Genomic DNA, 57671 nt, shown 5'->3' on the forward strand with positions numbered 1-57671 from the left:
CGACGCCAACAGCGCCACCGACTCAAACGCCGTCGCCAACACCCTCACCAACTCAAACACCGACGCCGTCACAAACGGCACCCGCGCCGTCACCAACGCCTGTCACACCCACGCCCACTCCATCGTCAACGCCGGTCACACCAACACCAGCCCCCACGCCCTTCCCCGGCAAGACCCCGAGCAGCGATACGAATCCGGACAACGGTGCCCTCGCGCTTCTCCCGGACGACAACACCGCGGCCATCCTGACCGTGTTCAACGCGATCAACAGCTACCGCGCTTCTCTGGGCCTGGCCCCGGTGAAGTATCACGCCACGGTGGCGAGCATGGCGCAGGAATGGTCGAACAGCATCGCCAGCCGTGAAGTGATCCAGCACCGGGCGAACTTTTGGACGGATCCGCGGGCGCTCAACCCGAACAACGGCGCTGGTGAGGTCATTGCTGTCCGATGGGATCGTGACGCTGCCCAACTGGTGGAGTGGTGGAAAGGCTCCCCCGGTCACGACGCCCTGCTGCGCGATCCACGCTTCAATGTGATGGGCATTGGAATCACGTACACGGATGGCAATTGGCAAACGACTCCCAACCGCTACACGCTGTGGGGCGTGGTCAATTTCTTCGGCTACACCACGCTGCCTGCCGGAACCACCACGCGGCCCGGCGGGACGGTTACGCCGCCCACGGATCCTGTGGGTGTGTGCGAACCCGGCGGCAAGTACCAGCCGCCTACCGTGAATCTCAGCGCGGCATCCATCGGCAGCGCTGCAGACCTTGTATCCATCAGCTCGGACGGAACGGTGTATTCCTACCCGTCCTTGGGTAACGCCAAGTACGGCACGGCCCGCAAGATCGGAATCGGTTTCACCGGGCTCAAGGAGTTGTTCGTATCGGATTGGGACCGCGACGGCGTCTTTGACCTCATCGCCCAACGTCTGGATGGAGCGCTCCTGGTGTACCCGGGCAGACAGTCGGGCGGCTTCGGTTCACCAGGAATCCTGGGCCAGGGGTGGGAGTCCCTGAACATAGCCGTGGGTAATTGGTGTGCCAACAACCGCCTGCCTCAAATTGTGGCCATGGATGCATCCGGCGGGCTCTGGTTCTACAAGAATTCCGGAATGACGTACATACGAACCCAGGCGGCAATCGGAACAGGCAACAAGGCCGTCCGGCTGAGCATGGTGGACTATAACGCCGATGGTTTCCAGGATCTCCTCACGGTGGAGCCCAACGGATACCTGAGGCTGTACCGGGGCACCGGGCTGGGCACCCCGAAGCAGGAGGCCAGGCCTGTGGTGGGTGCGGCGTGGACCGACTACACCGGTTTGCGTTCACTTCAAGGAGTGAACGGCGCAAACACCACGGGCGTCGCGGGCCTGGGTACCAATGGAGTATTGGAGTATTGGGACCTCACGTCTGGAGGACTGACGACGCCGGTGATCATTGGCAGCGGTTGGAGCGGCTTCAAGCTCGCCCAGTAGGGACTCGCCCCGTAGTCAAACCGCCTGGCCGGACTCGATGACGGTCTTGAGTTGCTCCAACTGGGCAACTTCACTTTCCATGGTTTTCTGGATCATGCCGTTCATGAGTTTTTGCAAGCCCTTGGGGTGGTACTCCAGGGCAAACCTGAGCCGTGTCGTCTTGCCCTCGGTGCTGAGGTAGTAGCCGCCCGTGGGCCGGGCCGGTCCGGCCACCACCGCGAAGCGCACTTCTGCGCCCGGCCGGGCCTCTGTGATTTCGAAGTCGGCCGCGATCGGCCGGCCTCCCGGGCCAGTGAGCGTCTGCTGATAGACCGCGCCCTTCTGGCCGCGCACCCCGGATCGAACCGATATGCTGCGGATGCCGGAACGCCAAAGGGAGTTGTTCATGCCATCCATCAGGAATCCATAGACGGTCATGGCATCCCTGCTGATCACCACTTCGTAAGCTGCAAATGCCACGGAAACCTCTTTCGGCGTACGGTTCGAATGTCGTAGCCCGGTTCCCCATACACTGCAGCTAACACCTTCAGAATAGTCAGCCTCGCTTGCCTGCGACACAAGACAAACGAGCCTTGACCGAATGGTTACCTGGCGGCGTATCTGAGACACAGCTGACACATAGTCCCGGGCCGGGTAGAGTTCGTGCCGCTGGCAAAAACCAAATTGGGGGCGTAATGCGAGTTCTGAAACATCCGTTTGTCCACGGCAATGCACGACGACGGATGGCCGCCTGCGCGGCATTCCTCGCCATGGCGGTGGCTGGCGGAGTCATCACGGCGGCGCCTGCGTCGGCACTTCCAACAACGGCACCCTCGGCAGCGGCATCTACGGTGGCATCCACAGTCGCGAACAAAGTGGCAGTGCCCACCACTGTGAATCCCCTGCCAAGCCTGGACCCCATCGGTAACCCTGCAAGCTTCTCTGTCCTGGTCAATAAATCCAGGCCGCTGAATCCAGTCAGCTACGCCCCGAACGACCTCATCAATGCCCGTGGCTCTGGCCAGTACATGCGGGCCGAAGCCGCCGCCTGGCTCAACGGCCTCTTCCAGGGAGCAGCCGATGCTGGTACCGGCGGCCTGTCGATCGTGAGCGGCTACCGTTCCTATGCTCAGCAGCAGGAAGTGTATGCCTACTACGTCAGCATCTACGGCCAGGCCTACGCGGACACCATCTCGGCACGTCCCGGGTACAGCGAACACCAGACGGGCCTCGCCATGGACATCGGCAATGCTGCTGGTTCCTGTGGCCTAAGTACCTGCTTCGGAGACACGGCGGCTGGCAAATGGGTGGCAGCGAACGCACACAAATACGGCTTCATCGTCCGGTACCCCAACGGCTACACGGGCACCACCGGGTACAGCTATGAGCCGTGGCATCTGCGGTACGTTGGCGTAGCGCTGGCCACTGACATGAACCGTCGCGGATTCCCGACGCTGGAGCACTACTTCGCTGGAAACCCGGCAGCCGCCGCCAGCATCAAGTCCGGCGCCGACCTCGTGGCGGCCGACTCTTCAGGCCGGATGCTGCGTTACCCCGCGACGGCGGCAGGCGGGTATGGGGCGCCAGTCCAGATCGGTTCGGGCTGGACCGGCTTGAAGCAGGGCTTCGTAGTGGACTGGGACATTGATGGCGTGTACGACATCCTTGCGCAGTGGAACAACGGCGTCCTGGGCGTTTATCGTGGCCTCCCCGACGGCGGCTTCGCCGGTCAGGTTGTCGTGGGCAATGGCGGCTGGGATCGCATGACCATCACCGTGGGCAAGTGGACGCACGCGCACCCCCGGCCCGGCGTCGTCGGGTATTTTCCGGACGGTGTGCTGCGCTACTACCCCAACACCTTCGGCGGTGCGCTGAGCGCTCCGCAGGTCATCGGCAAGGGCTGGAACGGCATGGAACTGACCATGGCCGACTGGGAGGGCGACGGCGCCAACGACATCCTGGCGAGGACAGCTTCCGGATCTTTGGTCAACTATCGGGGAGACGGCTGGGCTGGTTTCTTTGGCCCGGCCACCACCGTAGGCACGGGTTGGCAGTACATGCGTACGCTCCTCCCGAGCTTCGGGCTGACCGGTGCGGGCACTCGCAGCATCACTGCTCAAACTGCTGATGGCAACCTCTACAATTACGGCCTCGGCAGGGGTTCCTGGACCACCTACGCCCAGGTTGGATCCGGTTGGAACAGCTTGAAGCTCTTCAAGTAGACATGGCGTGTGCGCCTGTCATGAGGACCGCCGTAACTGCGCTAAGCTAGGACTCGCTCCGGCGAATAGCCGACAGCGACGCGGGCGTAGCTCAATGGTAGAGCGCTAGCTTCCCAAGCTCGATACGCGGGTTCGATTCCCGTCGCCCGCTCCATCATGACCCCTTGCCTCCGGGCAGGGGGTCATCTTCTTGGGAATTACGACGGCGGCACTCACCAGATAAGCCCCCGCACCCGTCGACCCCGGCCGTCCCCGAGCCTAAACTCGTAGATACATCCACCTATCCGGGAGGTCCCCCAATGACTCTCACCGACGATGCTGAAGCGGCTCCCCTCGCCGTCATCCACCGCCTGCTGGAAGCCACGAACAAGCACGATCTGGAAGCCTTGGCCGAATGCTTCGCGCCAGGCTATGTCAATGAGACGCCTGCCCACCCCACCAGGGGCTTCACGGGCAGGGACGCTATCCGCAGCAACTGGGAGCAACTCTTCACGGGAGTGCCGGACATCAAGGTTCGAATGGTGTCCCACAGCGTGTCCGGCAACCAGGCCTGGACCGAGCTGCACATGCAGGGCGCGTGGCGGGATGGCACGCCGCATGAGCTCACGGGCGTCATCATTTTCGGCGTGGAAGAGGGCGTCATCAACAGCGCCCGGTTCTACATGGAGCCTGTGGAGCACTTCGTCCGCGTTGACGACACCGCGGATCGCGTCAGCCACCGTGTGACCCATGGTCGGCCCGCCGTCGAGCCTGTGCAGTGAGTCAGCCCGATACACAGCGGCTCAGGTGCTGGGTGTATCGTCAGGAGTCAGGAGCCATTTCGGCTCCGCTCTAGGGAGCGATCATGGGCGACAAATCACCGCGCCAAGCTGCATCGAAGAAGTCCAGTAAATCCATCAAGGAAAAGCGCGCTGACAAACGGGCTGCCGACTCGCCCGACACTACGGCCGCGAAACCCGCAACCGGCAATAAAAAGTGATTGGGGCGCAAAGTCCGCTAAGCATTGGCGCCCTGGGTTCTTCGCTGAAGCCCAACGAGCAACGGCTACCGATCCACCCGGAACATCTTGAGCGCATCGCTCCGGAACTGCGCCAACGGCTGCACCTTGAATATGGCTATGGCGAACGCTTTGGTGTTTCGGACAGCAAACTCGCCGGACTTGTCGGCGGACTGGGCACACGGCGAGAGCTCATCGCCCAGAACGACGTCATTCTGCTGCCCAAGCCGCAGGCCGAGGATCTCGCTGAACTCCGGGACGGGCAGACCCTCTGGGGTTGGCCGCACTGCGTCCAGGACGAAGCCATCACCCAACTCGCGATCGATAAAAAACTAACGCTGATCGCGTTTGAAGCCATGAACCACTGGGCTGCCGATGGCGGTTTCGGACTTCATGTCTTCCACAAAAACAACGAGCTTGCCGGATACTGCTCGGTGCTGCATGCGTTGGCTTTGACCGGCTCCACGGGTGATTACGGCCGCCGCCTGACCGCAGTGGTCATTGGTTTCGGCGCCACTGCCCGAGGTGCAGTGACAGCCCTGAATGCTCACGGCGTCCATGATGTCCAAGTGCTGACCAACCGCGGAGTCGCCGCGGTCGGATCTCCGATTCATTCGGTGCGGATCGTGCAGTTCGACCACGACAACAATGCACCATTCCTGAGCGAAGTCATCACAGACGGGGGCCGCAAGCCACTGGCCCCGTTCCTTGCTGCCGCGGACATTGTGGTCAACTGCACCTTGCAGGACCCAAACTCGCCGCTGACGTACCTGCGGACCGAGGACCTGGCCGATTTCCGGCCGGACAGCCTGATCGTGGACGTGTCCTGCGATCCCGGCATGGGATTCAGCTGGGCAAGGTCTACAACATTCGATGAGCCCATGTTCCGCGTGGGCGGCCACGTGAACTACTACGCCGTTGACCACAGCCCCTCCTACCTGTGGAATTCGGCCAGCTGGGAGATCAGCGAGGCCTTGTTGCCATTCCTGGAGACTGTGGCCGCCGGTCCGGAGGCGTGGGACGCCAACGAGACGATCTCCCGCGCGATCGAGATTCGCGACGGCGTCATCCGGAACCCGGATGTGCTCGAGTTCCAGGGCCGCTCGGCGGAGTACCCCCACCTGCCGGCTGCGGTCCAAGCGCCCGTAGCCTAAAGGCCCACGAAAAAGGCAGTGCATGCGGCTTCACCGCAGGCACTGCCTTTTTGTTTGCGTGCGCTTATGCCGCTTGCGTCCGTTATGCAGTCTGTGTCCGGTCCACAATCCGGAGCACACGACGCCTGTCCCGCAAGTCCACCTTGATATGGAGGGATGCCTTCCGGGCCAACACGACGGCGACCACGGCCGCCGCCGTTGCCGGCACACCGCCAGCCACCAGGATGGCCAGGTGCGGACCAAGGTGCTCAGCGAGCCAACCCATCACTGGGCCGCCAATTGCCTGGCCGCCGATGAGCACCACTAAGTAAAGGCTCATCACGCGGCCTCGAATGCTCATGTTGGAACTGGTCTGCACCATCTGGTTTGCCGCGGTGAGGAACATGAGGCACCAGAATCCGGCCAGGACCATGGAGACGCTGAACCAGACCATGGAGGGCATCACGGACGAAAGGCAGAGCATCAAGCCGTACAAGCCCGCCGAGAGCACCACTGAACGCAACCGAAGCTGACGACGTCGGGTGGATGTCACAGCGCCCGTCAGTGCACCGAGCGCAACCATGGCGTTCAGCAGGCCGTAGCCTCCGGCCCCGGCGTCGTACACGTGGTCCGCAAAGGCGGCCAGCAGCACCGGGAGGCTCATAGCGAAAACGGCGACGAACCCGGCCATCAACCATGGCCAGTAGATGGTGGGTTTGCTGAGTGCGTACTGGAGGCCTTCGCGCAGCATACCCTTCTTGCGCGGCGTCGGTCGGCTAAGGTGCAGCTGGTCTTTGCGGAGGATCAGGAGCATGGTCACGGTCGAGCAGCATGCCACGGCATTGGCCGCGAATGCCCAACCAGCGCCCACAGCAGTGAGCAGCCATCCCGCGAGTGCCGGACCGATCAGGCCACCGAGCTGGAAAGTTGTTGAGTTGACGCTGATGGCGTTGCGCAGGTACTTGGGACCGACGAGTTCATTGACGAATACCTGCCGCGCGGGCTGGTCCAGGACGGTCACAAAGCCCAGGACCAGGGCTATTGTGTAGACGTGCCAGACTTCTACGCGCTGGCTGAGGGAAAGCGCCGCCAATGTCGCAGCCAGCACGGCTGCCGCGGACTGGCAGATGATGAGGATCTTTCGTTTGGCGAAGCGGTCGGCCATCATGCCGCCCCACGGGCCAAGGAATAACGAAGGCATGAACTGCAGCGCCACGGTAATTCCGACGGCGGTGACGGACCCGGAGAGCTGGAGCACCATCCAGTCCTGGGCGATGCGTTGCATCCAGATCGCAATCACGGCAATGAAGTGGCCGATTGCGAAGATCCTGAAGTTGGGTACCTTCAGGGAGATAAAGGTGTGCCGCCAGGGCAGCTTTTCGCTTACGACGGCGAGTGGCTGGGTGACGGTGTCCGGCGTCTGCGGCGCGGACAGGGAATCGATGACGGGCTGGCTGACATTTGCCGCTGAAGGCGGTGGGGGTGCCAAAGGTAGTCCTCGGATCGAGAGTTTCGGTGGGATGCCTTTAACGCTATGGTTGCCAGCAGCAATTATGGAAGCGTATTACGTCTATAACTAGCATTGCGGATTGCAATGAGCCTCCCGCACTTCCGCAGTAATTCGACCCAGCGCTTGAGGAGTTCCGTGTTTGAACCTGTCCAGCTCCGCTCCTTCCTGGCCGTCGCCGAAACGCTGAGTTTCACCAAGGCGGCCGAACGATTGGGACTAGCCCAGCCAACAGTGAGCCAGCACGTACGCAAGCTCGAAACCGCCGCCAAGCGGGTCCTCGTGGCCCGCGACACCCGGGAAGTCCGGCTGACGGACAATGGCGATGCCATGGCCGGGTTTGCCCGCAGCATCCTTGCAGCCCACGATTCCGCAGCACGATACTTTTCCGGTTCTGCAATGCGGGGCCGCCTCCGGTTTGGCACTGCCGACGACCTCGCCATCACGGGCCTTCCCCGTATCCTGCGCGAATTCCGCCAACTGTATCCGCAGATCAACCTCGAATTGACCGTCAGTCAGAGTGACCAACTCTACAAGCGCCTCAACGCTGGCCAGCTGGACCTCGTGTTCGTGAAGTGGGTGGCAGGCGCCAAGGAAGGCACGGTTGTTCGGCATGACAACTTCGCGTGGGTCGGCGTTGAGCAAACAGTTCTGGAACCCGGGGCGCCCGTGCCGCTGATTGCCTATCCCGCGCCAAGCCTGAGCCGGAAGTTGGCCATCGACGCTTTGGAAGCGGCGGGCCGCACATGGCGCATCACGTGCAGCACCAAGCAGATCAGCGGTGTGCTGGCCGCAGTCCGGGCGGGTATTGGCGTTGCCGTGATGCCCGCATCCCTGGTCCCCGAGGACCTCAAAGTCATCACCCAGCGTTTCGACCTCCCGCCCGTGGGAGACGTCGACTTCACCTTGATCCGGAATCCCTTGGCCAACGCTGAAGTCATCGATGCACTTACCCAGGCGATCATGGGGAGGGCGCTGAGTAAGTCGAACTAACGGCTGAGTCGGCCCACCTCGTGGCGGCGACGTTGCACGGCCCACCATCGTGCGATGCGGAGGTCGTCCAGCGTGAAACGTCCATCGGGCAGCGCGGCCTGGATCCGATCGGCGTCGAACCTCAAAACTGGGCGAATTTCCTCCGGGAGCTCGGACGCGAACGGCGCGGGCTCGCTGACACCTTCCGCCAGCATTTGCGCTTGTGCTTTCGCCACGAGTGGGACCACCATTGTCCACTCGGTCAGCTGGGCAAGCATACGGATGGCCCACACCGGGACGGGTACGTAGACAAGGCGCCTACCCGCCACTCGCGCAATGCGACGAACAGCCGCGCCAAGTTCCAGCTCCTCGGCTCCAACAACGGCGACCGTCGGGCTTGGAATGCGCCCCTCAAGGGCAGCAAGCAATACGTTGACGGCTTCCTCGACCGGTATAGGTCGGACTGTCCGCTCGCGAAAACCTACGGTCGCGAATACTGGAAAGGTGCGCACGGCGCGAGTTACATGGTCCACCATATGATCACCAGGGCCGTAGATCATGCCCGCCTTAAGGATGGTGTGGTCGATCCCGGACCGCCGGACGAGTTCCTCAGCAGCCCACTTCGTCTCGTGGTAGGGCGATCCGCAGTCAGGCCTTGCCCTGAGAAAGCTCAGCATAACGATCCGCTTCACGCCCGCTCGTCGGGCAGCCTCAATGACAGCCTGGGTACCGTCCACATGGACACGCCGGAAAGTCTGGTCTCCGATCTCACGGTTTATCCCCGCGCAGTGCACCACCACGTCACACCCGGCGAATGCCACCGTCAGAGCGTCCGCATCATCGATCTGCACGCCAGTCCGACGAGAGATCACCACCACGTCCTCGCTGCCAAGACGCGCTGCCAAGTGACGGCCAACAAAACCGGTACCACCAGTAATAGCCACACGCATAACCTTGCTCCTTCGCTTATTAGCAATGAAGCTAAACTGTATATAGCAATCGTGCTATATTGCAAACATGGCAGATACAGCATCCGATATCTTCGCTGCGCTCGCGCATCCTACGAGGCGGCAGATCCTGCAGGACCTCAAGGACGGCGAGATGGCCGCGGGCGAGATCGCTGCGAGATTCAGCGCTACGGGTCCGACCATTTCCCGACACCTGAGCGTTCTCCGCCAAGCAGGCCTGATCTCAGAGCGGCGCGATGCCAATCGCATCCTGTACTCACTCGTCGGTGAGCGGCTCGCCCTCTCAGTCGGCGACTTCCTCTCGACAGTCTGCCCAGAGCAGATCGTGTTGCGTGAGGTCCGGAAGCGCAGCACAAGCCGTGGAGCAGAGGCGTAGCGTCCAGCCATCGGTCTCATCTATTCGGGTAAGCGCATTCCAGCTATCCTGAACCAATGATCGACCTCACTACGTTGGCGGACCTCACGCCCGGCATTTGTTCCGTCACACTGCGGGAGTCGGGGATTGACGACGTCGTCCGTATTTCTTCGGACGCAGGCCTGGCTGGCATCGAGTGGGGTACGGATATCCACGTCAGTGACGCTGCATCCGCTGCCCATGCCAAGGAAGCAACGGAAGCTGCTGGCCTCACGGTCCTTTCGCTTGGCTCCTACTACCGCGCCGGCGACTTCGGCGATTTCGGCCCGACATTGGAGCTGGCGGCGACCTTAGGCGCACCTCGAATACGCATCTGGGCTGGGGAGCTTGGTTCGGCAGACGCTCAAGACAGTCAGTGGGACGCTGTCGTGAAGGACACGCAGCGGGTGGCAGACCTGGCCGCCGAGCGAGGAATCGCCATCGCCTTCGAGTATCACGGGAACACCCTCACCGATTCCCCCGAAACGACACTTGAACTCCTGCAGCGGGTAAGCCATCCCAACGTCGGCACTTACTGGCAACCCGCCGTCGGGCTTTCCGACCAACAAGCGCTTGACTCGCTGCACCGGGTGTTGCCTCATGTCGTCGGCGTCCACTGCTTTTCCTGGGGACCCAAAGCCGAAAGGTTCCCGCTCCGCAACAGGAAGCTGTTGTGGCAGACAGTGTCGGACGCCCTGCGGGGAAACGGCAAGGACATGGACATCATGCTGGAGTTCGTCGAGGATGACCTCCCGGACAACGTGCTCAACGACGCAGCATTCCTGCACACCATCACTCTCGGGGAAGACTAGCGCCAACCTGATTCAAAATGCCGTTCGTGAGCGTTATCGCGGACCGGCTAGTCCCGCCGTCCGTCAACACCTAGTTCAGCGAGATTCGCAGGCGTTCCACGCCCTCGGCACCTTCCGGCACTAGTTCCATGAGCTCCGGTTCATTGGCAAGGCGACCAAGCATGTTTGCGAGATGGTCCCGCTCAGCGCGCTTGTAGGTGACGTTACGAAGGTCAGAGGCTCGGACAACAGAGGCCAAGGTAAGGAAGTCATCGATGTGTCGTTGCCGTAGGGGGTCATTGATGATGGTCAGCGCTCCCGCTTTGCCGATGAGGCTGCCGAGGATCGTGGGCCGGTTGACCTTGCCGGACGCTGATCCCGCTTGAACTTCGACGGTCTCTGAACGGTCGAGAGCTTGTTGACTGGCGGGGGCAGCAATCGTGGTCCCGCCGCTAACTCCGCGTCGCTTCTCGGCCCGTTCACCCAGATGGCGCGGAATGAGGACATCCACCAAAGCCTCGCCGCGCTCCCATCGATGCTGGTAGCCCTCCAGGGATTCTCCCGCGGATTCGAAGCCGAGCTTCACTAGGAGTTCAGTGAAATCGTGAAGCATCGTGGGGTAGGTGCGGATGTCCAACGCCTTATCGGCGTCCTTGGTGGGTCGCACGTCCCGGGCACCACGTTCGACAGCGTGCAGGAAGACCGCTTGACCGCCGACCAGAACCCAACCCTGCGGCATTGCACTATGGATTTCGAAGACAGCCTGCCATGCTTCCTGCTGTTCGATGAACATTGCGGGAAGTTCAATCGGCATGGACGCTCCTGAGGATTTCGCGTGCGGCTTGTTGTTCACGAACACCGGGCCGTTCGGCCAAGTCTGCCGCCACCACTAGTGGGGGAAGTTCGTCGGGGACCTGCTCGGCGGCGCGGAGGATTACATTCGGCCTCTTGCCGGGGAATGGCTCAACCAGGAACCAGTCCTTGACGACGGCCTTGAGTTCGTCGCGTCGCACATAGGCTTCAACCTCTGAGTTGGCCAGCAGCCCAGAACGCGGGTGAGAGACTCCGGAAAGGTGGATTCGATTGTCCCCCCGAAGCTCGGCGATGTCGTCCGGGCTGGAAGAGAACTCGAATTTTTCGGCGCGATTGGGCAGCCATGCTGCGAGAAGCTTGAGTAAGTCCGAGGAGTCCTGCAGCCGGTTGATGCGCTCTTTCAGGCGATGCTTCTCGACCGGCGAGGGTTCGAAGTCATCGAGAAGAGAGGGCCGCGAGCTGTCTTCCCGGAAGCAGGATATGAGTTGCCAGGCACTCCGTTCGGACAGGGGCCGGCCAGCAGGCTTACCAGGCCGGTACTGGACAGCGTCGGCTTCGTCAACGATCCAGCGTCCGCCGACCCGTTGGCCCCGAATGCGTCCGGATTGGACGAGCTGCCGTGCTCGGCTCTCGTTGACGTTAAGGCGCTTCGCCAGCTCGGGGATACTCAATGCCATTTCATAATCCTAGCGGTATCGCTATGAATATGTAATCAGCTCGCACTTGCGTCGATTACATATTCATAGCGTTATCGCCACAAATGTGTAATCACCGGACGCCGTCAGCTAACCAGAGCCACCGCTTAGGCCCGGGCTGGGTGCTACTGCACCAACTAGCCCGCTTGGCTCTCCACCGGAAGCTCGGTGCTGCGGCGGAGCTTGACGGAACCAACTACGGGGCCGCCCTCCGGGTCGCCGGCCGCAAGCCTTCCAATGTCCTCCAGCGGCAGATACACCGTGGACAGGGCTGGGCGGAAGTCCCGCAGGGTTTCAATGTCGTCAAAACCAGCGATGTTTGCGTCCCGGGGAATCCACACGCCCTCTGACCGAAGTGCGGCGGTCACGCCGATGGCCATGACGTCGTTCACCGCGAAGATGCAGGGGCGCTCGCCGGAGGCCTTGATTCGTTGGGCCAGCGCCAGCCCGGCATCGTATCCTCCCGCACGGTTGAAGCCTGTGCGGATGACCTCAGCGCTGGGCCGACCGGCGTCGGCGAGTCCGCGCTGGAAGCCGCGGATCCGGTCATCGGAGGTAAAGAGTCCCTCAGGGCCGCCAACAATGACGAAGGCGCCCTCATGGGAGGCAGCCAACTCGTCAGCAAGCTCCGCGGCGAGGTCCTCGTTGGGCACCTCAACTACGTGGTAGCCCTCCTCGGCAGTGGAGCCCACGATCGGGTGGCCCACTACGCCGACATGCCCGCCATTACGGCAATAGCGGTCCAACTCGGCAGCGAGCTCCAGGTTGCTTTGCTCGTCCTCGGGCCGTGCCGAGCGTGAACCCGCAATGACAATTGAATCTGCGCGACGGGCAGCGAAGGCCGCCACGGCTTCACGCTCATCCGAAGGGGCGCCGGACGTGCTGGCCAACAGCACCATACGGTTCTGTTGGCGGGCCGCCTCCTGGACGCCGCGGGCAATGGCGGAAAAGTAGGGGTCGGCGATGTCGTGGACAATCAAGCCGATGAGCCCTGAGCTGGACTTTGCGAGCGCCTGGGCTTGGGCATTGGGGACGTAGCCGAGCTTTTCCGCAGCCTCCCGGACGCGCTCCGCAATATCCTCCGCGGGCTTACGGGTGGAACCGTTGAGGACACGGGACGCTGTGGCCAGGGAGACCCCTGCCAAACGGGCGACTTCACTTAGTGTGCTGGCGGCCACGAGGCCCTCCTTTTCTGCAAGCCTTCGAGACTGGCGCTAAAGAAATTATGGCAGTCTTCACCCATTTTTGGGAAAGCGCTTGCCAACCCATCCCAGCATGGTGCATGATCGAAGCAATGGGAATGCGCTTTCCCACACTTCGAATTGCAAACACCGGCAACGCACAGCGGCCGGCACACAAGGACCTGGAGAAAACATGGGCTACGAAACAAAGACGATCCGCATCGCCATGAACGGCATCACCGGCCGCATGGGTTACCGCCAGCACTTGCTGCGGTCCATCCTCCCCATCCGCGACGCCGGTGGCTTCACGCTCGAAGACGGCACCAAGGTGCAGGTCGAACCGATCCTCGTTGGCCGCAACGAAGCCAAAATCCGCGAACTCGCCGAACTCCACAAGGTCTCCGAATGGTCCACCGACCTGGACGCCGTCATCGCCGATCCCACCGTGGACATCGTGTTTGACGCCTCCATGACCAGCCTTCGCGCCGCCACCTTGAAGAAGGCCATGCGCGCCGGCAAGCACATCTTCACCGAAAAGCCCACGGCTGAGACTCTCGAAGAAGCAATCGAGCTCGCACAGATCGGCAAGGAATCCGGCGTCACTGCTGGCGTCGTGCATGACAAGCTGTACCTCCCCGGTCTGGTCAAGCTCCGCCGTCTGGTGGACGAAGGCTTCTTCGGCCGCATCCTCTCCATTCGTGGCGAATTCGGCTACTGGGTTTTCGAAGGCGACGTCCAAGCTGCACAGCGTCCGTCCTGGAACTACCGCAAGGAAGATGGCGGCGGAATGACCACGGACATGTTCTGCCACTGGAACTACGTGCTCGAAGGCATTATCGGCAAGGTCAAGAGCGTCAACGCCAAGACAGCCACGCACATCCCCGCACGCTGGGACGAAGCCGGCAAGGAATACAAGGCCACCGCTGACGACGCTTCCTACGGCATCTTCGAACTTGAAACCCCGGGCGGCGACGACGTCATCGGCCAGATCAACTCCTCCTGGGCCGTCCGCGTCTACCGCGACGAACTGGTTGAGTTCCAGATCGACGGCACGCACGGTTCCGCCGTCGCCGGTTTGAACAAGTGCGTTGCACAGCAGCGCGCCCACACTCCCAAGCCTGTCTGGAACCCGGACCTGCCCGTCACCGAGTCCTTCCGCAGCCAGTGGCAGGAAGTTCCGGCCAATGCTGAGCTCGACAACGGCTTCAAGCTGCAGTGGGAAGAATTCCTGCGCGACGTGGTCGCTGGCCGCGAGCACCGCTTCGGCCTGCTCTCCGCCGCCCGCGGCGTGCAGCTTGCCGAGCTTGGCCTGCAGTCCTCGGCAGAGCGCCGCACCATCGACATCCCGGAGATCACCCTCTAATGACGTCACTCATTCTTCCTACCGACGACGGCGGCACACGCGAGTACCGCCTCCAGCCCGCCACTGCTTGGGTCAAGCCGAGCGCTCCACTGACGGCCCGCCGCGCCTATGCCGCAGCCCACGTCATCCCGGAGGTCGCGGCTGATAACACTCCCGGCGCCCCGGCGCAGCTCGACTGGGATGCCACGCTGGCGTACCGGCACGAACTCTGGTCCTACGGACTGGGCGTCGCTGACGCCATGGACACCGCGCAGCGCGGCATGGGCCTGGACTGGGCAGCCACGCAGCAGCTCATCAAGCGAACCGGCGCCGAGGCCGCTTCTGTAGTTTCCGCAGGCAACGCCGCGACAGCAGGCAAGTCCGTCCGCGATCTCGTCTCCTGCGGCGCAGGCACCGACCAGCTGGACATCGCTGCACTCCCTGAGGGCGCTGCCGGCATTCAGGCAGTTATCGATGCCTACCGCGAGCAGATCGCCGTGGTCAGCGAGGCCGGCCCCAAGGTCATCCTCATGGCCTCCCGTGCCTTGGCAAAGGTGGCCAGCGGCGCCGACGACTACCTTCACGTCTACTCGACGCTCCTGCAGGAAGTTGACCAGCCCGTCATTCTGCACTGGCTGGGCACGATGTTCGATCCCGCACTGGCCGGCTACTGGGGCTCCGACGACGTCTCTGTGGCCACCGAAACGTTCCTTAGCCTCATCCGCGAGCACGCGGACAAGGTCGACGGCGTGAAAGTCTCGCTTCTGGACGCTTCCCATGAAGTCGCCCTCCGTGCCAACCTTCCGGAAGGCGTGCGCCTCTACACAGGCGACGACTTCAATTACCCGGAGCTGATCGACGGCGACGACACCCACCACTCAGACGCCCTGCTGGGCATCTTTGCCGCCATTTACCCTGCCGCTTCGGTTGCCTTGCAGAAGTACGACGCCGGCCAAGGTGCAGAAGGGCGCGCGATCCTTGACTCCACCCGTGAGCTCGGAAAGCACATCTTCAGCGCACCCACGTTCTACTACAAGACCGGTATCGCCTTCATGTCCTGGCTCAACGGCAAACAGCCCGGGTTCCAGATGGTCGGGGGGTTGCACTCGGGACGATCCGTCCTGCACCTTGCCAAGACCTTCGAACTTGCCGATCAGGCCGGCTTGCTGAAGGACCCGTCATTGGCGGCATTCCGGATGTCCGACTACCTGCGGATCAACGGAGTGGGCGCATGAGCGACTTTTCCAGACTCTCGCTGAACAGCGCCACGACCAAAAAGTGGACTCTTGCCGAAGCTGTGGACGGTTGTGCGCGCGCGGGCATCCCCGCAATCGGCCCTTGGCGTGATCGCGTAGCGGAAGCCGGACTGGACAAGGCGGCCAAGCTCATCAAGGACGCCGGCCTCCGTGTTTCGTCCCTGTGCCGCGGCGGCTTCCTCACAGCGCCTGATGCCGAAGGTCAGGCTGCGGCCCTGGCCGACAACTTCAATGCCGTCCGCGAAGCAGTAGCGCTGGATACGCAGGAGCTGTTCCTGGTGGTCGGCGGGCTCGCTCCTGGCGAGAAGGACGTCGTCGCGGCACGCCAGCGCGTGGCTGACAGGCTCGAGGAACTCGTCCCGTTCGCTTCTGAGAACGGTGTGCGACTGGTGCTGGAACCGCTGCACCCGATGTACGCCGCAGACCGCGCCCTCATCTCCACCCTTGGCCAGGCCTTGGACCTTGCCGCGCCTTACGACGCGAAGGCAGTGGGTGTGGCCGTCGATACGTTCCACGTCTGGTGGGATCCCGAACTGAAGGCCCAGATCGAACGGGCCGGACGCCATAACCGCATTGCCTCCTACCAGGTATGCGATTTCAACCTGCCGATCGCTTCGGACGCGCTGCTGTCCCGCGGAATGATGGGCGACGGCGTCATTGACTTCGCGACCATCGGCACCTGGGTGCGCGACGCCGGATATAAGGGCGATATCGAGGTTGAGATCTTCAATCAGGAAATCTGGGATGCCGATGGCGATACCGTCCTGGAAACCATGAAGCAGCGCTACGCGGAACTCGTTCTGCCATACGCCTAATGACGTGGTCCTCCTGCGGATGCCCTAAGCTCCGCGGGAGGACCGCCCCCAAAGCAAGCGAGCCCCTGCCCGGTCACGGCAGGGGCTCGCTTTTGTCACGCCCTGCTTGTTTCAGAAGCAAGGCCCGGAATGCCCATGTTAGATAAGTGGTACATAGCTGAAACATTGCGTCGATGAGAGGAAACAATGGCCACCTACGCTGGTTTCACCTGGACAAAGAAGTCCAAGAAACCACTGAAAGGACACCACCATGATGCTCTTGAAGACACTTAACTTTTTCCTCGACGCCAGCAGTAGCCACAGCGGGTCGTCGGGCGATTCCCCTGAAGAAACGACGCCTACTGCCGCCTTCGCTTTTGAGCGCCTGTCCTCCAGCGCCTGGGAGGGCTGGTGGGATGACGCCGATCAGGGCTTTCCTGCAGGGGCATAATCCGAGCGGGATCCTGAGTCCGGCTACACGTTGGCGGGCACGTGGACCTGGGCGCGCGGAACACCGATCAAGGTGAGAGTGCCGCCGTCGTTGGCTTCTAACTCCAGCCGGATGTTCCGGGTTCCCTCCTCTGGCTGGACGGAACTGACACGGAAAACCTCACCGTGGATTTCCACCCGGTCGCCGTCTCGAACGCTCTTGAGCTTCCGGGTGGTGCCGGTCCCGTTGACGCGAGGTTCACTTCTTGTCTTCGGCATCGGCTGTGCGTTCCTGTGATTCGTTGGTGCGTGTTTCGTCATCGTAGTTTTCCCGAAGTTCCTGCCCGCGGCGGATAATCTCCTCTTCCTGTTTCTGCTGTTTGTCGCTGCGCTTGGTACCCCGGGGCGGAAGTTGGATTGTCTCTTCAGCTTCAATCCCTCCCTGCAATTGGCGCCCGCGTTCCATTTCGGCGTCAAATTCTGCACCAAAAAGCAGCGACATATTAAGGATCCAGAGCCACAGCAGCATGATGATGACGCCTGCCAGCGTTCCATACGTCTTGTTGTAATTGCTGAAGTTCCCAACGTAAAAGGCAAAGCCCAACGATGCCAGGGCAAATATCACCAGGGCGATGAGGGACCCCGGGCTGATCCAACGGAACTTGGGCTGCTTGACGTTTGGGGTGAAGTAGTAGAGCACGGCGATGACAATGACCACCAGCACGATCAGGACCGGCCATTTGGCGATGTTCCACACGGTCAGGATCGTGTCGGACATTCCGATTGCCTTACCGATAGCCTCAGCCACTGGTCCGCTGAGGACGAGCATCGCGGCGGCCAGTGCCGCGCCCACAAGCGCAACGATGGTAACGGCAAGCATCGTGCCGCGCAGTTTGACGAAGCCACGGCCTTCATCCACTTCGTACACGCGGTTCATCGCCCTGCTGAAGGCCGTGGTGTAACCGGAGGCCGACCACAACGCCACCAAGATGCCGAGGGCCAGAGCAAAGCCCGCCGCGTTGGACCGCGTCAGTTCCTCGATGGGCTGCCGCAGGGCGTCAACACCGGGCCCGGGGGCGAATTGCTGCACGATGTCCAGTAATGCCGTGGTGGTTTTCCCGGCGTCGCCAAAGATCCCGATGAGGGAAACCAACGCCAAAAGCGCCGGGAAAAGGGAAAGCACTGCATAGTAGGTAAGGCCGGCAGCGGCATCAGGACATTGATCCTTGTTGAACTCCCGCAGTGTCCGTTTTGCGATATACATCCACGTGGGCTTGACGAGGTCGTTGAGACTGTCCGGCTTACGGTCGTCGTCAGGGGCGGGAGCGTTGCCCGCCTTCGCTGTGCTGGTGTGTGCTGAATTCTGAGTAGTCATGGGGCACCTGTTCGTGGGTTGAGCATGCGCGAACAAACTGACCACTTAATAGTAAGCATACTGATGATTCGCATGGAAGAACCCAGCGCAGAGATCCTGCGAATCCCCGAAAACCTCCCAGGGAAAGATGCCCTACGCGGGCTTGCCCAGAAGGAATTCGAAAGGCGATTCAATGACAGCGCGGATCACTTGACCTGCCGCACCCAGCAGCGTCCCGGAGTGCTCCAAACGGGAAACGGTGAGGCTTTCCGGCTCCAGCAGCCCCGGCGCGTACCTTTCCAAACTCGACAGCACTGCCGGTTTCAGCCAATCGGCGAGGACGGCAAAGTGGCCGCCGAGCACCACGGCTTCGATGTCCATCAGACGCGCAGAAGAGGCGAGCGCGATGCCCAGGTACCGTCCGGCGTCGCGCACTGCACGCTTGGCATGCGGCTCGTCCGCGGCCAAGGCCGCGAGCAGAAGTTCGGTTCGCTCGCCAAGTGACCCCTCCGGGATGCGGGCAGCCTCAAAAATAGCTTCCTGTCCAGCGAATGTTTCCAGGCAGCCAGCCCCTCCACAGGAACATGAGGGCCCTTCTGGATGCACCACGATGTGGCCCAACTCGCCAGCTGAGCCGCCAGGTCCCGTGTAGAGCTCCGAACCGATGATGACCCCGCCACCAACGCCGACTTCGCCCGAAACGTAGAGGAAGTCCGCCGGGCCATCGCCGTACCAAAGCTCGCCAAGGGCTGCACTGTTTGCCTCGTTGGACAGCCTGACACCGAGCGGCGCGTCTTCCAGCAACGCCTGCGGATCCAGCTGCTCGTGCTCCCAATGAAGGTTTGGAGCGGACAGGACGATGTTGCGCTGCTCATCAACCAGGCCGGGGACTGCAAGTCCGCCACCGAGGATCGTGATGCCTTCAGCAGCGGCTGCAGCTTTGGCCTGATCGGCGAGTTCACCCAGATGCTCCATGACCGCGCCGGGCTTGAGCCCCCGGTTGCGGGACTCCACTGTGGAACTGAAGCGCAAGTTTCCGCCGAGGTCCACTAGGCCAACGGCCAGATAGTCGACGTTGATTTCCATTCCTACAACGCCTCGGCGGGAGCTGAGCTCGAGGCCCTGACCTGGCCGGCCCCGCTCCCCATCGCGATACAGGCCAACCTCGGAGACGAGTCCCGACTCCACGAGGTCAGCCACCAAGCTCGATACTGCGGCCTTGGTCAGCCCTGTTCCAGCAGCCACCTGGGCGCGGCTGGGCTTGGCGTCGCCGTTGCGGGCGATCGAATCCAGGACAAGCGAAAGATTACGACGGCGGACGTCGCCTACGCGCCCGGGGGCAGCTTGCTCATTCACTCTCGCAGCCTCCTCACGGGGTTGAAAGATTTTTGCCGGTTTCCATTGACCATGATCCATCATCCCCCATATAGTTCAGATTGAAAACTAATTGGAGTGCTTTTTATCCATGGCCTCCTCGCCGCCTTGCAAAGGAGCAACAATGACCCCGCAGCCAACTCCCCAGGACCGTTTCACGTTTGGCCTTTGGACCGTGGGATGGACAGGCGCCGATCCCTTCGGCGTTGCAACCCGGGCAGCCCTGGACCCGATTGAAGCCGTCCACAAGCTCAGTGAACTCGGCGCTTACGGCATCACTTTCCACGACAATGACCTTGTCCCCTTTGACGCCAGCGCATCCGAGCGTGACCTCATCCTGAAGAACTTCAAGGGCGCAATGGCCGAAACGGGCCTCAAGGTTCCGATGGTTACCACCAACCTGTTCAGCCACCCCGTCTTCAAGGACGGCGGATTTACCTCCAACGACCGCTCCGTCCGACGCTTTGCCTTGAGCAAGATCCTGCGCAACATCGACCTCGCCGCTGAACTCGGCGCCGAGACGTTCGTGATGTGGGGCGGCCGCGAAGGCAGCGAGTACGACGGCTCCAAGGATCTCTCCGCGGCTTTGGACCGGATGAAGGAAGGCGTGGACACCGCCGCCGGATACATCAAAGAGAAGGGCTACGGCCTTCGGATTGCCCTGGAACCCAAGCCCAACGAGCCCCGCGGCGATATCTTCCTGCCCACTGTTGGCCACGGCCTGGCGTTCATCGCGCAGCTGGAACACGGCGACATCGTGGGCCTCAACCCCGAGACCGGCCACGAGCAAATGGCGGGCCTGAACTTCACCCACGGCATTGCACAGGCACTTTGGGCCGGCAAGCTCTTCCACATCGACCTCAACGGCCAGCGTGGGATCAAGTATGACCAAGACCTCGTCTTCGGCCATGGCGACCTCACCAGCGCCTTCTTCACCGTGGACCTCCTGGAGAATGGTTTCCCCAACGGCGGACCAAAGTACGATGGCCCCCGCCACTTCGATTACAAGCCCTCCCGCACCGACGGCTACGACGGCGTGTGGGAATCGGCCAAGTCCAACATGTCCATGTACCTGCTCCTGAAGGAACGCGCCCTTGCTTTCCGCGCCGATCCTGAGGTCCAGGAAGCGCTCACTACCTCGGGCGTGTTCGAGCTCGGCGAGCCCACGTTGAACGCTGGCGAAACCACTGCGGACCTGCTGGCTGACGCCAGCGCCTTCGACACGTTCGACGCCGACAAGGCCGCCGAGCGCTCGTTCGCCTTCGTCCGCCTCAACCAGCTGGCCATCGAGCACCTTCTGGGCGCGCGCTAAAAATCAGCCATTCGCATTACCGTCGCCGGGGTCACCAGGATTGCTTCATTTCGGGGCTGCCAGCCCCGGCGACGGTCCGTACCGGAACAAGTCCCCAAAGGAACAAATCGCATGCCTCTCGTCGCCGGGATCGACAGCTCCACCCAGTCCTGCAAAGTGGTCATCAGGGACTCAGACACTGGCGCCCTGGTGCGGCAGGGCCGCGCTTCGCATCCCGAGGGCACCGAGGTCCATCCAGATCACTGGTGGACTGCCCTTCAGGAAGCCATCAGCCAGGCGGGCGGCTTGGACGACGTCGATGCTGTCTCGGTGGGTGGCCAGCAGCATGGAATGGTGTGCCTGGACGAATCAGGAAGCGTGGTCCGCCCAGCGCTGCTGTGGAATGACACCCGATCCGCGCTGGACGCGGAAGAGCTGATCCTGGAAGCCGGCGAAGGTGATCCCGCGGCGGGAGCCGCATATTGGGCGGCCAGCACGGGGACCGTGCCCGTGGCATCCCTTACGGCCACCAAACTACGGTGGCTGGCTCGAAACGAGCCCGAGAATGCCCGACGCACTGCGGCCGCTTGCCTCCCGCACGACTGGCTGTCCTGGCGTTTGGCCGGTCATGGGCCGGGTACAGGGCCGTCATCTCTGGAGTTACTCCGGACTGATCGATCCGATGCTTCCGGCACAGGATACTTCTCCGCCGAGACGGGGGAATACTTGCCGGAAGTCTTGAAAAGCACGCTCGGCCATGTCCCGGTGCTGCCGGCCGTCGTCGGGCCTTTAGATGCCGCCGGAAAGATGCCGAACGGTGCCTTGATCGGGCCAGGCGCAGGCGATAACGCCGCAGCGGGGCTGGGAGTCAGCGCCGCCGTCGGGGATGTTGTTATCTCGATCGGAACGTCCGGAACTGTCTTCGCTGTCTCGGACGTGCCGGCACGGGATGCGAGTGGGCTGGTGGCAGGATTTGCCGATGCCACGGGGAATTACCTGCCTCTTGCCTGTACGCTCAACGCCACCCGGATCTTCGATGCCACCGCTGCGTTGCTCGGCGTGGATCTGCCGGAACTCGGCAAGCTGGCCCTATCCGCGGCGGAAGGAGCCGTCGGCCTGACCCTGGTGCCGTACTTTGAAGGCGAACGGACGCCCAATCTTCCGGACGCCACAGGCTCCCTTCATGGGCTCACGGTTTCCAACTACACGCCCGCCAACCTGGCCAGGGCCGCCGTCGAGGGTGTGTTGTGCTCCCTGGCCGATGGCCTCGCCGCCCTGCAAGCGCAAGGCGTGGCGGCCCGACGCATCATCCTTGTGGGCGGTGGCGCCCAGTCCGAAGCTGTACAGCAGGTTGCCGCTGAGGTCTTCGGATTGCCGGTCTTCGTACCCGCCCCTGGGGAGTATGTGGCAGACGGTGCGGCACGGCAAGCAGCTGGCGTCCTCTCGGGAAAGCTGCCCGATTGGCCCCTTGAAGGAATCGAGGTTGCTGCGTCCAAGGCAACCGGGACCCCCGGGTTCCTGACGAGGTACCGCCATTACGCCGCCAAGGCAGCCATGGGCTGATCACCGCGCAGGTGCTCTATCGTGACAGGGTGAGCACTGAACAATCCGCACCAAGCAGGCCCCCTGTCATGGAGGACGTCGCCCGTGTTGCCGGCGTTTCCCACCAAACAGTGTCCCGTGTTCTGAACAACCACCCCAACGTGAGCCCAAAGACCCGCGAGCGCGTCGAGCAGGCCATCACTGAACTTGGGTACCGCCGCAACACCGCTGCACGCAGCTTGGTGACCCGGCGCTCCCAGACCATTGGTGTCCTGGGCAGTGAGTTGGCGCAGTACGGCCCGTCCCACACCCTCCTCGGAGTGCAGCAGGCCGCCAGGGACGCAGGGTACTTTGTCAGTGTCGCTGGCCTTCGGGAAGTCACGCCGGAGACCATCAGGGACGCCATGGCGCATTTCATGGACCAAGGCGTGGACGGCATCGTCGTAACAGTGCCGCATCCTGGGACCTTTGACGTCCTCAAGGACATCACCGCCCAAGTGCCGCTGGTAGCCGTGGGCTCTCTCGGCGACGAGCACCTCAGCGGCGCCACCGTCGACCAGCGCGGAGGAGCCCGGCTTGCTGTCCAGCACCTCCTTGAGCTGGGTCACAAGCACATCGGGCATCTTTCCGGGCCAGCTGATTGGATTGACGCAGTTGCCCGCACCGAGGGCTGGCGGGACGCGCTGCGTGAGGCCCGCTTGGAACCAGCGGCCCTCATAGAGGGCGACTGGAGTGCCGAATGCGGCTATCGCGAGGGCCTGAAAATAGCCGCCGAACGTTCCATGACGGCGTTGTTTGTGGCCAACGACCAGATGGCTCTGGGGGTGCTCCGGGCGTTCCATGAAGCCGGTGTCCAGGTCCCCTCCGATATCAGTGTTGTGGGCTTCGACGATCAACCCGAAGCCGCTTACTTCATCCCGCCGCTAACTACCGTGGCCCAGGACTTTGAGGAACTAGGCCAGCGCTGCATCGGCTTGCTACTGGATCGCTTGGAGACCGGCACTACGGGTACCCCAGTGACTGTGAAGCCCCGGCTCGTTGTCCGGTCCACGACGGCGCGGCTCGCTGAATAGCCCAAGTAAGTCGCAGCAGAGCGCGTTCTGGACGTTCAAAACGCGCTGATCTGCGACTTGGTTGGGTCGGAGTGTCTGAAACAGCCCCACATGACGCCCATCCTCTTGACATCAAAGTTGTGAGCGCTAACAATTGCATCAGACCTTCTTCATTTCTTCCACCCCGACCCCCGGCAATGAGGCCTTGGCCAGCCGGATGGAGACCCCATGAATACCACTGAAAATCTCCCGCTCGACGAGCAGTTTGTCATCGGCGTGGACTACGGCACTTTGTCTGGTCGCGCCGTCGTCGTGCGCGTCTCGGACGGTGCCGAACTCGGCAGCGGCGTGTTCGAATATCCGCACGCCGTTGTGTCCGACCGCCTGCCCACAACTGGTCAGCGGCTGCCCGCCGACTGGGCGCTCCAAGTGCCCAACGACTACCGCGACGTCCTGCGCAACGCGGTACCGGCCGCCGTCGCCGATGCCGGAATCAACCCGGAACATGTGGTGGGCATCGCCACTGACTTCACCGCTTGCACCATGGTCCCGACGACGGCGGACGGCACTCCGCTGAACGAACTGGAACGCTTCGCGGACCGTCCTCACGCTTACGTCAAGCTGTGGCGTCACCACGCCGCGCAGCCGCAGGCCGACCGCATTAACAAGCTCGCCGAAGAACGTGGAGAGGCATGGCTTCCCCGGTATGGCGGCCTGATCTCTTCAGAGTGGGAGTTCGCCAAGGGCTTGCAGCTGCTTGAGGAAGATCCCGACGTTTACAGCGCCATGGATCATTGGGTTGAGGCAGCCGACTGGATCGTCTGGCAGCTGTGCGGCAGCTACGTTCGAAATGCCTGCACCGCTGGCTACAAGGGCATCTACCAGGACGGCAAGTACCCGTCGGAGGATTTCCTCGCCGCCCTGAACCCCGACTTCAAGGGCTTCGTATCTGAAAAACTGGAGCACACCATCGGCCGCTTGGGCGACGCCGCAGGCTACCTCACGGAAGAGGCAGCCGCCTGGACCGGCTTGCCTGCGGGAATTGCCGTAGCGGTGGGCAATGTGGACGCCCACGTCAGCGCTCCCGCAGCCAACGCTGTTGAGCCGGGACAACTCGTGGCCATCATGGGCACGTCCACATGCCACGTCATGAACGGTGACGTCCTGCGTGAAGTCCCGGGCATGTGCGGCGTCGTGGATGGCGGCATCGTGGACGGATTGTGGGGCTATGAAGCCGGACAATCCGGAGTTGGCGATATCTTCGGCTGGTTCACCAAGAACGGCGTTCCCCCTCACTACCACCAAGCAGCAGCCGCCAAGGGCCTGGGCATCCACGAATACCTCACCGAACTCGCAGAGAAGCAGGCGATCGGCGAGCACGGCCTGATCGCCCTGGACTGGCACTCAGGCAACCGCTCAGTGCTGGTGGATCACGAACTGTCGGGCGTCATAGTGGGCCAAACCCTGGCCACAAAGCCAGAAGACACCTACCGCGCGCTGCTGGAGGCCACGGCCTTCGGCACCCGGACCATCGTGGATGCATTCCGTGATTCCGGGGTACCGGTCAAGGAGTTCATCGTGGCTGGCGGACTATTGAAGAACAAGTTCCTGATGCAGGTCTACGCAGACATCACTGGCCTGCAGCTCTCCACGATCGGCTCGGAGCAGGGGCCTGCCCTCGGCTCGGCAATCCACGCCGCTGTAGCTGCCGGGAAGTACCAGGACATCCGCGAAGCGGCGGCATCCATGGCAGCTGCCCCGGGCGCTGTGTACACGCCGATCCCTGAAAATGTCAGGGCCTACGAGGCACTTTTCCAGGAATACCGCACCCTGCACGACTACTTCGGCCGCGGGACCAACAGCGTCATGCACCGCCTGAAGGCAATTCAGCGCGCTGCCCACACCGCCATCACAGAAGGGGTCAACGCATGAGCACGCTCTTGGAAACCATCGCGAAAGTCCGGCGCGAAGTCTGCGACCTCCACGCTGAGCTGACCCGCTACAAGCTGGTTGTCTGGACTGCGGGCAACGTCTCCGGACGGATCCCTGGCTACGACCTCATGGTCATCAAGCCCTCCGGTGTCTCCTATGACGAGCTGACCCCCGAGCACATGGTGGTCACGGACCTTTACGGGACTCCCGTCAGGGGCATCAACATCGGAAGCGGCGGAACCGTTGACTGGGGCAACCCGGACCTCTCCCCGTCCTCTGACACTGCAGCCCATGCCTACGTCTACCGGCACATGCCCGAGGTTGGCGGAGTGGTGCACACCCACTCCACCTATGCCACGGCCTGGGCAGCCCGGGGCGAAGAGATCCCCTGCGTGCTGACCATGATGGGCGACGAGTTCGGCGGCCCGATCCCGGTAGGCCCGTTCGCACTGATCGGAGACGATTCGATCGGACAGGGAATCGTGGAGACCCTCAAGAACTCCCACTCCCCCGCCGTGCTCATGCAGAACCACGGACCTTTCACCATCGGCAAGGACGCGAGGTCCGCGGTGAAGGCAGCCGTGATGTGCGAGGAAGTGGCAAAGACGGTGCACGTCTCCCGGCAACTCGGCGAACCCCTCCCCATTGACCAGGCCAAGATCGACTCGCTCTACAACCGCTACCAAAACGTCTACGGCCGCTAAAGCGGACGACCACCACACTTTCAGGAGCCATGAAAATGCCCAGCGCCAACAATACGTCCCTTGATCAGTACGAGGTCTGGTTCCTCACCGGCAGCCAGCACCTCTACGGCGAAGACGTCCTCAAGCAGGTCGCCTCGCAATCGCAGGAGATTGCCAACTCCCTCAACGATTCCTCGGACGTGCCGGTCAAGCTCGTGTGGAAGCCGGTCCTCACAGATACCGACGCCATCCGCCGCACCGCGCTGGAAGCGAACTCGAACGATTCCGTGATCGGCGTGACCGCCTGGATGCACACGTTCAGCCCGGCCAAGATGTGGATCCAGGGCCTGGACGCCCTGCGCAAGCCGCTCCTGCACCTGCACACACAGGCCAACCGTGACCTGCCGTGGGCCGATATCGACTTCGACTTCATGAACCTGAACCAGGCAGCGCACGGCGACCGTGAATTCGGGTATATCCAGTCGCGCCTCGGCGTGCCGCGGAAGACCGTCGTCGGGCATGTCAGTAACCCTGACATTGCCCGCCAGGTAGGCGCCTGGCAGCGCGCCTCGGCCGGTTGGGCCGCTGTGCGGACGCTGAAGCTGACCCGTTTCGGCGACAACATGCGCAACGTCGCCGTCACCGAAGGCGACAAGACCGAAGCCGAGCTGCGCTTCGGCGTCTCGGTCAACACCTGGTCCGTGAACGAACTCGCCGACGCCGTTCACGGCGCTGCGGAGTCCGACGTCGACGCCCTGGTTGCCGAGTATGAGAACCTCTACGAGGTGGTTCCGGAACTGCAAAAAGACGGTGCGCGGCACGAGTCGCTGCGCTACAGCGCGAGGATCGAACTCGGTCTCCGCAGCTTCCTGGAAGCGAACGGCTCAGCCGCGTTCACGACGTCGTTCGAGGACCTGGGCGAACTCCGCCAGCTCCCCGGCATGGCAGTCCAGCGGCTCATGGCTGACGGCTACGGCTTTGGCGCCGAGGGCGACTGGAAGACCGCCATCCTGGTCCGCGCCGCCAAGGTCATGGGCGCGGGGCTGCCCGGCGGCGCCTCGCTCATGGAGGACTACACCTACCACCTTGAGCCCGGCTCGGAGAAGATCCTGGGCGCGCACATGCTGGAGGTCTGCCCCTCCCTGACCGCAAAGAAGCCACGTGTGGAGATCCACCCGCTGGGCATTGGCGGCAAGGAAGACCCCGTACGCATGGTGTTCGATACGGACGCCGGCCCCGGCATTGTGGTCGCACTGTCCGACATGCGCGATCGATTCCGCTTGGTAGCGAATGTGGTGGACGTCGTCGATCTCGACCAGCCGCTGCCCAACCTTCCGGTGGCCCGCGCACTGTGGGAGCCCAAGCCCAACTTCGCAACGTCGGCCGCAGCCTGGCTCACTGCCGGCGCCGCCCACCACACGGTACTGTCTACGCAGGTGGGCCTGGAGGTGTTCGAGGACTTCGCCGAAATCGCCAAGACTGAACTCCTGACCATCGACGAGGACACCACCATCAAACAGTTCAAGAAGGAACTGAACTGGAACGCCGCCTACTACAAGCTGGCCGGCGGCCTGTGAGCAGCGAATTCACGCTGGAGTCCGGCGGTTACCGGGCTGTCATCACAGCCCGGGCCGCGGCGCTGCGTGTTTTGCAGTTCCAGGGCCGCGACCTCGTGGTTCCCTTTGCGGCCGGCGAACCAATCCCGGATTACCGGGGAATCATCGCGGCGCCGTGGCCCAACCGGATTGCCGACGGTGCCTATCGTTTCAATGGCAAGGTGCATCACTTGCCCGTCAACGAACCGGACCGGGGCACGTCCTTGCACGGCCTCGCATTTCCCCTGGATTGGGTACTGAAAGAGTCCGACGCCGATTCACTCACGTTGACCTGCACAGTTGGGCCCACGCCGGGATACCCGTTCGTACTGGAGCTCTCGGCTCGGTACGTGTTGGACGACGCCGGGCTGCACACGCGGGTAACTGCCTTGAACGCAGCCGACGCTCCGGCACCGTACGGCGTGTGCCCGCACCCTTATCTCGTGGCCGGGTCGTCGCCGCTGGATCAGTGTGTCCTCGATTTTGCTGCGGATAGCTTCCTTGAGGTCACCCCTGACAGGCTGCTGCCCGTTGGTGTTGTGGGAGTTGAGGGCCACGCTTTCGATTTCCGGACCCCGCGCGCCATCGGCACCACTGAGATCGACCATGCGTTCACAGGAATAGCGTTCGACGGCGGGCTGGCGCGGCTTTCGCTGCGCGACCCGGCGGGCACCGGCGTCGGGATGTCCTGGGACGAAAGCTGCCCATGGCTGCAGATCCATACGGCTGACAAGCCGGCACCGCTTCCAAACCGGTTGGGCTTGGCCGTAGAGCCGATGACCTGCCCGCCCGACTCGTTCAACAGCGGTACTGACCTGATCCGCCTGGAACCCGGTGCCGAGCACACTTCGGCGTGGAGCATCTACGCCCTGTAGTTACCCGACTGGGTAGCAGTAGTGCGCGTTCTGAGCGGGCGGTTTCTAGCGGTTATCGCAACAGGAAGGTTCTGATCATCTCATTGGGGGTGCAGAAGTCGAATCGTTGGCGGGGTCTGTCGTTGAGTTCGTGGGCGACGTAGTCGAGGTCTGTTTGGCTGTAGATGCTTAGGTCTGAGCCTTTGGGGAAGTACTGGCGCAGGAGCCCGTTGGTGTTCTCGTTCGAGCCGCGTTGCCAAGGTGAGTGGGGATCGCAGAAGTAGATATCGATATCGGCTGCGATCTTCACTTCCTTGTGCCTGCGCATCTCGGTGCCTTGGTCCCAGGTCAGGGAGGGCCTCAGTTCCTCGGGAAGGGCGCCCATTTTGCGGATCAGCCCATCCCGAACGGACTCCGCACGGTTTTCTCCGGTCGGGACATGGAGGAGCATCACGAACCCGGTCGTGCGCTCCACTACGGTGCCGATGGCGGTTTTCCCGTCCTTGCCTACGATCAAGTCGCCTTCCCAATGTCCTGGCACGGCACGGTCTTCGACCTCCGCGGGGCGGTCGGCGATCATGACCTTGTCCTGGATTCTGCCGCGGCGTTCGTCGGGGCGGCGTTGGGGTTTGCGCAGGGTCCGGCCGGTGCGCAGGTTCTTGACCAGTTCCCGCTTCAGTCCGCCCCGGGACTCAAGATAGAGGGACTGGTAGATGGTCTCGTGTGACACCCACATCTCCGGGTTGTTCGGGAAGTCCTTGCGGAGTCTGCCGGCGATCTGGACCGGTGAGTCTTTCTTGCCGAGCCGCTTTTCGACTTCCTCGCGCAGGGTTTGGTTGCTGTTGAGCTTAGCGGTCTTGGGCCGAGCTGCCCGGGCGTGGGCACGAGCATGGGCGGTGGTAGCCCGGTAGAAAAAGACCTTGTCAGCGTTCCGCCGCAGCTCCCGGGAGATCGTTGACGGGGACCGGCCCAACCGTCTGGCGATCTCACGGACCGATTCCTTGCCCCGCCATAAGGAGATCAACTCCCGCTCCTCGAAAGACAGGGAACGGCCGGTCAGGGCCCGGCCCCTGCGGGGCCGGACCCCTCCCGAGGACCTCAGCTCACGGCGGACCGTCGTCACGGACCACCCGACGGACGCACCTGCATCTTCGAAACGCGCGCCGTCGGAAACCTGCTGCCAGAAAGACTGAACAACCTCAGCAACCAAACGATTCGTAAACTTCACCATGGCAATCGACACCCTTCAATAATCAGGTGTTGCGATCACAGCATGATTCAGCGCGTTCAAAACGCGCACTGCTGCGACCTACTTGGGCGTGCCGGACGTGCTTTGACGCACCACGAGCTCCGGCGTGAACACCACGGCCCGGTGTTTGGTTCCGCCGCTTTCCTGCTCCTCCGCCAGCAACTCGATCGCGGTGCGGCCCAAGGCCTCGGTGGGCTGGCGGATGGAGGACAAGGGTACGACGGCGGAGACGGCGAAGTCGATGTCGTCGTAGCCAATCAGGGCAATATCCTCGGGGATCTTGATAGTCCGGAGCATGGTCACGGACTGCATGACGCCGAGCGCCAGGAGGTCGTTGGAACAGAACACGGCTTCGGGCCTTTCGTCCGGAGACCGCTCCACCAAATCGTTGCCCACTTGGCGCCCCGCAAGGACGGTCTGCCCTGCGGAATCCAGGACCTCGATGGTCGCCCCAGCTACTTCTGCGACGGCCCGCTGCGCGCCGTTGAGTCGGTTGGCTACCTGGCGAATTGATGGGGTACCAACAAAAGCCAGACGACGGCGGCCCGTGTCCAGCAGGTGCTGGGCGGCAAGATATCCGCCTTCTTCGTCATCCACGGAGACTGAGCTGCACCGCTCGGTGTCGGCGAGTTGGTCCACCAGGACGGTTGGCACGCCGCGTTCACGCAGCGTATCGATCCGATCCCCAACGTCCCCTACGGGCGAGATCAGCAGGCCCTGGACCCGCTGTTCCTGGAACAGGTCCATGTAATGGACTTCCCGGGAAGCGTCCTGGCCGCTGTCCCCCACCAGCACGACGCTGCCCAGGGCTGTCGCCGCATCTTCCGCCGCGCGAGCCAAGGAGGAGAAGAACGGGTTGCCCACGTCCAGTACGATCAGTCCGATGGTTCGGCTCTGCCCTGCGCGGAGTTGGCGTGCGGCGTCGTTGCGGACGAAGCCGAGTTCGGCGATGGATTTGAGGACTCGCTCCTTGGTCCTTTGCGATACGCGGTCCGGATAGTTCAGCACGTTGGAAACAGTTCCCACGGCCACTTGTGCGTGGGTGGCAACGTCTTTGATGCTCGCTGTTTGGGACATGCTTTCCAATCTCCGCCGGTTGTCATCGATATACAGGAAACGCCTTGACACCCTCCTTCTCACGAGGGTAGTTTGAATCGTAACAAATGAAACGATTCAAAGACGAGTGACCTGGAGAACCGCACATGAGGGTCTGTTTCCGCTCTTCCGTCCAGCCGGAGCTGATAGACGAATACAAGCGCCGGCACGCAGCCGTTTGGCCGGAAATGCTGCACGCCCTCAAGGACGCGGGATGGAATAACTACTCGCTGTTCCTGGCTCCCGACGGGCAACTGATCGGATACCTGGAATGTGACGACTACCAGGCCGCGCAAGCCCGGATGGTCATGACCGACGTCAACGCCCGCTGGCAGGCCGAAATGGCAACCCTGTTCTCGAACAGCGACCTGCCTCCGGACCAGGGATTCGAAATCGTCGAAGAAGTTTTCAATCTTGAGGATCAACTGGCCAAGGCCAGCACTGTCGCAACCCACCAGAAGGAACAAGCATGAACACCACAGAATCGGCCCTGGGCCGCTTGGGAGAACTGGCCATTGAAGTGCCATCCTGGGCCTACGGAAATTCGGGGACCCGGTTCAAGGTCTTCGGCACTCCAGGTACACCCCGCACCGTCCAGGAAAAGATCGCCGACGCCGCCAAGGTCCACGAGCTGACGGGCCTGGCGCCCACCGTTGCACTGCACATTCCGTGGGACAAGGTTGATGACTACTCTGCGCTGCGCGAATACGCGGCAGGACTGGGCGTTGGACTGGGCACCATCAACTCCAACACGTTCCAGGACGACGAGTACAAATTCGGTTCCCTGACCTCGTCCAAGGAGTCTGTGCGCCGCCGGGCGATCGACCACCATCTTGAGTGCATCCAGATCATGGATGCCACCGGATCAAAGGACCTGAAGATCTGGTTGGCCGACGGCACCAACTACCCCGGCCAGGACGATATGCGCGGCCGCCAGGATCGCCTCGCGGAATCCCTCCAGGAGATCTACGCAGCCCTCGGCGACGAGCAACGGCTGGTCCTGGAGTACAAGTTCTTCGAGCCGGCTTTCTATCACACCGATGTTCCGGACTGGGGCACGTCCTACGCCCAGACCCTTGCCCTCGGCGAGAAGGCCTTCGTCTGCCTGGACACCGGCCACCACGCTCCAGGGACCAACATCGAGTTCATCGTCATGCAGCTCCTTCGTCTGGGCAAGCTCGGCTCGTTCGACTTCAACTCCCGTTTCTACGCCGATGACGACCTCATCGTGGGCGCGGCTGATCCGTTCCAGCTGTTCCGCATCATGCACGAGGTGATCCGCGGCGGCGGTTTCGGGAAGGATTCAGGCGTTGCCCTGATGCTGGACCAGTGCCACAACCTGGAAGAGAAGATCCCGGGCCAGATCCGCTCGGTCCTGAACGTCCAGGAAATGACGGCCCGCGCACTGCTCGTGGATACCGCAGCATTGTCAGAGGCCCAGCGTGCCGGGGATGTCCTGGCCGCAAACGGCATCTTCAATGATGCCTTCTACACCGACGTCCGCCCTGTCCTTGCGGAGTGGCGTGAGTCCCGCGGCCTACCTGCCGACCCGATCGCTGCCTACAAGGCCAGTGGCTACCAGAAGAAGATCAACGAGGACCGCGCAGGCGGCCAGCAAGCCGGATGGGGCGCATAACAAATGACCAACACAGCTAATGAGTCCGTACAGCAACTGATTTCCCGCTCCAACCGCCTCGGTGCGGACAAGCGGAACACCAACTTCGCCGGCGGCAACACCTCCGCCAAGGGCACCGAGAAGGACCCGGTCACGGGCCAGGACGTCGAGCTCCTCTGGGTCAAGGGCTCCGGTGGTGACCTCGGCACGCTGAAGGCCGAAAATCTGGCGGTACTCCGGCTGGACCGGCTGCAGGCACTGAAGTCCGTTTACCCCGGCGTCGAGCGTGAAGACGAAATGGTGGCCGCCTTCGATTACTGCCTGCACGGCAAGGGGGGCGCTGCGCCGTCGATCGATACTGCCATGCACGGCCTGGTGGACGCTGCGCATGTTGATCACCTGCACCCCGATTCGGGCATCGCGATTGCGACGGCGGTGGACGGCGAAGCGCTGACCTCGAAGGTATTCGGCGAGAAGGTTGTGTGGGTTCCCTGGCGTCGCCCCGGTTTCCAGCTCGGCTTGGACATCGCCGCGATCAAGGAAGCGAACCCGCAGGCCATCGGCACCATCCTCGGTGGCCACGGCATCACCGCCTGGGGTGCCACGAGTGAAGAGGCTGAGGCCAACTCGCTGTGGATCATCGATCAGGCAGAGAAGTTCATCGCGGAGAACGGCAAGGCAGAGCCCTTCGGCGCGAAGCTCCCCGGCTACGGCGCACTGCCCGAGGCCGAACGCAAAGCCAAGGCAGCCGCCCTCGCTCCGGTGATCCGCGGCCTGGCCTCCACGGACAAACCGCAGCTGGGGCACTTCAGTGATGACGCCGTCGTGCTTGAATTCCTCGCCGCGGAAGAGCACCCGCGCCTCGGCGCGCTGGGCACCTCCTGCCCTGACCATTTCCTGCGCACCAAGGTCAAGCCGCTGGTCCTGGACCTGCCCGCCGATGCCTCGATCGAGGATTCCGTCAACCGCTTGAAGGACCTGCACGCGGACTACCGCGAGGACTATCAGGCGTACTACGACCGCCACGCCGACGCCGATAGCCCGGCATTGCGCGGGGCGGACCCGGCAATCGTGCTGATTCCCGGCGTCGGCATGTTCTCCTTCGGCAAGGACAAGCAGACCGCCCGCGTGGCTGGCGAGTTCTACATCAACGCCATCAATGTGATGCGTGGTGCCGAGTCGATCTCCACCTACGCGCCGATCGAGGAATCCGAGAAGTTCCGCATCGAATACTGGGCCTTGGAGGAAGCCAAGCTCGCCCGCATGCCAAAGCCCAAGTCCCACGCCACCCGCATCGCACTGGTGACCGGTGCGGCGTCGGGCATCGGCAAGGCCATCGCCACGCGTTTGGCGTCCGACGGCGCGTGCGTAGTGATTGCCGACCTGAACCTTGAGAACGCCCAGGCCGTCGCCGCGGAACTGGGCGGACCCGACGTCGCCATCGGCGTCCAGGCTGACGTGACCGACGAAGCCCAGATCGCAGCAGCGATCCAGGAAGCCGTCCTCGCGTTCGGTGGCCTGGACCTGGTGGTCAACAACGCCGGCCTGTCCATCTCCAAGCCGCTGCTGGAAACCACTGAAAAGGACTGGGACCTGCAGCACAACGTCATGGCCAAGGGCTCATTCCTGGTGTCCAAGGCCGCGGCCAAGGTCATGATCGAGCAGGGCATGGGTGGGGACATCATCTACATCTCCTCCAAAAACTCCGTGTTCGCCGGCCCGAACAACATCGCCTACTCCGCCACGAAGGCCGACCAAGCCCACCAGGTCCGTCTGCTGGCTGCTGAGCTGGGCGAGTACGGCGTCCGCGTCAACGGCATCAACCCCGACGGCGTGGTCCGCGGCTCCGGCATTTTCGCCGGCGGCTGGGGCGCCAAGCGCGCTGCGGTGTACGGCGTGGACGAGCAGGAACTGGGCAAGTACTACGCCCAGCGCACCCTGCTCAAGCGCGAAGTCCTGCCGGAACACGTTGCCAATGCAGCCTCCGTGCTCACCAGCAATGAGCTGTCCCACACCACCGGCCTGCACATCCCCGTGGACGCGGGCGTCGCTGCGGCCTTCCTGCGCTAAAGGCCGTCATGAGCAAGGGTTCAACCGCGAAGCCAGTCTTCGCCGCCATCGACATTGGCGCCTCTTCCGGTCGCGTCATGCTGGGCCGGGTCTCTCCCTCGGCAGGGGTCTCGCTTGAGACGATCCACCGCTTCCCCAACGGGGTTGTGGAGCTCGACGGCGGCCTCCGCTGGGACTTCGACGCCCTGTTCGCGGAGGTACTCAAGGGCTTGACGGCGGCCACTGCTGTAGCGCGTGAGAATGGCGAGCGCATCGTCAGCATCGGCATCGACACGTGGGCCGTGGACTACGGCCTGGTGAACGATGCCGGCACACTTACCGCGCAGCCGTACAGCTATCGGGACGAGCGCAGCCGCGCGACGGTGGAACGTGTGCACTCCTCGATCTCCCCGGAGAAGTTGTATGCCACAACGGGTTTGCAATACCTGCAGTTCAACACGCTCTACCAGCTGGCGGCGGAACCAAAGCTGGATGGTTTGCAGGCTCTCCTCATCCCGGACCTGATCGCCTTCCTCCTCACGGGAGAGCGACGGACCGAGGCGACAAACGCCTCCACCACAGGGCTCTTTGATGCTGTTGCGGGAGAGTGGGCCACACAGTTCCTGGACGCACTGGGCCTGCCCGGAGACATCTTTCCTCCCCTCATTCAGCCGGGCGAAACCGTGGGCACCCTCCTGCCGGGCATCCTCGAACAAACGGGATTGCCGGCGGACACCAGGGTGGTTGCGGTTGGATCCCACGACACGGCTTCGGCTGTAGCGGCTGTCCCCGCTGAAGTGCCGGACTTCGCCTACATTTCCTCGGGAACGTGGTCCTTGGTGGGCATTGAGTTGGACAGCCCAGTGTTGAGCGAGGCAAGCCGCAAGGCCAACTTCACCAACGAACGCGGTGTGGACGGAACCATCCGGTACCTGCGGAATGTCGGCGGGCTCTGGCTGCTCAGTGAGTGCCAACGTGCTTGGGCGGCACAAGGGTTCAGCCAATCGTTGACCTCCCTGCTGGACGCGGCCGCAGCGCTCCCCGCCGGCGGTCCACGAATCAACGCCGATGACCCCGCCTTCACAGCCCCGGACAACATGCCGGATCGCATCCGCGCAGCCGTGCGGAACACAGGTGCCGTGCTCGCGGACCGGCCTGCCGCCGTCGTGCGTTGCATCATGGACAGCCTCGCGGCCGGTTACGCCCGCACGCTGGCGGAAGCTGAACGGCTCGCGGGCCGCCATGTGGACGTGGTGCATATTGTGGGCGGCGGTTCGCAGAACCGGCTCCTATGCCAACTCACGGCGGACGCCACGGGCAAACCCGTGATTGCCGGACCTGTTGAGGCGACTGCACTGGGCAACGTCCTGGTTCAGGCGCGCGCTGCGGGTGTGGTGGAAGGTGGGCTTCCTGAACTGCGCGCCCTAGTAGCCGCTGGGACGGACCTCGAACGCTACGAGCCGGCCCAGGCGGTAAGTGGCGTACCTTCCTGACCCACTTTGAAATGGCGGCAGCCCCGAAACAACCGAAATAGGATGTTTCGGGGCTGCTTCCTTGTCCAGCTCCTGTGAATGTCTATGAATGTTGTGAATCTCTACCTGTCTACAAGCAACGCCGCCGACGCCCGCCGAACGTCTGGTACGTCACAGCGCCGGATGAGGGTGCCGCGCTAAACTGATCGCATTATGATCCGCACAATGTTCAAGTCCAAGATCCACCGCGCAACGGTGACCCATGCCGATCTTCACTACGTCGGTTCGGTCACTGTCGACCTTGACCTGCTGGACGCGGCTGACATCCTTCCGGGCGAACTCGTCTCCATCGTTGACGTGACCAATGGCGCCCGGCTGGAGACCTACACCATCGCCGGCGAGCGCGGTTCCGGCGTGATCGGGATCAACGGCGCTGCTGCCCACCAGGTTCATGTGGGGGATGTCGTCATCCTCATCACCTATGCCGAGATGACTACGGAAGAGGCGCGCGCCTACGAGCCCAGGGTTGTCCATGTCAGCAAAGACAACAAGATCCTGCAGCTCGGAAACGACCCCGCAGAGGGCCACACACCTGGGCTGATGCGTCCGCCGCACGCGCTGAGCAACGCAGCGCACATGAGCTAACCCGGCCAAAAGCCAAACCTCGACGTCGGCACTCACCTGAGTGCCGACGTCGCGCTTTTGGTGTCCGTATGACGGAACTCTCGCCAGAAAACGCTTACTCAGCGCAGCGATGTGGCTAGGCTGTTGTTCGTGACCCACGACCTCCCCGCCCGCACGCCCTCATGATCGGCGTCCTGTCCGGGTTCTTCGTGGTTTGGGCCATCATTCTGGTGGGCATGTTCGTCGGGCGTCGCGGAATCCTGGGTGAGAATGCCCGCTCGGTCCTGAGCTCGTTGACGTTCTTCGTCGCAAGCCCTGCACTGCTGTTTGAAACCCTGAGCAAAGCGAAGCTGCACGAAGTGTTTGCCGCCCCGCTGCTGGTCACCGCGGTGGGTGCCATCATCACGGGACTGCTGTTCTTCCTCATCGTAAAGTTCTGGCTGAAGCGCACTTTGCCCGAAGCCCTGATGTCATCGATGAGCGCCTCACTGGCGAACTCCGCGAACCTGGGCATCCCGATTGCCGTTTTTGTCCTGGGTGACGCGAGCTACGTTGTGCCGCTGCTAATCTTCCAGCTCGCGTTCTACACGCCCCTGTACTTGATGGCCCTGGACGCCAGCACGAGTACCCACCGCACCACTCCCCTGCGGTTCCTGCTCATGATTGTGAAGAACCCGATGATCGTGGGCTCGGGGCTTGGACTTCTGGTGGCAGGAACGGGTTTCCAGGTGCCCGCGCTCATTCTGGAGCCGATCCACCTGATTGGTGGCGCCGCGATTCCAGCGATGCTGATGGCGTTTGGCATGAGCTTGAACGGATCGAGGCCTTTGCAGAAGGATGCCGGCCGCCGCCTGGACACGCTGCTGGCCAGCGGGTTCAAGCTGTTCGTGCACCCTTCAATCGCTTATGTGTTTGCCCGCTTTGCCTTGGGGATGGACGGTCATGCCCTGTTTGCCGTGGTGGTGACGGCGGCGCTCCCGACGGCCCAAAACGTGTTCGTGGCCGCCACCCGCTACCGCGCCGGTGTCACCGTTGCCAAGGACACCGTGCTCATCACGACAATCGTCGCAGTGCCCGCAATGATCGCCGTGGCCCTGCTCCTCACCTAGGCCTCCCCGCCCAAGTAGGGGACAGATAACGCTCCACTCGGGCCTGGGAGGAGCGTTATCTGTCCCCTAGTTGGGCTACTCCACGTCGGCGCTGGCCAGGTAATGGTCCAGGAGCTGCGCACACCGGATAAAGCCCAGGTGCGAGTATGCCTGTGGGTGGTTGCCAAGGTGCGTTTCCGAGGCAGGATCGTACTCCTCCGGAAGCAGGCCAGTAGGACCGAACAAAGCCACCAGCTGGTTGAAGAGTTCCAGCGCATCATCCAAGCGTCCAACAGCAAGGTATGCCTCGATCAGCCAGGTGGTGCAGATGTGGAAGCCGCCCTCCAAACCCGGCAGGCCGTCGTCGTACCTGTACCTGAAAACGGTGGGACCCACACGCAATTCGCGTTCAACAGCCGTTACGGTGTCCAAGAACCGCTGGTCTTGGACATCCAGCAGGCCGGACAATCCGATATGCAGCACGGCGGCGTCGAGATCGGGGCTGTCGTAGGCCACGGTGTAGGAAGCCGCAGATGAATCCCAGCCCTCGCGGAGGACTTCCTCGCGGATCTTGGCGGCTATCGGCGCCCAGTCCTCGTGTGCCACGCGACCATGCAAAGCAGCAGTCCGCACAGCCCGGTCCAGCGTCACCCAACACATAACCTTCGTGTACACGTGGTGGCGTGGGGGTCGGCGCGCTTCCCAGATTCCGTGGTCGGGCTCGTGCCAGCGGGCAATGACCGCGTGGGCCATCTGCTCCATCAGGAACCAGTGCTCATCCGGCAGGTACCCGCGCCGCTCGCCAAGATCGTGAATCAGCTCGGCAATCGGGCCAAAGACGTCCAACTGCACCTGGTGGTCGGCCGCGTTTCCGATCCTCACCGGACGCGAACCGGCATAACCCGGAAGGCTCTCGACGATCGCTTCCGTGGACAGCGGAGCACCCGTCACAGAGTAAAGTGGGTGCAGCCACTCCGGCCCGGGCGCAGTCTCCAGGATGCGGCCAAGCCAGCGAAGGAACCCGTCGGCCTCGTCCGTGGAGCCCAAGCTCACCAAGGAGTTAACGGTCATGGACCCGTCGCGCAGCCAGCAATACCGGTAGTCCCAGTTGCGCGTCCCGCCGATGCCCTCGGGCAGCGATGTGGTTGGCGCCGCCAGGACAGCACCTGTTGGCTCATGCACCAGCGACCTCAGCACCAGTGCCGACCGCCGTACCAGCGAGGTCTTGATGGTGGGAAGCTGCAGCGCTTTGACCCACTCCCGGGCAGACTGCCCGACGGCGGCACGCCGGGTCGGCTCTCCAGTCGGGTCTGCGGGGGGCGGCTCAGTGTCACCGCAGCGCAGGTTCAGCACGACGGGACCATACTGCAGCGGCACTTCTGCGGTGGCGGTGGCGTACCTGCCGTCACTGCTGATCTGGAAGGCAACCCCCGGCGCCGAGAGGATGATGGGATCCGAGGTGCCCATGATGTGGACTTCCTCGCCACGGATCTCCATGCTGAACGGCGCAGTGGCATAGTCCGGCCGGGGCGCGAACACTATCCGTGCCGTGCCCGTGCCGGACAGAACACGGACCAAGCTGGTGATGCCTTCAGGCGCAGGCTCAAGATAGTCGGTCACAGTGACATCGGCCCAACGAGTCTCCACGATCATCGTGTTGTCCACATAGCGCTGTGCGAGTACTTGCGAACCCTTGACTGGCTCGATGCTGAAGTGGCCCGCCGGGTCACCGCCCAGGATATGGGCAAACAGGGACCCCGAGTCCGGCAAGGGGTGGGTCATCCAGCAAACCTTGGCGTCAGGGGTGAGCAACGCCGTCGACGTGCCGTTTCCGATCATCGAATGCCGCTCCAGCCCCACGGCGTCCTCGCCGAACAGCCAGGCCCGCCGCAGTTCGAACAACAAAGCCAGCACGCGCGCAAAGGCTTCCGGATCCGGAATGGTGTGTGCCGCCGTCGTACTCCCGGGACCGACGTGAAGGCCAAGGTCAGGACCGCGCAACGTGGCGAGCGCCTTTTCGTCGCTTAAAGCGTCGCCCGCGTAAAGGGCAGCGCTCACACCCAGGCGCGAGCGAAGCTGTTCCAGGGCCTGGCCCTTGGCCGGCTCCTCAACGGTGAGGTCCAGCACGGAGCCGTCGATGATGAAGTAGAGCCCGTACTCAATGGCAATCTGCTGGGAACGGAAGATGACGCGTTCCACCACTTCCGGCGTCGCGGGTCGGGTGTGGACAGCTACGCCCACCGGTTTGCGAACGATGCTGATGCCCTTCTCGAAGGCAACCGCTTCAGTCAATGACGTGGCTACCTGCTGGAGCAGGGTTTCCGTGGCCAGGGACAGGGTGTACGCATAGCCCATGTCGAACTCAACGCCGTGCGAGCCCACCAAATGAACTTCTGCGGGCAACCTGGAGACCGCAGCAAGGTCGCGCAGGGACCGGCCGGAAATGATGGCCGTATGCGTATTGGGGAGTGCTGCGAGCGCACGGAGAGCCACAGCCGCACTATCCAGCGGCAGGGTCTCGGTGGAGACGCCTTCAGCTGCACAGAGAGTGCCGCCATAGTTGCACGCCACCAGCAGACCCGGGACGCGGGCAATGGCCCTAAGCTCCGTCATCAACTGCGGTGTGATGCCCTGCTGCGCGTCCGTCCGGAGCAAGGTCCGGAGCAGGCCAAGCGGCAGCGAATTCATCAGCAGCGCAGAGTCTGCGGCTGATTGATTTAGGGGCGTGGGCATAGCGGATCCTTCCACTGCGGATAGCTATAGTCTCCGCCTGTGGAGTTTCGGCGTCATGCCTAAATCATTGCAAATGCGTAAAGCTTTCGAATTTATTTTCGATGCCGGCCCCTACGCCGTTACAAGCCCCGCAACCTCGGCAACCAACTCCACCGAGCGCAGGCGTTCCTCAGTGCCAATGCTCTGGTGGGCGACAATGAGTTCGTCCGCATCGGCGTGCTTGGCGAATTCGTCAAGGTAGTCGCGCACAACGTCCGGCGTACCGACGGCGGAGAACTTCATCATTTGGGCAATGTGCTGGCCTTGCGGGGAATCCAGCACCATGTCCGCTTCGTCGTCCGTGAACTGTCGGCCGCCGCCAAAGAACAGCGAGACACGGGCGCGCTTCACGGCGAGGTGGATCGCCTGTGCCTCGGCATTGCTGTCAGCTGCCGTGACGTTGACCCCGGCGATGACGTGCGGCTCGGACAGCTGTTCCGAGGGCTTGAAGTCCCGGCGGTAGATGGCCACGGCATCCTGCAAGGCGGCGGGCGCGAAGTGCGAAGCGAAGGCGTAGGGCAGCCCAAGCTGTGCAGCCAGCTGTGCTCCAAACAGCGAGGAACCCAGGATGTACAGCGGCACGTTGGTGCCCTTTCCCGGGGTCGCTTCGACGCCCTGGATGCGGGTAGGTCCGGTGAGGTAGCCCTGCAGTTCCAGGACATCCTGCGGGAAAGCATCCGAGGACGTATGGTCCCGGCGAAGCGCACGCATGGTGTTCTGGTCACTGCCCGGCGCACGGCCAAGTCCCAGGTCTATGCGTCCAGGGTGCAGCGTCTCCAAGGTGCCGAACTGCTCGGCAATGGTCAGCGGTGAGTGGTTCGGAAGCATGACGCCACCTGCACCAAGCCGGATGGTGTTCGTGTGCGCGGCGACGTGCGCGATCAGCACACTCGTGGCCGAGGAAGCGATGGCTGACATGTTGTGGTGCTCGGCGTACCAGACCCGGCGATAGCCCAGCTCTTCGGCCTTCTGCGCCATGGCCACGCTGCCGGCGAGGCTTTCCGCCACGGTCTGGCCCTTTCCGATGGTTGCCAGGTCCAGGATGGAAAGAGGAACAGTCACGGGGAATGCCTTTCGGTACGTTTCGCGGCACCCGCACTGTTGGTTGGCGGGCACTCTAGCGACAACGACGGCGGACCCCGGCTTATTTCTGTGAGTTGCGTCGCTGAGGGGTTTCTTCCGGTTTTCCCCAGAACGTTTGTGACCTCGTTCGACTCCCGATTAACCGCAATTACCCCCTGTATCCCAGCGTTTCGGAGCGCTTTGACCGGGTCCCTGCCCTGCCGGATAGTTGCAGCAACAAGTACGCATCCGACATCCCAATCTGGGAAAAATAAGGGGAAACCATGGCACGTTTTGCAGCCAAGACCGGCCTGACCGCGGCGTTGGCCGCTACGGCTCTTCTGGGGCTCGCCGCCTGCTCGGATCCGGGCGCAACGGCGGCGACAGCACCGTCTTCGGGCTCTTCAACGGCCTCCTCCAGCGCGGCCAAAGAGTTCAACCTGTCGCCCGAACAGAACCGCATCAAAGTAACTGTGGACTCCGCGGCCGCGGCCCTGGTTCCGGAAGCCATCAAGGCCGATGGCAAACTGACGGTGGTCTCAACCGGTGGGACGCCGCCGCTGAGCCTGTTCGCTACGGACAACAAGACCCTGATCGGCAGCGAGGTTGACCTCGCGTACGCCATCGGCGAGAGTCTGGGCCTGCAAGTCGAGGTGCTGCCGGTAGCGTGGGCTGACTGGCCGTTGGGCGTCGAATCGGGCAAATACGAGGCCGTCCTCTCCAACGTCACAGTCACCGAAGCACGCAAGGAAAAGTTCGATTTCGCGACCTACCGCAATGACCTCCTGGGCTTCTATGCCAAGGCCGACTCGGACATTTCAGAGGTCAAGGAGGCCAAGGACGTCGCTGGCAAGCGCGTGATCGTCGGCTCCGGCACCAACCAGGAAGCCATCCTGGTGCGGTGGGACGAGGAGAACAAGAAGAACGGTTTGAAGCCGGTTGAGTTCCAGTATTACGACGACGACTCCGCCTCCCAGCTCGCCCTCCAGTCCGGACGCGCGGACCTGACGTTCGGGCCCAACGCGTCCGCAGCCTACAAGGCGGCCAAGGATGGAAAGACCAAAGAAGTGGGCACGCTCAATGGCGGCTGGCCGCTGAAGGCTGAGATCGCCTTCACCACCAAGAAGGACAACGGACTTGCTGCGGCAGCGCAGGCTGCCATCAACCACCTCATCAAGGACGGCAGCTACGGCAAGATCCTGGACCGTTGGGGCCTCTCCTCCGAGGCCATCCCGACATCCGAATTGAACCCGGCAGGCCTGCCCAAGAAGTAGGAACCGCTGTGGCAGGGCAGACCTGCCGACGTCGAATCCCCGCCGGACACCAACCGGCGGGGATTCTTGCGCTGGACCCTGCTAGAAGTGTGCTGGATCGGTGTTGGCCCCACAAAGAATGACCGCGACCGTCTCACCATCCTTGGGCACGTAGGCGCCGGACAGCAGGGCGGCGTAGGCTGTCGCCGCACCGTGTTCCACCACCATTCGGTAGTCCTCCCACAGCTTGCGGCGGGCCTGGACGATGTCTTCGTCGCTGACCAGCACGCTCTGCACACCAGTGCGACGGGCAACACCAAATCCAATCTCGCCAATTCGCCGCGCACCCAGGGAATCCACGGCGACACCGGAAACGGCCACATCCACCGGCTCTCCCTTGGCCAAGGCCGTGTGCAGCGTGGGAACCGTCTCGGGCTCGACGCCCACCACATGGGCCCGGCCTTCAACCGCCGCCGCAATGCCGCCCATCAATCCGCCGCCGCCTACAGCAACGAGGATGGTATCGACGTCGGGCAGTTCGTCCAGCAGCTCCAGGCCAACGCCGCCTGCGCCAGCCACAATCTCGGGCTGGTCATAGGCATGGCAATAGACCGCGCCGGTTTCCTCGGCAAACTTCACAGCTGCAGCGTAGGCCTCGGCGTACTCAGAGCCTCCTTGGACCACGCGGGCCCCGCTGGCGTACAACTTGTGGACCTTGGTGGCGGGTGCGGCCTCGGGGACGAACACCGTAGCAGGGACTCCGAGCTTGGACGCCGCGTAGGCGTTGGCCAGGCCCGCATTGCCCCCGGACGCCACCACAATGCCAATCTCCGGGTCCAGTTCGCCATTCTCCCGAGCCGTGAGCAACCGGTTGAAGGCGCCGCGGGCCTTGAACGTTCCCGTGTGCTGCATGTACTCGCACTTGAACCACAGGTGATAGGGCTCCTGGTTGCCGCTCTCAGCCACTGGTGTATGCCGAACCCAGCCTGCCGTCCGTGAGTACGCTGCTTCTACTTCTTCACGTGTGACCATCGTGTGCTGCACCTTTCGTCCGTTTCATCCTATGGTTCGGGCGGTGATGCTGGGGTCCTGGTTTACGGGGGGCTTCGGCGTTCGGCGCTCAGGCCTCGGGGATCACCATGGCGAAGCGCTCCGGACGGGCGACATCCGGATCCGGCCCATTGCGCACGCCGAGATCCAACGCGTCGATGGCCGCGAGTTCTTCCGTGCTGAGCTCGAAGTCAAAGACATCGAAGTTCTCCGCGATGCGCTGTGGGTTGGTCGACTTGGGAATGGCTGAGCGGCCTTGTTGCAAGTGCCAGCGGATCATGACCTGGGCCGGTGTTTTGGCATGGGTCCGCGCGATCGCTGCAACGGCGGGATCTTCCATCACGTTCCGTCGATCTCCGCCCCAGCCCGGGTAGAACGTGATTCCGCCAATGGGTGACCACGCCTGGGTGAGGATACCGTTTGCTGCGTCCGAGTCCTGGACGTCGGGCTGCGTGAAGTAAGGGTGAAGTTCGATCTGGTTTACGGCAGGAACGATGTCAGTTGAGGCGAGCAATTCCTTGAGGTGGTGCGGCATGAAGTTGCTGACACCGATTGAGCGGACGCGCCCATCCTGGAGGAGTCGCTCAAGCGCCTTGTACGCTTCGATGGTCTTCTCGAACCGGTCCGGGGCGGGCTGATGCAGGATGAACAGGTCCAGGTAATCGACACCGAGCTTGCCGGCGGCCTTGTCCCAAGCATGCAGCGTCTGCTCGTAGCCGTAATCGCTGACCCAGACTTTTGTCTCGATGAAGACCTCATCCCGCTGCAATCCCGATGCCCGAATACCTTGGCCCACCTCCCGCTCGTTCCCGTACGCAGCGGCGGTGTCGATGTGCCGGTAGCCCGTGGCCAGGGCTGTCTCGACAGCAGCGGTGGTTTCCTCGGGTGCGCTCTGGAAGACGCCCAAGCCGAGTGCCGGCATCGTGACGCCATTGTTGAGGGTTAGTTCAATAGTCATGATGTCCACGCTATTCAGGTGTGCCATGCTGTGGGAGTGCCCGTCGTTACCCCCTTGGGCGTTCCAAGTAATACCAGCCCCTCCCTCGCTCCCTTGCTGACGGCGTAGCGTTGCTCTCATGAGTCATAGCGAGGACGTACGGAAGTTCCTGACCTCCCGGCGTGCAAGGATCAAGCCCGACGCCGCAGGATTGCCGGCATACGGCGGCAACCGCCGCGTGGCCGGGCTGCGCCGCGAGGAAGTGGCGATGCTGGCCGGGATGAGCATCGATTACTACATACGGCTCGAGCGAGGAAACCTTTCCGGAGCCTCGGACAGTGTTCTTGAGTCGCTCGCCCGCGCCCTCCAGCTTGACGACGCCGAGACTGCGCACCTTTTCGACCTGGCACGAGCGGCCACGGCCGCGCCGCGGGTGAGGCGGAAGCGCAGCCCAAGGACGGTGCGCCCAAGCGTGCAGCGGGTCATTGATGCCATCACCACGGCACCGGCGTGGGTTCGGAACGACCGCGGCGATGTCCTCGCTGCCAACGAACTTGGCGCAGCCCTTTACATGGACCTGATGGCCGAAGAAACAACCCCTCCCAACAGCGCACGATTCACCTTTCTCAACCCCAAGGCACGCCAGTTCTTCGCAAACTGGGAGCGCAGCGCGGACGACATCGTCGCCGTCCTGAGGTCTACCGCGGGGAAGAATCCTTACGACAAGGACCTCACTGACCTGATCGGGGAACTCTCCACGCGCAGTGAGGAATTCCGGGTCAGGTGGGCCCGGCACGATGTGAAGTACCACCGGACGGGTCGGAAAAGGCTCCACCACTCGATCGTCGGCGACCTTGACCTGAGCTTCGAATCCCTTGAGTTGTCCGCGGACCCAGGGCTGCGGATCAACGTGTACACCGCAGATCCCGGCACACCTTCGGAAGACGCATTGAAAGTGCTCGCCAGCTGGGTGGTTACCCAGCGGATTCGCGAAGAGGCCACTGTTCAGGAATGAGGCCTGTCCGGAAACAGTGCCGAAGCATCTAGGCTGGGAAACGTGCCTCCAGAGTTCACCTTGCGCCCCTCTTACAGTTCCGATGCCATCTGGATCGCCGAGCTTCGTGCCGTGGTGATGCGTCCGGACCTCGAACGGCTGGGTCGCTGGGATCCGGTGCGGGTCCGGGAGCGCTTCCTGAAAGCCTTCCAGCCGGAGCACACCTACGTGATCCATACTGCAGGCGTGGATGCCGGGGTGATCGCAGTTCGCCAGGAGCCGGACGCCCGGTGGATTGAGCACTTCTACGTGGCTCCGGCCCATCAGGGCAAAGGGCTGGGTGGCGCTGTACTTCGGCACGTCATGGCGGCCTCCGTGGATGAGAGGCCCTTCCGTTTGAACGTGCTGCAGGGAAGTGCGGCACGGCACTTGTATGAGCGGCATGGTTTTGTTCTGGAATCCGAGGACCAGATCGACGTCTTCATGCTGGCGGCTGGCAACCCCTGAGTTCCGCAACCCCTGACCAGGGCACCCCAAGTGCGGTAACGTCAGCACATCGACGCAAGCTTCCGGGGGGGAACACAGTGGGGAACGTTCAAGCGCGCACGAAACGATCCAAAGCGGTCTCAGCGGTGGCCATGGCGTTGGCAGCAGGGCTGCTGGCCGCCGGAGCGCCACCCTCCGTCGCGGCGTCCCAGCCGACGCCCTATATCGACGGCGTACCGTACGTCGGCGCGGAATTACGCCGCCAGTACAACTACGACTACTCAGCTTGCAGGAATCCCGACGGCACGGGTGAGGGCATCACCCTGGAGTGGTTGAGGGACGGGGTGCCGCTTCCTGCCGAGCGGCAGGGGGAAACCCTGCGGGTCCTTCCCGAAGACCAGGGCCATCGCATTTCGATGAAGGTCTACCCGCTTACCCCGGGCCAGTCGGGTTGTCCGACGGGTACCCAGGTAAGCCCGGAAACACTGCCCGTCAAAGCCTCCAGCAGGGCCATGGGCTGGACCGGTCGTGGCAACTTCGAACCACTCGCCCGTACCCACGATGGTCGCCTCATCCTGTATCCGCGGACTTACACCTATTACAAGGGGAGTTGCGAGGGCGCGTGCCCTACGTACTGGGGTGCGTGGGACGAGCCCGTGCAGATTGGCCAAGGCTGGAACGTGTTCAACATCGTCTTCTCACCCGGCGACTTCGATGGTGACGGCTTCAATGATCTCCTCGGCAGGGACGCGGCAGGCAACCTCTTCCTCTACCCGGGCGATGGCGAGGGTGGCTGGCTTGAGCGCCAACAGGTGGGCCAGGGTTGGAACGTTTTCAACACGATCGTCGGACCGGGTGACTTCAATGGCGACGGAACCAATGATGTCCTTGCGCGAAACCCGGCTGGAGATCTCTTCCTTTACCCCGGCGATGGCAGCGCAGGGTGGCTCGCCCCCACGAAAGTGGGCCAAGGCTGGCAGATGATGAACAAGATCATCACTGCCGGCGACATGAACGGCGATGGCCCCGTGGAAGTCTATGCAAGAGACGGCAATGGGCGCCTCTTCCTGTACCCGGCAGATGACGCTGGTGGCTGGCGGCCATCGTCCCTCATCAGCGGCGGTTGGGATGTCTTCTCCGAGATTGCAGGACTCGGCAGTTTTCCGCACTCCAAGTACAACGACCTCGCTGCCATCAACGGGAACGGAGATTTGGTCACCTATTCTGCCGGAGCGTCCACCACAGTCCTCTGGGGCCCATATGGTCCCGTGGGCCGCGGTTGGGATGTCTTCGAGGAACTCCTCTAGTTTCCTGCGTTTAGAGCGTTTGGCCCCACACCGCCAACTGCAAGTGGATGGTTGCTCGCGACTCGTCAACCACTGCTGAACGATTTTGCTGGATCATTCCACCATCCACGCGATGGAACCCGCGTACATCCGGGCACCTTCCTGCCCGCCGACGGAATGATCCGGCAAAGAATGCCGCCAACATCAGGCCGGCACCGACTCAGTGGATCGTACGGGTGTCTCAATCCCCAGGTTTTCGCGCAGCGTGGTCCCGCGGTAGTCCGTAGGGTAGACCCCGCGTTCCTGAAGTTCCGGTACCAAGTGGTTCACGATGTCGTCCAGGCCAGTAGGGATAAGCCACGGTGAGATGTTGAACCCGTCCACTGCGCCAACGCGGGCGTACTCGGAGAGGTGGTCGGCAATGGCGGTATAGGAACCGGTAAAGGTCGCGTCCACCCGCGCTGTGCGGGAGGTGACGAACTGGCGGATTGAGAGCCCCTTGTCCTTGGCCTCAGCCCGCCACTGGTCCGCGAGCTGGCGCGCCTTCGCTCCATGGAAGCCGCTGCCGCGCGTCTCCGATGTCTCCTCGACTGCCGGATCAATCTCCGGAAGCGGACCATCGGGATCGTACTCAGTGAGTTCGCGGCCCCAGAACTGCTCCAGGTACGCAATGGCTTGCTGCGGCCCAATCTGGAGGCTGCGGACCCAGGCCTTCTTCTCCTGGGCTTCCTGATCGGTGGCGGCCAGGATGAACTCGCTGGCCGGCATAATCTGCACCGCGTTGGCTCCGCGGCCGGCAGCGACGGAGCGCGCCACAATGTCGCGGCGGAACTCTACAGCGTCATCGAACTTTGGGTGGGCGGAGAAGATCACGTCAGCCTGGCGCGCAGCAAAGTCGCGGCCATCCGGGGAGTCGCCGGCCTGGAAGAGCACGGGACGGTACTGGGCGCTGCGGGCCAACCGCGGGGTGACGTCCACCGTGTAGTGCTGGCCCTCATGAAGCACAGGGCGTGCCGGCCCCGAAGAGGTCTCCCACGAGTCCCAGATGCGTTTGGCGGTCTCAACAAATGCTTCGGCATGCTTGTACCGGTCGGCATGATCGAGGTATCCCCCGCGACGGAAATTGGCTCCAGTCCAGGCGTTGTCCGTGGTGACCACGTTCCAGGCAGCCCTTCCGCCGGAAATCAGGTCCAGGGAGGACAAGCGGTGTGCAAGGTCCGCCGGATCGTTGTATGTGGTGTTCTGCGTTGCTACGAGTCCGATGTTCCTGGTGACCGCTGCCAGGGCCGCGAGCATGGTCTGCGCATCAGGCCGGCCAGCGACGTCCAAGGCATGTGGGCGGCCGAGGTGTTCGCGCAGGCGCAACCCCTCTCCGAGGAAGAACGCCGCGAACTTCCCCCGCTCGGCGGTCTGGACTATGCGGCGGAAGGATTCGAAATCGGTTTGCGAACCCGATTCCGACGCCTTCCAAATCGTGCCGGAGTTGACGCCCTGGAAGAAAATGCCGAACTGGATCTGACCCGTCGGCTGGAAAATAGCACGGTTGTGCTGTGTCATGGTGATCCCCTTTAGTTTTCCGAGCCAATGGCTGCAATGGTCGTATTCGCGTAGCGGCTCGCCGGACGTTCCAGGCCCAGCAGATCGCGGAACGTCCCATCCTGCAGAGGCGCACGCAAGGATCCACGCTGGCGGAGTTCTGGCAGCACCAGGCGGGACAGTTCTTCCAATTCCACATCCAAGACGGCCGGGTGGAGACGGACGCCGTCGGCCTCCTTGAGGAGCGAATCGAGCACGTCAGCCAGACCAGCCGACGAACCAACAAACCGTGCCCGGCCCGCTTCTGCAGTCGAACCGCTTTCCGCCGAGGAAGCGAAACGTGAAACGGCAGGCTGCCCGCGCGAGTCAAGAACGACGTCGAGCTCTGCAACAACCGCAACCGCAGCTCCAAGCCGGGCCCGCACATCGCGAACCTCGGCAACGAGCAGTTCGGGCGTCGGAGCAGACACCAGCACAGCATCCACGGAATCCACCGGAACCAAGCCTTCGCCCACCAAGGAGGCAGCGGCGAGCACAGGCAGCTGACCTTGCAACGGCCGGGGGATGATGGACGGACCCTTGACGGAGTAAGCGGGACCGGCGAAATCGGCAGGAGTTTCGAAGTCCACATAGTGCAGCTTGTCGACGTCAAGGTAGCGACCCGTGGCGACATCGCGGATCACGGCGTCGTCCTCCCACGAATCCCAAAGCCGGCGGCCGACTTCGACGGAGGCCGCCGCTTCCTGCGCCAGCGCTTCGCCGCTCACATGGGAACGCCCGACGGCGGCCGCGGCCTCGGACGAGTCCACTGCGGTGACGATCCACCCGGCCCGCCCGCCGGACACGTAGTCCAGGCTGGCAAGCTGCGTGGAGATGTGGAAGGGCTCCGTATATACAGTGTCGACTTCCGGTACCAGTGCAATGTTCCGCGTCACCGGCCCGACAAAGGCTGCACGCTGCAGGGCGTTAACCCGCCCCGGGGCCGGCGCGTCGGCGAAGGTTGCTGCGTGGAAACCAGCGGACTCCGCTGCCAGGACGGCGGCTGCAAGGTTCTGGTACCCCGCGCCGTCGAGTTCAATGGCCAGGAACCCGGCCTTGCGTTCTTCGAAGGTGCTCACTTCTGGTCCTGCCGTTCGTAGGGAATCTTTTCGCCGGCTTCGATGGCCACGGGAAGCCGGTTTTCGGCGGGCGGCAACGGGCAGGTGGCGAGGTCGGTGTAGGCGCAGGGAAGGTTGACGGCCCTGTTGAAGTCGAGCTCCACGGAGCCGTCAGCGGCGGGAACCACGGAGAGTGAGCGGTTGGCCGCGTAGGTGGTCTTACCGGAGGTTTGGTCCGTGAACAGCACCAAAAGCGAGCCCGTCGCGTGGCCGTTGAACGCCGTCAGCGCCAGTTCCTGGCCCGCGAGCTTGAAGCGGATCTCGCCCGGGGCCTCGTACACATGCTGGATGCCCTCCACCGCGGCACCCACCGTGGTGGGGCGCGGTGTTTCGAACGGCACGAACGTACCGGCAACGGCAAACGACGCATTCGGTGCGTAAGCGGGCGTCCCCTGGTACTCCTGCAAGAGGGCATTCGACGGGTTGCGTGGCCGCACGATGTACTCGCCGCCGCGCTTGGCTAGCTCGATCACGGTGTCGCCGGAGGCCAGATTGATGCCACCGCGCTCCTCGATAGGCCCGAATTCAAGCGGCTCTGCCTTGCCTGTGTTCAGTTCAACGCCGTCCTGCTGCAGGCTCTCGCCTGGTTCCAGAACAACGCGTACGACGTCGGATTCCACACTCCAGCTACCAGGCGCACCTTCCAACGGGGTCGGGTTGCTGTCCAGCCAGTGGAGGTGGGTCACGGCGAGGAAGCCGTGCGGGTGGGCCCGGTGGAGTTCATGGGCGGAATGCCACTCCTGCCATTCCTCGGCAAAGGATTCGAGTGCTGTTTCAGTGTGCGTAGACACAAGCGTTGTCCGTCCTGTTGAAGGCGTTGTCTGCTGTAACTGTTGCTGCGGCGTCGGGTTCGATGGCCCCAGCGAACTGGGGTCGGCCACCAAAGGGGTCGCTGGATTCCCAGAGTGTGCTCGGCGCGGAAGCGCGGACGGCCGGGATGACCTCCAGCGCGAAGCGTTCCAGGATGTCGAGCTGCTGTTCGAACGGCAACGTGGTGGGCAAGGAGATCGACTGCAGGTCATGCTGATACAGCGAGTGGTAGCTGAGGATCTTGTCGATCACTTGCTCGGGGCTGCCCACAAGGGCGGGCCCCTCGGCCACAGCGTGCTGGATGTCCCGGAAGGGTGAGTTGTTGCCCGGAACGTTGCGGCCGGCGGTCAACGCCTCATACACGGGTCCGTACTGGCGGATGGCTTCCTGCGTGGTGTCGGCGATGAACACACCGCCGGCCCCACTGCCTGAGCCCAGATACTGATGCCGGGGATCGTGGCCGTGGCGCTGGTACTCCTCGCGGTAGTGGTCGATCAGGACCTTGTAGTTCTCCCGGGGCTGGATGGCGTTCGCGGTGAACAACGGATCGCCCCACTTGGCCGCCAGCGCCGCAGACGTAAGAGTTGTAGCCGAGCCGTGCCAAATCCGCGGCGAGCCCGCGAAGGGGCGTGGCGTCGTCGTGGTTGGTTCAACCAGAGGTGACCTGAAGCGGCCTGACCATGTGACGCTCTCCTTGCGCCACAGGGTGCGGAGCATGGCGTACTTCTCAGCGAGCAACTCCCACTGGTCGTCCAAAGTCAGGCCAAAGAGGGGGTACTGCAGCACCTCATTGCCTTTGCCGATCACCAGCTCCAAGCGGCCGCGGCTCAGTTGGTCGATCGTGGCGTAGTCCTCGGCCACCCGGACAGGGTCCAGGACGGACAAGACAGCGACCCCGGTCTGAAGCCGGATTCGTTGAGTGACTGCGGCAATGGCGGCGAGGACCGTCGTCGGAGATGAGGAAACAAACTCACCGGCGTGGCGTTCCCCCACGGAGAAGCAGTCGAACCCCAGTTCCTCGGCCCGGCGGGCCGTTTCCACCACCTGGTTCAGGCGGTCAGCTGTGGAGACGATCTCCCCCGTCACCGGGTTCTTCAGGTGGGGAATGATGTCAAGGACCTGGAACTTCATTTGCCGGTCCCAAAACTTGCTTCTGTGACGGTCTTGGATTCGGGCAGGGCTTCTTCGGAGAGGCCCCAGCGTTCCAGGACCTTGGCGTAGGAGCCGTCCTTGATGGTGGAGTTGAGGGCATCGGTGATGGCTGGGGCCAGCCCGTTGCCCTTGAGCGTGGTGGCGGCAACCAGGGTTTCCGAAGGCCAGCCGGCGTTAACCTTGCCCACTACCTTGAGGTCGTCACGGGTGTTCTCGCGGTACGTCACCGACGGGTAGGGCGCCAGGTTCAGGTCCGTTCGGCCGGAGGACAATGCCAGGATCGTATCGGCGTCGGACGAGTAGTACTGCAGCGTCGCCGGGGTTTTGCCCTTGGCCTCAAGCTCCTTGTTCCACGCCAGCAGGATCTTCTCCTGGTTGGTGCCGGAGCCCACGGAGATCTTCAGCCCCGAGATATCGTCCGAACCCTTGATGTCATAGGTGGAGCTCTTTTTCGCCTCGAAGCCCATGTATGCGGCACGGTAGGTGGAGAAATCGAACAGCTTCACCCGCGCGGCGTTGATGCCCACATTGGAGAACACGGCCTCAAAATCACCGGACTGGGTCTTCAACGGCCAGTTCTCCCACGAGGTCACTTGGAGGTCCAAGTCCAGGCCCAGCTTGTCCGCCACGAGTTGTGCAATGTCCACCTCCACACCGATCGGCGTTTTGTCGTCGGTGGCGTGGAAGGACAGTGGGATGGAGCCTGCGGTGGTAGCAACGGTCAGCTTGCCGTCCTTGGCGATGGCTTCGGGGACGGCGGAGGCTGCGGCACTATCTTTTTCACCACGGATCCGGTTCTGGTCCACAGAGGTGTTGTAGACGACGCCGTTCTTTGCTGCTTCGCTCCCGGGCTTGGCTGCCGAAGCGCCGGGATCGGAGCATCCGGCCAGCACAGGAAGAACGACGGCGGGCAGTACAGCGAGTGCCAGGAGTTTGGTTTGGGTGATGCGAAACATGGAGGACTTCTTCCTAGATGTTGAAAGCCGGTTCGATGACCTTGGAGAAGAAACTTCGGGTGCGTTCTTCACGGGGGTTGCCGAAGATTTCCTGGGGCGTGCCGGACTCAACGATCTGGCCTTGGTCCATGAACACCACGGTGTCCGCGACGTCCCGGGCAAAACCCATCTCGTGGGTCACGATGATCAACGTGGTCCCAGACTTGGCGAGCTCGCGGATGACGTCCAAAACCTCATTGACCAGTTCGGGGTCCAACGCTGAGGTGGGCTCGTCGAAGAGCAGGATCTTGGGGTCCAGTGCCAATGCCCGCGCAATCGCGACCCTCTGTTGCTGGCCCCCGGAGAGCTGCCGCGGGTAGGCATCGGCCCGGTCCTTCAGGCCTACCCGGTCCAGGAGTTCCAGGCCACGCTTCCTGGCTTCAGCCTTGGATCGCTTTTGGGCGACGATTGGCGCCTCGATGACGTTTTCCAGGGCGGTGAGGTGCGGGAAAAGATTGAAGCTCTGGAAGACCATGCCGATGTTGGTGCGCTGCTTGAGGATGTCTTTCTCACGCAGTTCATGGAGCTTGTTCCCGCGGACGTGGTAGCCCACCAGCTCGTTGTCGATGGTGATGAAGCCCCCGTCCACCTTCTCCAGGTGGTTGATGGTGCGCAGCAGCGTGGACTTTCCGGAGCCGGAGGGGCCCACGATCACCGCGACACCGCCTGGCGGCACGGACAAGGAGACACCCTTGAGGACTTCGGTAGTGCCGAAGGACTTTCGGACATTGGTGATATCGACCTGTCCGCGGGTGGCGGGTTTGTCAATCGTGGCGGGCTTGTCCCTCAAGGCGGGCTGCGCCGCCGTCGGACTGGCCCCTGTCGGACTGGCGGAAACTGACCCAGCCGGGGCGTCAGCCGAGGTTTCGTCGGCAGCCTGGGCCGCCGTCGTGGTTTCTTTGCGCGCGGCGAGGATGCTCATCGGCTTTCCTTGGTCTGTGAGACTGCAACGTGGGTAGCGAAGAACCTGCGGGCCTTCTGAAGTGGAGTGAGCGGCAGGTTCCGCAAGGCACCCTTGGAGAAGTGCCGTTCGATGTAGTACTGGAAGACGCTCAGCACTGAAGTGATAACGACGTACCAGAGTGTTGCGACCAGCAGCAGCGGCAGCACCTGCTGGGTCCGGTTGTAAATGACCTGGACCGTGTAGAAGAGCTCCGAGTACGCCAGGACGTAGACGATCGACGTGCCCTTGACCAGGCCGATGATCTCGTTGAAAGCGTTGGGCAGGATGGCGCGCATGGCCTGTGGCAACACGATCCGTGTGGAGCGCTTCCAGGCGGGAATGCCCAGTGCGGAAGCTGCCTCGAGTTGGCCTTGGTCCACCGAGAGGATGCCGCCACGAATGATCTCTGCGGAGTAGGCGGCCTGGTTGAGGGTCAGGCCCAGCACTGCTGCAGCGAACTGGCTGATCAGCGTGGTGGTCTGGGCTTCGAAGAAGCGGACGTCCGTGAAGGGGATGCCCAGGGTGATCTTCTCGTAGAGGTAGCCCAGGTTGTACCAAAGGAGCAGTTGGACCAGCAGGGGCGTGGAACGGAAGATCCAGGAGAACGTCCAGGAAACCGAGACCAGCAGCGGCGACGCGGACAAGCGCATGAGGGCGAGGATGAATCCGAGGACGAATCCCAAAACTCCGGAGATCGCCGTGAGTTTGAGCGTTTCCACCAAGCCATTCACCACGGACTGGGCCGTAAACCACTGGGCCACCACTCCCCACTCCCAACGCGGGTTGGTGACGAGCGACCACGCAATGGCTGCGACGCCGGCCGCCACCAGGACAATGCCCACCCATCGCCACGGGTGCCGGGCAGGGACCAGTTTGTAGTCGGAGTAATCCGTGGTGGCAGGTGCACTTTCTGCCGTGGCAGGCGGTGCGATCGCACTCATGCGCCACCTCTTTTCAGATCGGTTGTTGACTATCGGATGGCTGCCAATCTATGGGCGCACGGGACGGCCAGCAAGACGGAAATTTGCACTTCTTCACTGGACTTAGCGCGGGTTCACGGGGCTTCACGCAACGCCATATGAGTCCGAATTTTGCGCCCGTTAACGCTGGATGACGCGCAGTGAACGGCCGTTACCAGCTCCTCGACCGGGGCTGCATCTCCTCCCTAGATTGGGCTGCACCACCCGCTGTATTTCAGGAGATTCCATGCCGTCACCAGTTCCTGCCATCGCCTTCATCGGCGGCGGCCCGCGCACGGCCGGCGTCCTGGAAAGGCTGGCAGCGAGCCGTCCCGGATTATTCGATGGACCCCTGCACATCCACATCGTGGAGCCGTATGAGCCGGGCTCCGGGAGGATCTGGCGCTATGACCAGAGCCCGGGCCTCCTGCTGAACTCCACCGCCGCGGACGTCACCATGTTCACCGACGCGTCCGTGGCGTGCGACGGTCCTCCCGTTGACGGCCCCGGCCTGGCCACCTGGGCAGCAGGTGTGCTGGATGGGAGCATCCGCGATGTCCCCGCGCTGGAGCCGCACTTGCTGGCACAGCTCCAGTCGCTCACACCGTCTTCATTTCCCACCCGGCAGCTCCAGAGCAAATACCTCGAATGGTTCTTCCGCCGGTCAGTCGCCGCTCTGGGGCCCGATGTCACCGTGACGGTCCACCGGGACACGGCTACAGCGGTCACGCCTGTTTCCGCTTCCGTGGGTGCCACAGCCGAGTCCGACGCCGGCGGGCACCGCGTGCGGTTGGCTTCCGGCGCGGAGGTGCTGGCCGACGTCGTGGTTTACGCCCTGGGCCATACCGATTCGTTGCCGGACGACGAGTCCGCCCGCCTCAGCGATTTCGCTGCCCGCCAAGGTGGGTTCCATGCGCCGCCGTCGTACACAACGGACGTGGACTACTCGGGCATCAAGGCCGGCCAGGACGTGATCGTATCCGGCATGGGGCTCGGGTTCGTGGATCTCCTGGTGCTGCTGTTCGAGGGCCGCGGCGGGCGCTTCGAGGAAGTAGCCGACGGCGAACTTAAGTACGTGCCCTCAGGCGCCGAACCGAGCCTCTGGGTAGGTTCACGACGCGGCGTGCCTTACCACTCCAAGATTTCCTCCGTTGTGCGCGGCGAGCCGTTAAGCCGGCCGCGGTACTTTACCGCCGAGGCAGTTGACGCGTTGTTGGCGAACCATCAGGAACTGGACTTCCGCTCACAGCTGTGGCCGTTAATCGCCAAGGATGCCGGCTATGCCTACTATCGGGAGCTTTTCACCGGCTACCCAGCGCGTGTGTCAGGCAGCTGGGAGGAGTTCGAGGCCCGGTTCGACGCCGTCGACTGGTACAGCCCTGCCCGGGAAGAGCTGGTTGCCTTCTCTATCCCTGATGCCGCGCTGCGGCTGGACTTGGAGGCCCTCGACCATCCCCTGAGCGGTTGCGCCTTCGCGGACCACGAGGCCGTACAGCGTTCGGTGGCCGCGTACATCCAACACGATCTCGCCCTCCGAACCAGCCCGGACCATTCCGAAACACTCGCGCTCTTCACTGCATTGTTGTTCGTCTACATGGACCTTGGCCGGCTGGTCCCGCAGCAGCGGCTCAATGCACCGTCCCAACAGGCGATCCACGGCTGGTGGCACGGCTTCTTCAGCTTCGTGGATTCCGGGCCGCCGTCACACCGTCTCCGTGAGATGCTCGCGCTGCACCGCGCCGGGTTCCTGAAGTTCCTGGGGCCGGGAATGTGGGTTCGCACCGACGAATCAACCGGCCGGTTTGTAGCCGGCTCATTCCAGTCACCCGTGGTGGTGGATGCGTCCGCGTACATCGAGGCACGGTTGCCCTCTCCGTCCGTGGAGCGTTCGGCGAATCCCGCTTTGGCAGACCTGCACGACGCCAGATGGGGCACCGAGCAGAGGCTGCTCACCTCTGAGGGTCCACACTCCACGGGCAAACTCCTGGTCTCCGGGAATCACCAGGTCCTGTCCCCTGTTGGTACAGCACAGAAGACTTTGTTTGCAGTGGGACCGTGGACGTCCGGTTGGGGCGCGGGAGCGTTTGCCCGCCCCAATACCAATGCGGCACCTTTCCGGGAGAACGATGCCCTGGCCCGGCAGATCCTGACCACCGTTGCTGCTGCCCGCCCAACTGAGTCGCAGTTAAGCGCGTTCTGACCGCCCAAAACGCGCTTAATTGCTACCTACTTGGGCTCCACCTACGAAGGGCCTGACATGACCACAACGCCAACCCTGCCGACGTCGGGCCTTTCCGTCCTGAGCCTGCCCATGCGCGATCCCCGCGTTCGTCCCCTCCTGGACGAACTCGCCGTCGAATATGACACGCGGTACGGGACACTCTTCGGCACCGGGGGTGCTGCGGAGGAATTGAACCGGTACCCGGCCGAGGAATTCGCCGCGCCCCACGGAGCACTGA

The 57671-nt window shown here is 62.9% G+C and carries 53 protein-coding genes and 1 tRNA gene (2 of these 54 running past the window's edge); 32 read left to right on the plus strand and 22 right to left on the minus strand.

What is annotated here, in order from left to right; all coding sequences use genetic code 11:
- On the plus strand, positions 1-1478 hold the 3' portion of the coding sequence (locus VUN82_22360; protein XAS71789.1) for a CAP domain-containing protein. It extends 493 nt beyond the left edge of the window; 1478 of the gene's 1971 nt are visible here — the last part of the coding sequence; the start codon falls outside the window, past its left edge; the stop codon is at positions 1476-1478.
- 15 nt (positions 1479-1493) lie between these two features.
- On the opposite strand, the gene VUN82_22365 is transcribed toward VUN82_22360, so the two are convergent.
- A complete protein-coding gene (locus VUN82_22365; GenBank protein ID XAS71790.1) occupies positions 1494-1937 on the minus strand; it encodes an SRPBCC family protein in 444 nt (147 codons plus the stop codon).
- Positions 1938-2152: 215 nt separating this feature from the next.
- Between VUN82_22365 and VUN82_22370 the strand changes: the two genes are divergently transcribed.
- From VUN82_22370 to VUN82_22390, 5 genes are all read left to right on the plus strand, one after another.
- A complete protein-coding gene (locus VUN82_22370; protein XAS71791.1) occupies positions 2153-3679 on the plus strand; it encodes a M15 family metallopeptidase in 1527 nt (508 codons plus the stop codon).
- An 80-nt stretch (positions 3680-3759) separates the two neighbouring features.
- A tRNA-Gly gene (locus VUN82_22375) sits at positions 3760-3833 on the plus strand.
- 145 nt (positions 3834-3978) lie between these two features.
- Positions 3979-4440, plus strand: coding sequence for a nuclear transport factor 2 family protein (locus tag VUN82_22380; GenBank protein ID XAS71792.1), 462 nt, complete (start codon positions 3979-3981; stop codon positions 4438-4440).
- An 83-nt stretch (positions 4441-4523) separates the two neighbouring features.
- A complete protein-coding gene (locus VUN82_22385; protein XAS71793.1) occupies positions 4524-4658 on the plus strand; it encodes a hypothetical protein in 135 nt (44 codons plus the stop codon).
- Positions 4655-5830, plus strand: coding sequence for a N(5)-(carboxyethyl)ornithine synthase (locus VUN82_22390; protein ID XAS71794.1), 1176 nt, complete (start codon positions 4655-4657; stop codon positions 5828-5830). Before VUN82_22385 ends, VUN82_22390 begins: the two co-directional genes overlap by 4 nt.
- Before the next feature lie 82 nt (positions 5831-5912).
- Here the strand turns inward: VUN82_22390 and VUN82_22395 are convergent, their stop codons facing one another.
- On the minus strand, positions 5913-7298 hold the full coding sequence (locus tag VUN82_22395) for an MFS transporter (protein ID XAS71795.1): 1386 nt from the start codon (positions 7296-7298) through the stop codon (positions 5913-5915).
- A 156-nt stretch (positions 7299-7454) separates the two neighbouring features.
- Between VUN82_22395 and VUN82_22400 the strand changes: the two genes are divergently transcribed.
- Entirely contained in the window at positions 7455-8309 is an 855-nt protein-coding gene (locus VUN82_22400; GenBank protein ID XAS71796.1) for a LysR substrate-binding domain-containing protein, read from the plus strand.
- On the opposite strand, the gene VUN82_22405 is transcribed toward VUN82_22400, so the two are convergent.
- Positions 8306-9238, minus strand: a complete 933-nt coding sequence (locus VUN82_22405; GenBank protein XAS71797.1) for an NAD-dependent epimerase/dehydratase family protein — start codon at positions 9236-9238, stop codon at positions 8306-8308. The two genes, VUN82_22400 and VUN82_22405, sit on opposite strands and share 4 nt — an antisense overlap.
- 67 nt (positions 9239-9305) lie before the next feature.
- Between VUN82_22405 and VUN82_22410 the strand changes: the two genes are divergently transcribed.
- Entirely contained in the window at positions 9306-9632 is a 327-nt protein-coding gene (locus tag VUN82_22410) for a metalloregulator ArsR/SmtB family transcription factor (protein ID XAS71798.1), read from the plus strand.
- A 56-nt stretch (positions 9633-9688) separates the two neighbouring features.
- Positions 9689-10462: a TIM barrel protein gene (locus tag VUN82_22415; protein ID XAS71799.1), complete on the plus strand. Its 774-nt coding sequence runs from the start codon at positions 9689-9691 to the stop codon at positions 10460-10462.
- Positions 10463-10532: 70 nt separating this feature from the next.
- Here the strand turns inward: VUN82_22415 and VUN82_22420 are convergent, their stop codons facing one another.
- From VUN82_22420 to VUN82_22430, 3 genes are all read right to left on the minus strand, one after another.
- Complete coding sequence (locus VUN82_22420) at positions 10533-11255, minus strand: hypothetical protein (GenBank protein ID XAS71800.1); 723 nt, start codon at positions 11253-11255, stop codon at positions 10533-10535.
- Positions 11245-11931: a helix-turn-helix domain-containing protein gene (locus tag VUN82_22425; protein XAS71801.1), complete on the minus strand. Its 687-nt coding sequence runs from the start codon at positions 11929-11931 to the stop codon at positions 11245-11247. The genes VUN82_22420 and VUN82_22425 overlap by 11 nt, the downstream gene beginning before the upstream one ends.
- A 155-nt stretch (positions 11932-12086) precedes the next feature.
- On the minus strand, positions 12087-13127 hold the full coding sequence (locus VUN82_22430) for a LacI family DNA-binding transcriptional regulator (protein ID XAS71802.1): 1041 nt from the start codon (positions 13125-13127) through the stop codon (positions 12087-12089).
- Positions 13128-13323: 196 nt separating this feature from the next.
- Between VUN82_22430 and VUN82_22435 the strand changes: the two genes are divergently transcribed.
- The 4 genes from VUN82_22435 to VUN82_22450 all read left to right on the plus strand — a co-directional run bounded on the left by VUN82_22435 (position 13324) and on the right by VUN82_22450 (position 16973).
- Entirely contained in the window at positions 13324-14493 is a 1170-nt protein-coding gene (locus tag VUN82_22435) for a Gfo/Idh/MocA family oxidoreductase (GenBank protein ID XAS71803.1), read from the plus strand.
- Positions 14493-15707 carry a dihydrodipicolinate synthase family protein gene (locus tag VUN82_22440; GenBank protein XAS71804.1) on the plus strand — a complete coding sequence of 405 codons (1215 nt, stop codon included), beginning with the start codon at positions 14493-14495 and terminating at the stop codon, positions 15705-15707. Before VUN82_22435 ends, VUN82_22440 begins: the two co-directional genes overlap by 1 nt.
- Complete coding sequence (locus VUN82_22445) at positions 15704-16543, plus strand: sugar phosphate isomerase/epimerase family protein (protein ID XAS71805.1); 840 nt, start codon at positions 15704-15706, stop codon at positions 16541-16543. The genes VUN82_22440 and VUN82_22445 overlap by 4 nt, the downstream gene beginning before the upstream one ends.
- A 250-nt stretch (positions 16544-16793) precedes the next feature.
- On the plus strand, positions 16794-16973 hold the full coding sequence (locus VUN82_22450) for a hypothetical protein (GenBank protein XAS71806.1): 180 nt from the start codon (positions 16794-16796) through the stop codon (positions 16971-16973).
- Positions 16974-16996: 23 nt separating this feature from the next.
- Here VUN82_22450 and VUN82_22455 read toward each other — a convergent pair whose 3' ends face one another.
- The 3 genes from VUN82_22455 to VUN82_22465 form a co-directional block, all read right to left on the minus strand.
- The gene (locus VUN82_22455; GenBank protein ID XAS71807.1) at positions 16997-17230 is read right to left on the minus strand and encodes a hypothetical protein; all 234 of its coding nucleotides are present in this window, start codon (positions 17228-17230) and stop codon (positions 16997-16999) included.
- Positions 17211-18326 (minus strand): YihY/virulence factor BrkB family protein, encoded by a 1116-nt coding sequence (locus tag VUN82_22460; protein ID XAS71808.1) that lies wholly within the window; start codon positions 18324-18326, stop codon positions 17211-17213. The genes VUN82_22455 and VUN82_22460 overlap by 20 nt, the downstream gene beginning before the upstream one ends.
- A gap of 132 nt (positions 18327-18458) precedes the next feature.
- A complete protein-coding gene (locus VUN82_22465; protein XAS71809.1) occupies positions 18459-19661 on the minus strand; it encodes an ROK family transcriptional regulator in 1203 nt (400 codons plus the stop codon).
- 142 nt (positions 19662-19803) lie between these two features.
- On the opposite strand from VUN82_22465, the gene xylA reads away from it, so the two are divergent.
- From xylA to VUN82_22500, 7 genes are all read left to right on the plus strand, one after another.
- A complete protein-coding gene (xylA, locus tag VUN82_22470; GenBank protein ID XAS71810.1) occupies positions 19804-20991 on the plus strand; it encodes a xylose isomerase in 1188 nt (395 codons plus the stop codon).
- A gap of 111 nt (positions 20992-21102) precedes the next feature.
- A complete protein-coding gene (locus tag VUN82_22475; GenBank protein XAS71811.1) occupies positions 21103-22533 on the plus strand; it encodes an FGGY-family carbohydrate kinase in 1431 nt (476 codons plus the stop codon).
- Between the two features lie 68 nt (positions 22534-22601).
- On the plus strand, positions 22602-23585 hold the full coding sequence (locus tag VUN82_22480) for a LacI family DNA-binding transcriptional regulator (protein XAS74772.1): 984 nt from the start codon (positions 22602-22604) through the stop codon (positions 23583-23585).
- Positions 23586-23792: 207 nt separating this feature from the next.
- The gene (araB, locus tag VUN82_22485) at positions 23793-25496 is read left to right on the plus strand and encodes a ribulokinase (protein ID XAS71812.1); all 1704 of its coding nucleotides are present in this window, start codon (positions 23793-23795) and stop codon (positions 25494-25496) included.
- Complete coding sequence (locus VUN82_22490; GenBank protein ID XAS71813.1) at positions 25493-26200, plus strand: L-ribulose-5-phosphate 4-epimerase; 708 nt, start codon at positions 25493-25495, stop codon at positions 26198-26200. Before araB ends, VUN82_22490 begins: the two co-directional genes overlap by 4 nt.
- Positions 26201-26235: 35 nt before the next feature.
- Positions 26236-27756: an L-arabinose isomerase gene (araA, locus tag VUN82_22495; protein XAS71814.1), complete on the plus strand. Its 1521-nt coding sequence runs from the start codon at positions 26236-26238 to the stop codon at positions 27754-27756.
- Positions 27753-28649: an aldose 1-epimerase family protein gene (locus VUN82_22500; protein ID XAS71815.1), complete on the plus strand. Its 897-nt coding sequence runs from the start codon at positions 27753-27755 to the stop codon at positions 28647-28649. The genes araA and VUN82_22500 overlap by 4 nt, the downstream gene beginning before the upstream one ends.
- Before the next feature lie 52 nt (positions 28650-28701).
- Here VUN82_22500 and VUN82_22505 read toward each other — a convergent pair whose 3' ends face one another.
- Positions 28702-29859: an IS30 family transposase gene (locus VUN82_22505; protein ID XAS71816.1), complete on the minus strand. Its 1158-nt coding sequence runs from the start codon at positions 29857-29859 to the stop codon at positions 28702-28704.
- Between the two features lie 78 nt (positions 29860-29937).
- Positions 29938-30954, minus strand: a complete 1017-nt coding sequence (locus VUN82_22510; GenBank protein ID XAS71817.1) for a LacI family DNA-binding transcriptional regulator — start codon at positions 30952-30954, stop codon at positions 29938-29940.
- A gap of 125 nt (positions 30955-31079) precedes the next feature.
- Between VUN82_22510 and VUN82_22515 the strand changes: the two genes are divergently transcribed.
- The 6 genes from VUN82_22515 to VUN82_22540 all read left to right on the plus strand — a co-directional run bounded on the left by VUN82_22515 (position 31080) and on the right by VUN82_22540 (position 37841).
- Positions 31080-31445, plus strand: a complete 366-nt coding sequence (locus VUN82_22515) for an L-rhamnose mutarotase (GenBank protein ID XAS71818.1) — start codon at positions 31080-31082, stop codon at positions 31443-31445.
- Positions 31442-32608 carry an L-rhamnose isomerase gene (gene rhaI, locus VUN82_22520; protein XAS71819.1) on the plus strand — a complete coding sequence of 389 codons (1167 nt, stop codon included), beginning with the start codon at positions 31442-31444 and terminating at the stop codon, positions 32606-32608. Before VUN82_22515 ends, rhaI begins: the two co-directional genes overlap by 4 nt.
- Before the next feature lie 3 nt (positions 32609-32611).
- Positions 32612-34657 (plus strand): bifunctional aldolase/short-chain dehydrogenase, encoded by a 2046-nt coding sequence (locus tag VUN82_22525; protein ID XAS71820.1) that lies wholly within the window; start codon positions 32612-32614, stop codon positions 34655-34657.
- 8 nt (positions 34658-34665) lie between these two features.
- Positions 34666-36129, plus strand: a complete 1464-nt coding sequence (locus VUN82_22530) for a rhamnulokinase family protein (protein XAS71821.1) — start codon at positions 34666-34668, stop codon at positions 36127-36129.
- A gap of 192 nt (positions 36130-36321) precedes the next feature.
- The gene (gene panD / locus VUN82_22535; protein XAS71822.1) at positions 36322-36753 is read left to right on the plus strand and encodes an aspartate 1-decarboxylase; all 432 of its coding nucleotides are present in this window, start codon (positions 36322-36324) and stop codon (positions 36751-36753) included.
- A gap of 161 nt (positions 36754-36914) precedes the next feature.
- Complete coding sequence (locus VUN82_22540) at positions 36915-37841, plus strand: AEC family transporter (GenBank protein ID XAS71823.1); 927 nt, start codon at positions 36915-36917, stop codon at positions 37839-37841.
- Positions 37842-37916: 75 nt separating this feature from the next.
- On the opposite strand, the gene VUN82_22545 is transcribed toward VUN82_22540, so the two are convergent.
- Together VUN82_22545 and VUN82_22550 are read right to left on the minus strand one after the other, a co-directional pair.
- On the minus strand, positions 37917-40553 hold the full coding sequence (locus VUN82_22545) for a trehalase-like domain-containing protein (protein XAS71824.1): 2637 nt from the start codon (positions 40551-40553) through the stop codon (positions 37917-37919).
- A gap of 111 nt (positions 40554-40664) precedes the next feature.
- Positions 40665-41654 (minus strand): LLM class flavin-dependent oxidoreductase, encoded by a 990-nt coding sequence (locus VUN82_22550; protein ID XAS71825.1) that lies wholly within the window; start codon positions 41652-41654, stop codon positions 40665-40667.
- A gap of 284 nt (positions 41655-41938) precedes the next feature.
- Here VUN82_22550 and VUN82_22555 point away from each other — a divergent pair, with 284 nt between their 5' ends.
- On the plus strand, positions 41939-42928 hold the full coding sequence (locus tag VUN82_22555; GenBank protein ID XAS71826.1) for an ABC transporter substrate-binding protein: 990 nt from the start codon (positions 41939-41941) through the stop codon (positions 42926-42928).
- 81 nt (positions 42929-43009) lie between these two features.
- Here the strand turns inward: VUN82_22555 and VUN82_22560 are convergent, their stop codons facing one another.
- Positions 43010-43939: a threonine/serine dehydratase gene (locus VUN82_22560; protein XAS71827.1), complete on the minus strand. Its 930-nt coding sequence runs from the start codon at positions 43937-43939 to the stop codon at positions 43010-43012.
- A gap of 88 nt (positions 43940-44027) precedes the next feature.
- Positions 44028-44915, minus strand: coding sequence for an aldo/keto reductase (locus tag VUN82_22565; protein XAS71828.1), 888 nt, complete (start codon positions 44913-44915; stop codon positions 44028-44030).
- A 118-nt stretch (positions 44916-45033) separates the two neighbouring features.
- Here VUN82_22565 and VUN82_22570 point away from each other — a divergent pair, with 118 nt between their 5' ends.
- The 3 genes from VUN82_22570 (at position 45034) to VUN82_22580 (ending at position 47681) form a co-directional block, all read left to right on the plus strand.
- On the plus strand, positions 45034-45909 hold the full coding sequence (locus VUN82_22570; protein XAS71829.1) for a helix-turn-helix transcriptional regulator: 876 nt from the start codon (positions 45034-45036) through the stop codon (positions 45907-45909).
- Between the two features lie 42 nt (positions 45910-45951).
- Positions 45952-46395, plus strand: a complete 444-nt coding sequence (locus VUN82_22575) for a GNAT family N-acetyltransferase (GenBank protein XAS71830.1) — start codon at positions 45952-45954, stop codon at positions 46393-46395.
- Between the two features lie 131 nt (positions 46396-46526).
- Positions 46527-47681 (plus strand): VCBS repeat-containing protein, encoded by a 1155-nt coding sequence (locus VUN82_22580; protein ID XAS71831.1) that lies wholly within the window; start codon positions 46527-46529, stop codon positions 47679-47681.
- A 183-nt stretch (positions 47682-47864) separates the two neighbouring features.
- On the opposite strand, the gene VUN82_22585 is transcribed toward VUN82_22580, so the two are convergent.
- Genes VUN82_22585 through VUN82_22615 form a run of 7 tightly spaced genes read right to left on the minus strand, consistent with a single transcriptional unit; the run spans position 47865 to position 55194 of the window.
- Entirely contained in the window at positions 47865-49217 is a 1353-nt protein-coding gene (locus VUN82_22585) for an NtaA/DmoA family FMN-dependent monooxygenase (GenBank protein XAS71832.1), read from the minus strand.
- An 11-nt stretch (positions 49218-49228) separates the two neighbouring features.
- The gene (locus tag VUN82_22590; protein XAS71833.1) at positions 49229-50314 is read right to left on the minus strand and encodes an LLM class flavin-dependent oxidoreductase; all 1086 of its coding nucleotides are present in this window, start codon (positions 50312-50314) and stop codon (positions 49229-49231) included.
- Positions 50311-51144 carry a DUF1684 domain-containing protein gene (locus tag VUN82_22595; protein ID XAS71834.1) on the minus strand — a complete coding sequence of 278 codons (834 nt, stop codon included), beginning with the start codon at positions 51142-51144 and terminating at the stop codon, positions 50311-50313. Before VUN82_22595 ends, VUN82_22590 begins: the two co-directional genes overlap by 4 nt.
- Positions 51128-52294: an LLM class flavin-dependent oxidoreductase gene (locus VUN82_22600; protein ID XAS71835.1), complete on the minus strand. Its 1167-nt coding sequence runs from the start codon at positions 52292-52294 to the stop codon at positions 51128-51130. The genes VUN82_22595 and VUN82_22600 overlap by 17 nt, the downstream gene beginning before the upstream one ends.
- A complete protein-coding gene (locus tag VUN82_22605) occupies positions 52291-53271 on the minus strand; it encodes an ABC transporter substrate-binding protein (protein ID XAS71836.1) in 981 nt (326 codons plus the stop codon). Before VUN82_22605 ends, VUN82_22600 begins: the two co-directional genes overlap by 4 nt.
- A gap of 13 nt (positions 53272-53284) precedes the next feature.
- Complete coding sequence (locus VUN82_22610; protein ID XAS71837.1) at positions 53285-54232, minus strand: amino acid ABC transporter ATP-binding protein; 948 nt, start codon at positions 54230-54232, stop codon at positions 53285-53287.
- Positions 54229-55194, minus strand: a complete 966-nt coding sequence (locus tag VUN82_22615) for an amino acid ABC transporter permease (GenBank protein ID XAS71838.1) — start codon at positions 55192-55194, stop codon at positions 54229-54231. The genes VUN82_22610 and VUN82_22615 overlap by 4 nt, the downstream gene beginning before the upstream one ends.
- A gap of 265 nt (positions 55195-55459) precedes the next feature.
- On the opposite strand from VUN82_22615, the gene VUN82_22620 reads away from it, so the two are divergent.
- Together VUN82_22620 and VUN82_22625 are read left to right on the plus strand one after the other, a co-directional pair.
- Complete coding sequence (locus VUN82_22620; GenBank protein XAS71839.1) at positions 55460-57412, plus strand: FAD/NAD(P)-binding protein; 1953 nt, start codon at positions 55460-55462, stop codon at positions 57410-57412.
- Between the two features lie 57 nt (positions 57413-57469).
- Positions 57470-57671 carry the 5' end (the start) of a GNAT family N-acetyltransferase gene (locus tag VUN82_22625; protein ID XAS71840.1) on the plus strand. It continues 317 nt past the right edge of the window, so 202 of the gene's 519 nt are visible here — the first part of the coding sequence; the start codon lies at positions 57470-57472; the stop codon falls past the right edge of the window.

It is taken from the genome of Micrococcaceae bacterium Sec5.1, from assembly GCA_039636795.1.
In the GTDB taxonomy this organism is placed as follows: domain Bacteria; phylum Actinomycetota; class Actinomycetes; order Actinomycetales; family Micrococcaceae; genus Arthrobacter.

Excerpts from the sequence above, each read along its gene's own strand:
- VUN82_22370 (XAS71791.1), top strand. The coding sequence starts at position 2,153 with ATGCGAGTTCTGAAACATCCGTTTGTCCACGGCAATGCACGACGACGG.
- VUN82_22380 (XAS71792.1), top strand. The coding sequence starts at position 3,979 with ATGACTCTCACCGACGATGCTGAAGCGGCTCCCCTCGCCGTCATCCAC.
- VUN82_22385 (XAS71793.1), top strand. The coding sequence starts at position 4,524 with ATGGGCGACAAATCACCGCGCCAAGCTGCATCGAAGAAGTCCAGTAAA.
- VUN82_22405 (XAS71797.1), bottom strand. The coding sequence starts at position 9,238 with ATGCGTGTGGCTATTACTGGTGGTACCGGTTTTGTTGGCCGTCACTTG.
- VUN82_22410 (XAS71798.1), top strand. The coding sequence starts at position 9,306 with ATGGCAGATACAGCATCCGATATCTTCGCTGCGCTCGCGCATCCTACG.
- VUN82_22415 (XAS71799.1), top strand. The coding sequence starts at position 9,689 with ATGATCGACCTCACTACGTTGGCGGACCTCACGCCCGGCATTTGTTCC.
- VUN82_22420 (XAS71800.1), bottom strand. The coding sequence starts at position 11,255 with ATGCCGATTGAACTTCCCGCAATGTTCATCGAACAGCAGGAAGCATGG.
- VUN82_22425 (XAS71801.1), bottom strand. The coding sequence starts at position 11,931 with ATGGCATTGAGTATCCCCGAGCTGGCGAAGCGCCTTAACGTCAACGAG.
- VUN82_22435 (XAS71803.1), top strand. The coding sequence starts at position 13,324 with ATGGGCTACGAAACAAAGACGATCCGCATCGCCATGAACGGCATCACC.
- VUN82_22440 (XAS71804.1), top strand. The coding sequence starts at position 14,493 with ATGACGTCACTCATTCTTCCTACCGACGACGGCGGCACACGCGAGTAC.
- VUN82_22445 (XAS71805.1), top strand. The coding sequence starts at position 15,704 with ATGAGCGACTTTTCCAGACTCTCGCTGAACAGCGCCACGACCAAAAAG.
- VUN82_22450 (XAS71806.1), top strand. The coding sequence starts at position 16,794 with ATGATGCTCTTGAAGACACTTAACTTTTTCCTCGACGCCAGCAGTAGC.
- VUN82_22455 (XAS71807.1), bottom strand. The coding sequence starts at position 17,230 with ATGCCGAAGACAAGAAGTGAACCTCGCGTCAACGGGACCGGCACCACC.
- VUN82_22460 (XAS71808.1), bottom strand. The coding sequence starts at position 18,326 with ATGACTACTCAGAATTCAGCACACACCAGCACAGCGAAGGCGGGCAAC.
- xylA (XAS71810.1), top strand. The coding sequence starts at position 19,804 with ATGACCCCGCAGCCAACTCCCCAGGACCGTTTCACGTTTGGCCTTTGG.
- VUN82_22475 (XAS71811.1), top strand. The coding sequence starts at position 21,103 with ATGCCTCTCGTCGCCGGGATCGACAGCTCCACCCAGTCCTGCAAAGTG.
- VUN82_22480 (XAS74772.1), top strand. The coding sequence starts at position 22,602 with ATGGAGGACGTCGCCCGTGTTGCCGGCGTTTCCCACCAAACAGTGTCC.
- araB (XAS71812.1), top strand. The coding sequence starts at position 23,793 with ATGAATACCACTGAAAATCTCCCGCTCGACGAGCAGTTTGTCATCGGC.
- VUN82_22490 (XAS71813.1), top strand. The coding sequence starts at position 25,493 with ATGAGCACGCTCTTGGAAACCATCGCGAAAGTCCGGCGCGAAGTCTGC.
- araA (XAS71814.1), top strand. The coding sequence starts at position 26,236 with ATGCCCAGCGCCAACAATACGTCCCTTGATCAGTACGAGGTCTGGTTC.
- VUN82_22505 (XAS71816.1), bottom strand. The coding sequence starts at position 29,859 with ATGGTGAAGTTTACGAATCGTTTGGTTGCTGAGGTTGTTCAGTCTTTC.
- VUN82_22510 (XAS71817.1), bottom strand. The coding sequence starts at position 30,954 with ATGTCCCAAACAGCGAGCATCAAAGACGTTGCCACCCACGCACAAGTG.
- VUN82_22515 (XAS71818.1), top strand. The coding sequence starts at position 31,080 with ATGAGGGTCTGTTTCCGCTCTTCCGTCCAGCCGGAGCTGATAGACGAA.
- rhaI (XAS71819.1), top strand. The coding sequence starts at position 31,442 with ATGAACACCACAGAATCGGCCCTGGGCCGCTTGGGAGAACTGGCCATT.
- VUN82_22525 (XAS71820.1), top strand. The coding sequence starts at position 32,612 with ATGACCAACACAGCTAATGAGTCCGTACAGCAACTGATTTCCCGCTCC.
- VUN82_22530 (XAS71821.1), top strand. The coding sequence starts at position 34,666 with ATGAGCAAGGGTTCAACCGCGAAGCCAGTCTTCGCCGCCATCGACATT.
- panD (XAS71822.1), top strand. The coding sequence starts at position 36,322 with ATGATCCGCACAATGTTCAAGTCCAAGATCCACCGCGCAACGGTGACC.
- VUN82_22540 (XAS71823.1), top strand. The coding sequence starts at position 36,915 with ATGATCGGCGTCCTGTCCGGGTTCTTCGTGGTTTGGGCCATCATTCTG.
- VUN82_22545 (XAS71824.1), bottom strand. The coding sequence starts at position 40,553 with ATGCCCACGCCCCTAAATCAATCAGCCGCAGACTCTGCGCTGCTGATG.
- VUN82_22555 (XAS71826.1), top strand. The coding sequence starts at position 41,939 with ATGGCACGTTTTGCAGCCAAGACCGGCCTGACCGCGGCGTTGGCCGCT.
- VUN82_22560 (XAS71827.1), bottom strand. The coding sequence starts at position 43,939 with ATGGTCACACGTGAAGAAGTAGAAGCAGCGTACTCACGGACGGCAGGC.
- VUN82_22565 (XAS71828.1), bottom strand. The coding sequence starts at position 44,915 with ATGACTATTGAACTAACCCTCAACAATGGCGTCACGATGCCGGCACTC.
- VUN82_22570 (XAS71829.1), top strand. The coding sequence starts at position 45,034 with ATGAGTCATAGCGAGGACGTACGGAAGTTCCTGACCTCCCGGCGTGCA.
- VUN82_22580 (XAS71831.1), top strand. The coding sequence starts at position 46,527 with ATGGCGTTGGCAGCAGGGCTGCTGGCCGCCGGAGCGCCACCCTCCGTC.
- VUN82_22585 (XAS71832.1), bottom strand. The coding sequence starts at position 49,217 with ATGACACAGCACAACCGTGCTATTTTCCAGCCGACGGGTCAGATCCAG.
- VUN82_22600 (XAS71835.1), bottom strand. The coding sequence starts at position 52,294 with ATGAAGTTCCAGGTCCTTGACATCATTCCCCACCTGAAGAACCCGGTG.
- VUN82_22605 (XAS71836.1), bottom strand. The coding sequence starts at position 53,271 with ATGTTTCGCATCACCCAAACCAAACTCCTGGCACTCGCTGTACTGCCC.
- VUN82_22610 (XAS71837.1), bottom strand. The coding sequence starts at position 54,232 with ATGAGCATCCTCGCCGCGCGCAAAGAAACCACGACGGCGGCCCAGGCT.
- VUN82_22615 (XAS71838.1), bottom strand. The coding sequence starts at position 55,194 with ATGAGTGCGATCGCACCGCCTGCCACGGCAGAAAGTGCACCTGCCACC.
- VUN82_22620 (XAS71839.1), top strand. The coding sequence starts at position 55,460 with ATGCCGTCACCAGTTCCTGCCATCGCCTTCATCGGCGGCGGCCCGCGC.